This is a genomic window from Pseudomonas sp. P7759 (assembly GCF_013386445.1).
Taxonomy (GTDB): Bacteria; Pseudomonadota; Gammaproteobacteria; order Pseudomonadales; family Pseudomonadaceae; genus Aquipseudomonas; species Aquipseudomonas azotoformans_A.
Window position 1 is genome coordinate 1 of record NZ_JACART010000010.1, and the last position, 56,471, is coordinate 56,471.

General features: G+C 60.7%; 52 protein-coding genes and 1 pseudogene (1 of these 53 running past the window's edge). 35 read left to right on the forward strand and 18 right to left on the reverse strand.

Features of this window, described 5'->3' with window-relative positions; translation table 11 throughout:
- Positions 1-112 precede the first annotated feature (112 nt).
- The 8 genes from recC (at position 113) to HX823_RS12960 (ending at position 13,892) form a co-directional block, all read left to right on the forward strand.
- A complete protein-coding gene (gene recC / locus HX823_RS12925; RefSeq protein WP_177075100.1) occupies positions 113-3,565 on the forward strand; it encodes an exodeoxyribonuclease V subunit gamma in 3,453 nt (1,150 codons plus the stop codon).
- Positions 3,562-7,236: an exodeoxyribonuclease V subunit beta gene (recB, locus tag HX823_RS12930; RefSeq protein WP_177075101.1), complete on the forward strand. Its 3,675-nt coding sequence runs from the start codon at positions 3,562-3,564 to the stop codon at positions 7,234-7,236. The genes recC and recB overlap by 4 nt, the downstream gene beginning before the upstream one ends.
- Positions 7,233-9,302 carry an exodeoxyribonuclease V subunit alpha gene (recD, locus tag HX823_RS12935; RefSeq protein ID WP_177075102.1) on the forward strand — a complete coding sequence of 690 codons (2,070 nt, stop codon included), beginning with the start codon at positions 7,233-7,235 and terminating at the stop codon, positions 9,300-9,302. The genes recB and recD overlap by 4 nt, the downstream gene beginning before the upstream one ends.
- Before the next feature lie 142 nt (positions 9,303-9,444).
- Entirely contained in the window at positions 9,445-10,020 is a 576-nt protein-coding gene (locus HX823_RS12940; protein WP_177075103.1) for a YfiR family protein, read from the forward strand.
- Positions 10,017-11,279 carry a diguanylate cyclase domain-containing protein gene (locus tag HX823_RS12945; RefSeq protein WP_177075104.1) on the forward strand — a complete coding sequence of 421 codons (1,263 nt, stop codon included), beginning with the start codon at positions 10,017-10,019 and terminating at the stop codon, positions 11,277-11,279. Before HX823_RS12940 ends, HX823_RS12945 begins: the two co-directional genes overlap by 4 nt.
- Positions 11,280-11,283: 4 nt before the next feature.
- On the forward strand, positions 11,284-11,775 hold the full coding sequence (locus tag HX823_RS12950) for an OmpA family protein (protein WP_177075105.1): 492 nt from the start codon (positions 11,284-11,286) through the stop codon (positions 11,773-11,775).
- Positions 11,776-12,096: 321 nt separating this feature from the next.
- Complete coding sequence (locus HX823_RS12955) at positions 12,097-12,945, forward strand: EamA family transporter (RefSeq protein ID WP_177075106.1); 849 nt, start codon at positions 12,097-12,099, stop codon at positions 12,943-12,945.
- Positions 12,945-13,892, forward strand: coding sequence for a LysR substrate-binding domain-containing protein (locus tag HX823_RS12960; protein WP_177075107.1), 948 nt, complete (start codon positions 12,945-12,947; stop codon positions 13,890-13,892). The genes HX823_RS12955 and HX823_RS12960 overlap by 1 nt, the downstream gene beginning before the upstream one ends.
- Before the next feature lie 45 nt (positions 13,893-13,937).
- Here HX823_RS12960 and HX823_RS12965 read toward each other — a convergent pair whose 3' ends face one another.
- The gene (locus HX823_RS12965) at positions 13,938-14,228 is read right to left on the reverse strand and encodes a DUF3077 domain-containing protein (protein WP_025859400.1); all 291 of its coding nucleotides are present in this window, start codon (positions 14,226-14,228) and stop codon (positions 13,938-13,940) included.
- A gap of 314 nt (positions 14,229-14,542) precedes the next feature.
- A complete protein-coding gene (locus HX823_RS12970) occupies positions 14,543-15,490 on the reverse strand; it encodes a LysR family transcriptional regulator (RefSeq protein WP_177075108.1) in 948 nt (315 codons plus the stop codon).
- A 129-nt stretch (positions 15,491-15,619) separates the two neighbouring features.
- Here HX823_RS12970 and HX823_RS12975 point away from each other — a divergent pair, with 129 nt between their 5' ends.
- Both HX823_RS12975 and mmsB read left to right on the forward strand, forming a co-directional pair.
- Positions 15,620-17,137, forward strand: a complete 1,518-nt coding sequence (locus tag HX823_RS12975; RefSeq protein ID WP_177075109.1) for a CoA-acylating methylmalonate-semialdehyde dehydrogenase — start codon at positions 15,620-15,622, stop codon at positions 17,135-17,137.
- 15 nt (positions 17,138-17,152) lie between these two features.
- The gene (gene mmsB, locus HX823_RS12980) at positions 17,153-18,040 is read left to right on the forward strand and encodes a 3-hydroxyisobutyrate dehydrogenase (protein WP_038847136.1); all 888 of its coding nucleotides are present in this window, start codon (positions 17,153-17,155) and stop codon (positions 18,038-18,040) included.
- 47 nt (positions 18,041-18,087) lie between these two features.
- On the opposite strand, the gene HX823_RS12985 is transcribed toward mmsB, so the two are convergent.
- Entirely contained in the window at positions 18,088-18,798 is a 711-nt protein-coding gene (locus HX823_RS12985) for a Sir2 family NAD-dependent protein deacetylase (protein WP_038847151.1), read from the reverse strand.
- 123 nt (positions 18,799-18,921) lie between these two features.
- Complete coding sequence (locus HX823_RS12990; protein WP_010206533.1) at positions 18,922-19,266, reverse strand: cupin domain-containing protein; 345 nt, start codon at positions 19,264-19,266, stop codon at positions 18,922-18,924.
- Between the two features lie 240 nt (positions 19,267-19,506).
- Between HX823_RS12990 and kynB the strand changes: the two genes are divergently transcribed.
- A complete protein-coding gene (kynB, locus tag HX823_RS12995) occupies positions 19,507-20,157 on the forward strand; it encodes an arylformamidase (protein WP_177075110.1) in 651 nt (216 codons plus the stop codon).
- Complete coding sequence (gene kynA, locus HX823_RS13000) at positions 20,154-21,011, forward strand: tryptophan 2,3-dioxygenase (RefSeq protein ID WP_016974893.1); 858 nt, start codon at positions 20,154-20,156, stop codon at positions 21,009-21,011. The genes kynB and kynA overlap by 4 nt, the downstream gene beginning before the upstream one ends.
- 145 nt (positions 21,012-21,156) lie before the next feature.
- On the opposite strand, the gene HX823_RS13005 is transcribed toward kynA, so the two are convergent.
- From HX823_RS13005 to antA, 4 genes are all read right to left on the reverse strand, one after another.
- Positions 21,157-22,557, reverse strand: a complete 1,401-nt coding sequence (locus tag HX823_RS13005; protein ID WP_177075111.1) for an amino acid permease — start codon at positions 22,555-22,557, stop codon at positions 21,157-21,159.
- A 72-nt stretch (positions 22,558-22,629) separates the two neighbouring features.
- Positions 22,630-23,637 carry an anthranilate 1,2-dioxygenase electron transfer component AntC gene (antC, locus tag HX823_RS13010; RefSeq protein WP_177075112.1) on the reverse strand — a complete coding sequence of 336 codons (1,008 nt, stop codon included), beginning with the start codon at positions 23,635-23,637 and terminating at the stop codon, positions 22,630-22,632.
- Positions 23,638-23,785: 148 nt separating this feature from the next.
- The gene (gene antB, locus HX823_RS13015) at positions 23,786-24,277 is read right to left on the reverse strand and encodes an anthranilate 1,2-dioxygenase small subunit (protein ID WP_177075113.1); all 492 of its coding nucleotides are present in this window, start codon (positions 24,275-24,277) and stop codon (positions 23,786-23,788) included.
- Positions 24,277-25,668 carry an anthranilate 1,2-dioxygenase large subunit gene (gene antA / locus HX823_RS13020; RefSeq protein ID WP_177075114.1) on the reverse strand — a complete coding sequence of 464 codons (1,392 nt, stop codon included), beginning with the start codon at positions 25,666-25,668 and terminating at the stop codon, positions 24,277-24,279. The genes antB and antA overlap by 1 nt, the downstream gene beginning before the upstream one ends.
- Positions 25,669-25,978: 310 nt before the next feature.
- On the opposite strand from antA, the gene HX823_RS13025 reads away from it, so the two are divergent.
- Positions 25,979-26,965 (forward strand): helix-turn-helix domain-containing protein, encoded by a 987-nt coding sequence (locus HX823_RS13025; protein WP_177075115.1) that lies wholly within the window; start codon positions 25,979-25,981, stop codon positions 26,963-26,965.
- On the opposite strand, the gene HX823_RS13030 is transcribed toward HX823_RS13025, so the two are convergent.
- The gene (locus tag HX823_RS13030; RefSeq protein WP_177075116.1) at positions 26,962-27,837 is read right to left on the reverse strand and encodes a LysR family transcriptional regulator; all 876 of its coding nucleotides are present in this window, start codon (positions 27,835-27,837) and stop codon (positions 26,962-26,964) included. The genes HX823_RS13025 and HX823_RS13030 overlap by 4 nt on opposite strands.
- A gap of 114 nt (positions 27,838-27,951) precedes the next feature.
- Between HX823_RS13030 and HX823_RS13035 the strand changes: the two genes are divergently transcribed.
- From HX823_RS13035 to catA, 3 genes are read left to right on the forward strand one after another with little or no spacing between them, the layout of a single operon-like run.
- Entirely contained in the window at positions 27,952-29,079 is a 1,128-nt protein-coding gene (locus HX823_RS13035; RefSeq protein ID WP_177075117.1) for a muconate cycloisomerase family protein, read from the forward strand.
- Positions 29,080-29,091: 12 nt separating this feature from the next.
- Entirely contained in the window at positions 29,092-29,382 is a 291-nt protein-coding gene (gene catC / locus HX823_RS13040; protein ID WP_038845065.1) for a muconolactone Delta-isomerase, read from the forward strand.
- A 42-nt stretch (positions 29,383-29,424) separates the two neighbouring features.
- Positions 29,425-30,354 (forward strand): catechol 1,2-dioxygenase, encoded by a 930-nt coding sequence (gene catA / locus HX823_RS13045; RefSeq protein WP_038845067.1) that lies wholly within the window; start codon positions 29,425-29,427, stop codon positions 30,352-30,354.
- A gap of 122 nt (positions 30,355-30,476) precedes the next feature.
- Here catA and HX823_RS13050 read toward each other — a convergent pair whose 3' ends face one another.
- Entirely contained in the window at positions 30,477-30,950 is a 474-nt protein-coding gene (locus HX823_RS13050) for an Lrp/AsnC family transcriptional regulator (protein WP_177075118.1), read from the reverse strand.
- Between the two features lie 144 nt (positions 30,951-31,094).
- Here HX823_RS13050 and kynU point away from each other — a divergent pair, with 144 nt between their 5' ends.
- Positions 31,095-32,345 (forward strand): kynureninase, encoded by a 1,251-nt coding sequence (kynU, locus tag HX823_RS13055; RefSeq protein ID WP_177075119.1) that lies wholly within the window; start codon positions 31,095-31,097, stop codon positions 32,343-32,345.
- Between the two features lie 49 nt (positions 32,346-32,394).
- Positions 32,395-33,801 carry an amino acid permease gene (locus HX823_RS13060; protein WP_177075120.1) on the forward strand — a complete coding sequence of 469 codons (1,407 nt, stop codon included), beginning with the start codon at positions 32,395-32,397 and terminating at the stop codon, positions 33,799-33,801.
- On the opposite strand, the gene HX823_RS13065 is transcribed toward HX823_RS13060, so the two are convergent.
- Positions 33,747-34,637, reverse strand: coding sequence for a LysR family transcriptional regulator (locus tag HX823_RS13065; protein WP_177075121.1), 891 nt, complete (start codon positions 34,635-34,637; stop codon positions 33,747-33,749). The two genes, HX823_RS13060 and HX823_RS13065, sit on opposite strands and share 55 nt — an antisense overlap.
- A gap of 183 nt (positions 34,638-34,820) precedes the next feature.
- Between HX823_RS13065 and HX823_RS13070 the strand changes: the two genes are divergently transcribed.
- From HX823_RS13070 to HX823_RS13095, 6 genes are all read left to right on the forward strand, one after another.
- On the forward strand, positions 34,821-35,585 hold the full coding sequence (locus HX823_RS13070; RefSeq protein ID WP_177075122.1) for a sulfite exporter TauE/SafE family protein: 765 nt from the start codon (positions 34,821-34,823) through the stop codon (positions 35,583-35,585).
- Positions 35,586-35,705: 120 nt separating this feature from the next.
- Positions 35,706-36,296, forward strand: a complete 591-nt coding sequence (locus HX823_RS13075) for an NAD(P)H-dependent oxidoreductase (RefSeq protein WP_177075123.1) — start codon at positions 35,706-35,708, stop codon at positions 36,294-36,296.
- A gap of 30 nt (positions 36,297-36,326) precedes the next feature.
- Positions 36,327-37,223 carry a LysR family transcriptional regulator gene (locus HX823_RS13080; protein ID WP_177075124.1) on the forward strand — a complete coding sequence of 299 codons (897 nt, stop codon included), beginning with the start codon at positions 36,327-36,329 and terminating at the stop codon, positions 37,221-37,223.
- 103 nt (positions 37,224-37,326) lie between these two features.
- Positions 37,327-38,220, forward strand: a complete 894-nt coding sequence (locus tag HX823_RS13085; RefSeq protein WP_177075125.1) for an NAD-dependent epimerase/dehydratase family protein — start codon at positions 37,327-37,329, stop codon at positions 38,218-38,220.
- Positions 38,221-38,429: 209 nt separating this feature from the next.
- Complete coding sequence (locus HX823_RS13090) at positions 38,430-39,875, forward strand: SulP family inorganic anion transporter (protein WP_177075126.1); 1,446 nt, start codon at positions 38,430-38,432, stop codon at positions 39,873-39,875.
- Between the two features lie 85 nt (positions 39,876-39,960).
- Complete coding sequence (locus HX823_RS13095) at positions 39,961-40,518, forward strand: TetR/AcrR family transcriptional regulator (RefSeq protein ID WP_071496368.1); 558 nt, start codon at positions 39,961-39,963, stop codon at positions 40,516-40,518.
- A 35-nt stretch (positions 40,519-40,553) separates the two neighbouring features.
- Here HX823_RS13095 and HX823_RS13100 read toward each other — a convergent pair whose 3' ends face one another.
- Complete coding sequence (locus tag HX823_RS13100; RefSeq protein ID WP_071496369.1) at positions 40,554-41,963, reverse strand: aldehyde dehydrogenase family protein; 1,410 nt, start codon at positions 41,961-41,963, stop codon at positions 40,554-40,556.
- Positions 41,964-42,072: 109 nt separating this feature from the next.
- Positions 42,073-42,453 carry a lysozyme inhibitor LprI family protein gene (locus HX823_RS13105; protein WP_071496370.1) on the reverse strand — a complete coding sequence of 127 codons (381 nt, stop codon included), beginning with the start codon at positions 42,451-42,453 and terminating at the stop codon, positions 42,073-42,075.
- A 248-nt stretch (positions 42,454-42,701) separates the two neighbouring features.
- On the opposite strand from HX823_RS13105, the gene HX823_RS13110 reads away from it, so the two are divergent.
- Genes HX823_RS13110 through HX823_RS13125 form a run of 4 tightly spaced genes read left to right on the forward strand, consistent with a single transcriptional unit; the run spans position 42,702 to position 46,787 of the window.
- Positions 42,702-44,051 carry a gluconate:H+ symporter gene (locus HX823_RS13110; protein WP_038842258.1) on the forward strand — a complete coding sequence of 450 codons (1,350 nt, stop codon included), beginning with the start codon at positions 42,702-42,704 and terminating at the stop codon, positions 44,049-44,051.
- Between the two features lie 12 nt (positions 44,052-44,063).
- Entirely contained in the window at positions 44,064-44,924 is an 861-nt protein-coding gene (locus HX823_RS13115; protein WP_038842160.1) for a MurR/RpiR family transcriptional regulator, read from the forward strand.
- A gap of 1 nt (position 44,925) precedes the next feature.
- Positions 44,926-46,389, forward strand: coding sequence for an amidohydrolase family protein (locus HX823_RS13120; protein WP_177075127.1), 1,464 nt, complete (start codon positions 44,926-44,928; stop codon positions 46,387-46,389).
- Positions 46,390-46,418: 29 nt separating this feature from the next.
- The gene (locus HX823_RS13125; RefSeq protein ID WP_177075128.1) at positions 46,419-46,787 is read left to right on the forward strand and encodes a glyoxalase superfamily protein; all 369 of its coding nucleotides are present in this window, start codon (positions 46,419-46,421) and stop codon (positions 46,785-46,787) included.
- A 630-nt stretch (positions 46,788-47,417) separates the two neighbouring features.
- On the opposite strand, the gene HX823_RS32315 is transcribed toward HX823_RS13125, so the two are convergent.
- Positions 47,418-48,281 carry a methyl-accepting chemotaxis protein gene (locus HX823_RS32315; RefSeq protein WP_370636473.1) on the reverse strand — a complete coding sequence of 288 codons (864 nt, stop codon included), beginning with the start codon at positions 48,279-48,281 and terminating at the stop codon, positions 47,418-47,420.
- Positions 48,273-49,502, reverse strand: a pseudogene (locus HX823_RS32320) (methyl-accepting chemotaxis protein); the annotation flags it as partial. The gene HX823_RS32315 and the pseudogene HX823_RS32320, both read right to left, overlap by 9 nt.
- Before the next feature lie 86 nt (positions 49,503-49,588).
- Here HX823_RS32320 and HX823_RS13135 point away from each other — a divergent pair.
- A complete protein-coding gene (locus tag HX823_RS13135; protein ID WP_016976188.1) occupies positions 49,589-50,206 on the forward strand; it encodes an FKBP-type peptidyl-prolyl cis-trans isomerase in 618 nt (205 codons plus the stop codon).
- A 60-nt stretch (positions 50,207-50,266) separates the two neighbouring features.
- On the opposite strand, the gene HX823_RS13140 is transcribed toward HX823_RS13135, so the two are convergent.
- From HX823_RS13140 to HX823_RS13150, 3 genes are all read right to left on the reverse strand, one after another.
- A complete protein-coding gene (locus HX823_RS13140) occupies positions 50,267-50,524 on the reverse strand; it encodes a hypothetical protein (protein WP_003194088.1) in 258 nt (85 codons plus the stop codon).
- A gap of 162 nt (positions 50,525-50,686) precedes the next feature.
- Positions 50,687-51,028 (reverse strand): zinc ribbon domain-containing protein YjdM, encoded by a 342-nt coding sequence (locus HX823_RS13145; RefSeq protein ID WP_008022504.1) that lies wholly within the window; start codon positions 51,026-51,028, stop codon positions 50,687-50,689.
- Positions 51,029-51,144: 116 nt separating this feature from the next.
- Positions 51,145-52,113, reverse strand: a complete 969-nt coding sequence (locus tag HX823_RS13150; RefSeq protein ID WP_010206495.1) for a polyprenyl synthetase family protein — start codon at positions 52,111-52,113, stop codon at positions 51,145-51,147.
- Between the two features lie 239 nt (positions 52,114-52,352).
- On the opposite strand from HX823_RS13150, the gene rplU reads away from it, so the two are divergent.
- From rplU to HX823_RS13180, 6 genes are all read left to right on the forward strand, one after another.
- Positions 52,353-52,667, forward strand: a complete 315-nt coding sequence (gene rplU, locus HX823_RS13155; RefSeq protein ID WP_007950961.1) for a 50S ribosomal protein L21 — start codon at positions 52,353-52,355, stop codon at positions 52,665-52,667.
- A gap of 34 nt (positions 52,668-52,701) precedes the next feature.
- Positions 52,702-52,959 carry a 50S ribosomal protein L27 gene (gene rpmA / locus HX823_RS13160; protein ID WP_003176049.1) on the forward strand — a complete coding sequence of 86 codons (258 nt, stop codon included), beginning with the start codon at positions 52,702-52,704 and terminating at the stop codon, positions 52,957-52,959.
- A gap of 193 nt (positions 52,960-53,152) precedes the next feature.
- A complete protein-coding gene (gene cgtA, locus HX823_RS13165; protein ID WP_016976186.1) occupies positions 53,153-54,376 on the forward strand; it encodes an Obg family GTPase CgtA in 1,224 nt (407 codons plus the stop codon).
- Between the two features lie 111 nt (positions 54,377-54,487).
- The gene (gene proB, locus HX823_RS13170; RefSeq protein WP_025999729.1) at positions 54,488-55,606 is read left to right on the forward strand and encodes a glutamate 5-kinase; all 1,119 of its coding nucleotides are present in this window, start codon (positions 54,488-54,490) and stop codon (positions 55,604-55,606) included.
- 15 nt (positions 55,607-55,621) lie between these two features.
- The gene (locus HX823_RS13175) at positions 55,622-56,086 is read left to right on the forward strand and encodes a CreA family protein (RefSeq protein WP_015885841.1); all 465 of its coding nucleotides are present in this window, start codon (positions 55,622-55,624) and stop codon (positions 56,084-56,086) included.
- Positions 56,087-56,187: 101 nt separating this feature from the next.
- A protein-coding gene (locus HX823_RS13180; protein WP_017735027.1) for a glutathione peroxidase crosses the window boundary here: on the forward strand, positions 56,188-56,471 show its 5' portion. The gene runs 199 nt beyond the window's last position; 284 of the gene's 483 nt are visible here — the first part of the coding sequence; the start codon lies at positions 56,188-56,190; its stop codon lies off the right edge, out of view.

Below are 56,471 nucleotides of genomic sequence, written 5' to 3' on the forward strand. Positions count from 1 at the left end.
TGGGGTTTTGTTTTGGGCGGGCGAAAAGACAGCTAACATCCCAATTCCGCCAACAACTGCCCACAGTGCTAAAGTCGCACCCTCGATTTTTGCTTTTCCCAAGGAAGCCGTTATGCCGGATGCGACGTCCCTCAGTCCTGGATTCATGGTGGTTCACGGTAACCGCCTGGACGAACTGCGCAGCCTGGTGGTCAGTTGGATGCGCCGCTATCCCCTGGCGCCCTTGGAAAACGAGATCGCCCTGGTTCAAAGCAACGGCATCGCCCAGTGGCTCAAGCTGGCCCTGGCTGAAGATCCGGAAGACGACGACATGGGCGGCTGCGGCATCGCCGCAGCTATCGATGTTCAACTGCCCGGCAGCTTTATGTGGCAGCTCTACCGCATGGTCCTGGGCAAAGATGAAATTCCGCCCAAGTCCCTGCTCGACAAGGCCCCACTGACCTGGCGCCTCATGCGCCTGCTCCCCGAGCTTATCGATCAACCGCACTTCGAACCGCTGCAGCGCTTCCTCACCCACGACACCGATCTGCGTAAACGCTACCAACTCGCCGAGCGCCTGGCTGACCTGTTTGACCAATATCAGGTCTACCGCGCCGATTGGCTCGAAGACTGGGCTGCCGGTCGCCACCAACTGCGCAACGGTCGAGGCGAGTCAAAACCGCTCAACCCAGCCAACTGCTGGCAAGCCGAACTATGGCGCGCACTGCTGCTGGATGTCGGTGAGGAAGGCATGGCCGAAAGCCGCGCCGGCGTTCACCAGCGTTTTATCGAGCGCATCAATACACTGGAAACAGCGCCCGCGGGCCTGCCACCCCGAGTCATTGTTTTCGGCATCTCCTCGTTGCCCGCCCAGGCACTGGAAGCCCTCGCCGGCCTCGCGCGATTCAGCCAAGTCCTGCTCTGCGTGCACAACCCCTGCCGTCACCATTGGTCTGACATCGTCGCCGATAAAGACCTGCTACGTAACGAATACAAGCGCCAAGCGCGTAAGGCCGGCATGCCGGTCACCATCGACCCACAAACCCTGCACCAGCACGCCCACCCGCTACTGGCCGCCTGGGGCAAGCAAGGCCGTGACTACATCAGCTTGCTGGACAGCTACGACGACCCCAACAGTTACCGCGCCGCATTCCGCGATGGTCGCATCGACCTGTTCAGCGACAGTGAGCCCACCACACTGCTCAACCAGCTTCAGGACGACATCCTGGAACTGCGTCCACTCAATGAAACTCGCGAGCGATGGCCTGCCGTCGACCTGGAGCGTGATACCTCCATCCGCTTCCACATCGCCCACAGCGCCCAGCGCGAAGTGGAAATCCTGCACGACCAGCTGCTCCAACGCTTCAGCGCCGACCCTACGTTGCGCCCGCGAGATATCATCGTCATGGTCCCGGATGTCGACAGCTATGCACCGCATATCCGCGCCGTGTTCGGCCAACTCGAACGCAATGATCCACGCTTCATCCCATTCACCCTGACCGACCAGGGCCAACGCGGCCGCGACCCGCTGCTCATCGCCGTCGAACACCTGCTGAAACTGCCCGACAGCCGCTTCCCCGTCAGTGAGATCCTCGACCTGCTCGACGTTCCGGCCCTGCGCGAACGCTTCGCTATCAAAGAGCGCGACCTGCCGACGCTGCATCGCTGGATCGAAGGTGCCGGCATCCGCTGGGGGCTCAACGCCGAACAACGTGCCGGCCTGGGCTTGCCAACAGAGCTGGAACAAAACAGCTGGCGTTTCGGCCTGCGCCGCATGTTGCTCGGTTACGCCGTAGGCACCGGCGCCGCGTGTGAGGGTATCGAGCCCTACGATGAAATCGGTGGCCTCGACGCAGCGCTCATTGGTCCTCTGGTCGCTTTGCTCGACGCACTCAACGACGCACATCAAGGACTGTCGCTACCTGCGGCTCCTGCGCAATGGGGTGAGCGCCTGCAACGCCTGATGCAACTGTTCTTCCTGCCCAGCAGCGAACACGATGACTACCTGCTGGGCCAACTCGAACAGCTCAGGGAAACCTGGCTGGAAACCTGCGAATCCGTCGGCCTGCAGGACGAGTTACCTCTGACCGTAGTCCGCGAAGCCTGGCTTGCAGGTCTGGACCAAGGTCGCCTCTCCCAGCGTTTCCTCGCCGGAGCTGTCAATTTCTGTACGTTGATGCCCATGCGAGCGATCCCCTTCAAGCTCGTTTGCCTGCTCGGCATGAACGATGGCGATTACCCACGCGCCCAACCCCCGCTTGACTTCGACCTGATGGGCAGCGACTACCGCCCCGGCGACCGTTCGCGCCGCGAAGACGACCGCTACCTGCTGCTCGAAGCGCTCCTGTCAGCCCGCGACCAGCTGTACATAAGCTGGGTGGGCCGCAGCATCCGCGACAACAGTGACCGCCCTGCGTCGGTACTCATCGGCCAACTGCGTGACCACCTCTCCAGCGGCTGGCACCACGCTAATGGCGATGAGCCGCTGATCGACGCCATGACACAAGAGCACCCACTGCAACCGTTCAGCGCCCGTTACTTCCATGAGGGCGACGCGCTGTTCAGCTACGCCCGTGAGTGGCAATTGCTGCATGAAACGCCGGATGCGAGCCCGAAAGAAGACGGACTCACACCGCATCAGCAGGACGAACCCCTGAGCCTCGGTCAGCTTCAAGACTTCCTGCGCAACCCGGTCAAACATTTCTTCAGCCAACGCCTGAAAGTGTTCTTCGAAGCCGCCGAAGTGCCACTGGCCGACGAAGAACCCTTCGTCCTCGATGCCCTGCAACGCTACAGCCTGAGCGACAGCCTGCTGGGCGCCGCACTCACCCAACCCGATCATCTCGACCAAGCCCTGAACGCCCAGGCCCTGCGCCTGCAGGGCAGTGGCCTGTTGCCGATGGTGGGTTTCGGCGAATGCCTGCGCAACGAGCTGATCGAGCCGTTACCCGATCTGTTGCGACGCTATCAGCAACTGCTCGCCCTCTGGCCCACTCCGCACACCGGTGCCGAACCGGTCAGTTTTGAGCATAATGGCGTGCAGCTGGAAGGCTGGATCAGTGGTCTGCATCGACGCAGCGATGGCGGGTTGCTCAGCGTTACCACCATCCCCAACAGCATCGGCTCGATCAAAACGCGCAAGTGGCATCGCCTGATTCGCCCCTGGGTCAATCACGTGGTTGCCTGCGCCTGCGGCCTGCCGCTGAGCACCGGCTTGGTGGCCAGCGATGACACCCTGTTGCTGCCGCCGTTGGATAAAACCAATGCCCAGGAAATCCTCGGTAACCTATTGTTGGCCTGGCATACCGGCATGAGCCAACCCTTACCCGTCGCCGTCAAAACCGCTTTCGCTTGGCTTAGCCAGACCGATCCCGCCAAGGCTCAGGCGGCGGCCAGCAAAGCCTACGAAGGCGATGGCCTGACTACCGATGGCGAACGCCGCGAAACCCCGGCGCTCACCCGCCAATTCCCCGACTACGCCACGCTCATCGCCAGCGAAGAATTCGAAGGTTGGTGCGAAACCCTGTATCGCCCGCTGCTCAACGCCCCGTGGCGATCACTCACAGGCGAGGAGGCCGGCGCATGACCAGCAAACCCTTGGCCCTGGCCTTCCCGCTCAAAGGCAGCCAGCTGATTGAAGCCAGTGCCGGCACCGGCAAGACCTTCACCATCTCTGCCCTCTACCTGCGCCTGGTTCTCGGCCACGGAGGCGATGAATCAGGCTTTGGCCGCGAACTGCTGCCGCCGCAAATCCTGGTGGTGACCTTCACCGATGCCGCCACCAAAGAACTGCGCGAACGCATCCGCATCCGCCTGGCCGAAGCAGCACGCTTCTTCCGCGAAGAAATCGAACAGCCCGACGCCCTGATCGCTGATCTACGCGACGAATACCCACTCGAACAATGGCCAGCCTGCGCCAACCGCCTGGACATCGCCGCGCAATGGATGGACGAAGCCGCCGTCTCGACCATCCACAGTTGGTGTCAGCGCATGTTGCGCGAGCATGCGTTCGACAGCGGCAGCCTGTTCACCCAAACCCTGGAAACCGATCACAGCGACTTGCTCGGCGAAGTGTTGCGCGATTACTGGCGACTGTTCTGCTACCCGATGCACGACGACGCACTCAATTGGGTGCGCAGCAACTGGGGTGGCCCCGCCGCATTGATGCCGCGAGTGCGCGCGTTGTTCGGCAGCGAACGGCCCACGGATGAAGCCCGCGAGCCCTCAGAGCTGATCACGGCCTGCCTGCAAGAACGCCGCGAAGCGCTGACCGCCATCAAGGCGCCCTGGCAACAATGGGCCGCCGAGCTGCGCGACATCTGCCTGCAAGCCGTAGCCGCCAAAGCTGTCGACGGCCGCAAGATGCAAGCGCGTTACTTCGAGCCCTGGTTCGAAAAGATCAGCGCCTGGGCCGCTGACGAAACCCTCGAACAACTCGACATCGGCACCGGCTTCACCCGCTTGACGCCCGACGGCATGGCCGAAGCCTGGAAAGGCGAGCCGCCGCAGCATCCTGGCATCGACGCCATGGCCGGCCTCAAGGCGGCCCTTGATGCGCTGCCAACCCCCGACGCCGCAGTGTTGCAACACGCCGCTGGTTGGGTGGGGAAACGCTTCGAGGAAGAAAAACGCCGTCGCGCCGAAATGGGTTTCGACGACATGCTCATCCGTCTCAACGCTGCACTGCAAGCCGACGGCGGCGAACGCCTGGCCAGTGTGATCCGCGAGCAATTCCCGGTAGCCCTGATCGACGAGTTCCAGGACACCGACCCGGTGCAATACGCCATCTTCGACAGCATCTACCGCATCGAAGAAAACCACCTCGACAGTGGCCTGTTCCTGATAGGCGACCCCAAGCAAGCGATCTACGCCTTCCGTGGCGCCGATATCTACACCTACCTGCGCGCCCGTCAGTCCACCACGGGTCGTCATCACACATTGGGCACCAACTTCCGCTCCAGCCACGCGATGGTCGAGGCGGTGAACCATGTGTTCCAGCGAGCGGAAACAGGTCGCGGCGCGTTCCTGTTCCGCGAGCCCAATGGTGATAACCCGGTGCCGTTCCACTCGGTACTGTCCCAGGGGCGCAAAGAACAATTGCAGGTAAATGGCCAAACGCTGCCAGCGATGAATCTTTGGCACTTGCCTACCGACCAGCCGGTTTCCAACGTGCTGTATCGTCAGCAACTTGCGGCGGCCTGTGCCACGCACATTGTTGAATTGCTCAACGGCGGCCAGCATGGCAGTGCAGGTTTCCTACAACCGGACGGCAGCTTCAAAGGCGTGCGTCCGTCAGACGTCGCCATTCTCGTGCGCGACGGCAAGGAGGCCCAGGCCGTGCGCGCCGAGTTGGCCGCCCGTGGCGTGCGCAGCGTCTATCTGTCCGACAAGGACTCGGTCTTCGCCGCTCAGGAAGCCCACGACCTGCTGGCCTGGCTCAAGGCTTGTGCCGAGCCGGATGTGGAACGTCCGCTGCGCGCCGCACTGGCTTGCGTCACCCTGAACCTATCACTGCCGGAACTGGAACGTTTGAACCAGGACGAACTCGCGTGGGAAAGCCGCGTCATGCAGTTCCGTGTCTACCGTGCGATCTGGCGTACCCAAGGCGTGCTGCCGATGCTGCGTCGTCTGCTTCACGACTTCAAACTGCCGCAAACCCTGATCGCGCGCAGTGATGGCGAACGTGTTCTGACCAACCTGCTGCACCTCAGCGAATTGCTGCAACAGGCCGCATCGGAACTGGACGGTGAACAGGCACTGATCCGCCATCTGGCCGAACACCTGGCACTTTCTGGTCAGGCGGGTGAAGAACAGATCCTGCGCCTGGAGAGTGATGAGCAACTGGTCAAGGTCGTGACGATCCACAAGTCCAAAGGCCTGGAATACGACCTGGTTTTCCTGCCGTTCATTTGTTCAGCCAAGCCGGTGGATGGCAGCCGCTTACCGCTGCACTACCACGATGAAACCGGCAAATCCCAGGTCAGCCTGCGTCCTACGCCTGAGCTGATCGCAAAGGCAGACAATGAGCGTCTGGCCGAAGACCTGCGCCTGTTCTACGTCGCCCTGACACGCGCCAAGCACGCCTGCTGGCTGGGCATCGCCGACCTCAAGCGTGGCAACAGCAACAGCTCCGTGCTGCACCTGTCGGCGCTGGGCTACTTGCTCGGTGCAGGCGCCTCGTTGGGTGAGTCCGCCGGCTTGGCACGCTGGCTCCTGGACCTTCAAGAAGGTTGCACCGCCATCAACTATGCCCAGGTGCCCGAAGCGCAAGACATCCTTTTCCACCCACCGCGCAACGAAGCCACGCTACGAGCCCCGCTCCTGCCCAAGCGCAAGGCTGCGGAAAACTGGTGGATCGCTTCCTACAGCGCCTTGCGCATTGGCGACAGCATGAGCGCCGCCCCGCTCGAAGCACCGGAAAGCCCACAGGCCCAGAAGCTGTTCGATGACGAACGGCTCGACCCCGATGCACCTCGCGAAGTGGCGGCATCCGGCGGCGATATTCACCGTTTCCCACGCGGTCCTAACCCAGGGACCTTCCTCCACGGCCTATTGGAATGGGCAGGGGAGGACGGCTTCAACGTTACGCCCGAGGCCATCGAAAAAGCCGTGGGCGCCCGCTGCAACCGGCGCAACTGGGAAGGTTGGATCATCACCCTCAGCAGTTGGCTCGGCCACCTGCTGCAAACGCCACTGCCTGTGGATAACGGTCACGTCTCCCTCAGTGGTTTGCAGCAGTACCAGATCGAAATGGAGTTCTGGTTTGCCAGCCATAAGGTTGATGTACTCGCCGTCGACAAACTGGTGTGCCAATTCACCCATAACGGCGCTTCTCGCGTCGCCGCCGAGCCTGTACTGCTCAACGGCATGTTCAAGGGCTTCATCGATTTGACCTTCGAACACGATGGCCGCTATTACGTGGCCGACTACAAATCCAACTGGCTGGGCCCCGACGATTCGGCCTACACCTTGGATGCCATGGAGCAGTCGATCCTTGATCATCGGTACGACCTTCAATACGTACTTTACCTACTGGCCCTGCACCGCCAACTCAAGGCGCGTCTGCCGGACTACGACTACGACCGGCATGTCGGCGGCGCGCTCTACATTTTCCTGCGGGGCACGCAGTCCGCGAGCCAGGGCGCGTATTTCACCCGACCGCCACGGGAACTGATCGAAAGCCTGGACCTGCTGTTCCAGGGCAAGCCCATCCCGCCCAAGGTTGAGCCCGCCTGGGAACAAGGAGTGTTGTTATGAGCCTGTCGCCGCTACCGCTGGAGGCGCTGATGCCCCTCAGCCGCGCCGCTGACCTGGTGCAACTGCTGGAGCGCTGGGTCGATCGTGGCTGGTTGCGTGCCTTGGACAAAGCCTTTGTAGGTTTCCTGCACGAGCTTGATCCTCAGGCCGACCCGCTGGTGCTGCTGGCCGCCGCGCTGACCAGCCATCAATTGGGCCATGGTCACGTTTGCCTCGACCTGTTCGAAACCCTCAAAGCGCCGGACTTCGCTCTATCGTTGCCGCCTGAAGGCGACCTGCAAACCGGTGCCATGTTGCTGCCGTCGCAGTTACTGGAAGGCCTGGACGGCGCCCACTGGTGCCACGCACTGGCCGCCAGTCATCTGGTCGCGCTGGCGGTCGATGGCAGCGAATCCGCGCAGAGTCGTCCTCTGGTACTGTCCGGCAAGCGCCTGTACCTGCGCCGCTACTGGACTTACGAACGGCGCATCGACAGCGCCTTGCGCCTGCGTCTTGCCACTCAGGAAAACGTGGCCGTCGATTTGCCGCAGCGCCTCAACAGTCTGTTCGATCAACCGCCGCCTGACGGTGTGATCGACTGGCAAAAACTCGCCTGCGCCCTGGCCACACGCGGCGCATTCAGCATCGTCACCGGCGGCCCTGGCACTGGCAAGACCACCACCGTGGTGCGCCTGCTCGCGCTGTTACAGGCGCCGGCTGTGGAATCCGGCAGCCCATTGCGCATTCGCCTGGCCGCCCCCACCGGTAAGGCCGCCGCACGCCTCACCGAGTCCATCAGCCAACAAGTGCTGTCGCTGAAAGTGCCGGACAGCGTGAAGGAAAAAATCCCGACCCAGGTCACCACCGTCCACCGCTTGCTGGGCAGTCGCCCAGGCACACGGCATTTTCGTCATCACCTCGGTAACCCATTGCCCTTGGATGTGCTGGTGGTGGACGAAGCCTCGATGATCGACCTGGAAATGATGGCCAACCTGCTCGACGCCTTGCCGCGCCATGCACGCCTGGTGCTGCTGGGTGACAAGGACCAACTGGCGTCGGTAGAGGCGGGCGCTGTCCTCGGTGACTTGTGCCGCGACGCCGAAGCCGGTTTCTACAACGCCGACACCCGCCAATGGCTGCAAGCCGTCAGCGGCGAAGACCTCAGCGCCAGCGGCCTGCAGGAAGACCTCGACGGCAGCCACCCCCTGGCCCAGCAGGTGGTAATGCTGCGTTACTCGCGACGTTTCGGCGAAGGCAGTGGCATCGGCCAACTGGCGCGCTGGGTCAACCAGCAAAACGCTGACGAGGCGCGTAAGCTGCTCGCCGCGCGCAGTCACGCTGACCTGTTCTGCGTCAGCCTCAAGGGCGAACACGATCACGCCCTCGAACGCCTGGTGCTGGACGGGCAGGGTGACGGTGCCGAGGGCTATCGCTATTACCTCAATCTGTTGCAGAGCGCGCGCCCGTCGCCGGATACGCCGCGTGAAAGTGAGGCCTGGACCCTCTGGGCGCAACAATTGCTGCAAGCCTTCGACGCGTTCCAACTGCTCTGCGCGGTACGCAAAGGCCCCTGGGGCGTGGAAGGCCTGAACCTGCGCATCACCGCCGCCCTGCGCAAGGTGCGGCTGATCGAAGGCGACGAGCAGTGGTACGAAGGCCGCCCGGTGCTGATGACCCGCAACGATTACGGCCTGGGCCTGATGAACGGCGACATCGGCATCGCGCTCAAACTGCCCGAAAGCGACGGCGGCCCCCAGGTGCTGCGCGTTGCCTTCCCACGCAACGACGGCCAAGGCGGTGTGAGATTTGTGCTGCCCAGCCGTCTGAACGATGTGGAAACCGTGTACGCCATGACCGTGCACAAATCCCAGGGCTCGGAATTCACCCATACCGCGCTGATCCTGCCGGATGCGCTGAACCCGGTGCTCACCAAAGAGCTGATCTACACCGGCATCACCCGGGCCAAGCGCTGGTTCAGCCTGATCGAGCCCCGAGGTGGCGTGTTTGAGGAGGCCGTCAGGCGCAAGGTCAAGCGTTTGAGTGGGTTGATGCTGGAGTTGGGTCACGAATCAGAAAAAACTGACTGATAGGTCATGCCAGATTTCTGGTTCAGTCGCCTGATTTTTCTGGAAAAATAGCGGCCCCTGCGAAGGCCTACTCTTCGCGGGGTTTTCCGCCGCTGTGCTATCGTTGCGGCATCATTCAAAAAATACCTGAGAGAAACGCTGCATGAACGTGGCTGTCTCGCCCACAGAGCGCAGTTTGAGCTGGAGACGCATGCTGCTGGTGGCGTTCCTGTGCGTGTTCGCGCCGCACGCTTTCGCCCAGGCGCCCGACCCTGCGGGCCTTGCCGCCCAGCGTGCGCAGGCCGTCACCCAAGTGGTGCTCGGTATCCTCAGTTATGCGCGCTGGCCGGTAGAACCTGCGCAATTGCGCCTGTGCATCGTTGGCCCGACCCAATACACCGACGACCTGATCAAAGGCACCACCCAGGCCACCGGCCGTCCAGTGGTGGTGCAGCGCCTGCTGGCCAGCCATCCCGATATCGTCAATGCGTGCGACGCGGTGTATATCGGCAAGCTCAGCGCCGATGAGCGCAGCCAGCTGTTCACCTCGTTGATCGGTCATCCTGTGCTGAGCATCAGCGAAGGCGGCGACCAATGCACGGTGGGCAGTCTGTTCTGCCTGCGCGTGAGCGATGAGCAGGTGTCGTTCGAGGTCAATCTCGACTCCGTCGCCCGCAGCGGCGTGCGCATTCACCCGAGCGTGTTGCAGTTGTCCCGCCGCCGAGCGCCAACGTCATGACAGCCGTCAAGGCACGGCCGACCCTGCGTTCCGTCATCGGCCGGGGGCACTTGATCCTGGCGCTGGTGGCGGTGACGCTGGCAAGTGTTTCCCTGACCCTGCTTGGCGTACTGGCACTGCGGGTCTATGCCGAGCACAACCTGCACCTGATCGCACGCTCCATCAACTACACCGTGGAAGCGGCGGTGGTGTTCAACGACAGCGCGGCGGCCACTGAAGCCCTCAGCCTGATTGCCTCCACCGAAGAAGTGGCCGAGGCCGAAGTCTTCGATGCCAATGGCAAGCTGTTGGCAAAGTGGATACGCCCGGAAACCGGCATGCTTTCGCGGGTCGAGTTGGAGCTGGCGCACACCCTGCTGGAACAACCCATCAGCCAGCCGATCCTGCATCAAGGCAAAGCCATCGGCAGCATTCATCTGACCGGTCACGGCGGTAGTCTGTTGCGTTTCCTGCTCAGCGGCCTGGCCGGGATCCTCATCTGTACCGCCCTCAGCGCATGGGTCGCCCTGCACCTGGCGCGGCGTTTGTTGCGCGGCATCACCGGCCCATTGCAAAGCCTCGCCGCCGTGGCCCACGCTGCCCGTAGCGAACGCGATTTCGACCGCCGCGTGCCACCGGCGCAAATCGCCGAACTCGACAGCCTCGGCAGTGACTTCAACGCCTTGCTCGGCGAAATGGAAGCCTGGCAAAGCCACCTGCAAAGTGAGAACGAATCCCTCGCCCACCAGGCCAACCACGACAGCCTCACCGGCTTGCCCAATCGTGCGTTCTTCGAAGGCCGTTTGATCCGCGCCCTGCGCAGCGCGGCCAAGGCCAAGGAACAGGTGGCGGTGCTGTACCTCGACAGTGACCGTTTCAAAGAGATCAACGACAGCTTTGGCCACGCCGCCGGCGACGCCGTCCTCGTCGCCGTCGCCGAGCGCGTGCGTGCGCAATTGCGTGAAGACGACCTGGTAGCGCGCCTGGGCGGCGATGAGTTCGCCATCCTGCTGGCGCCATTGCACAAGGCAGAAGACGCCGAGCGTATCGCCGACAAGATCATCGCCAGCATGGACCGGCCCATCCCCGTGCCCGGCAACACCCAGGTGTTGACCTCCCTCAGTATCGGCATTGCCATTTACCCCGATCATGGCGCCACCCCTGGCACCTTGCTCAATGCCGCCGACGCGGCGATGTACCAGGCCAAGCGTTTATCCTCGGGCGGCCAGCAAACGGCGGAGTCGGATAACCCCGTCGTCAACGTTCAACACAGGAGTTGACCCCTTGTTCACGACCGCACGTTTCATGTTTATCACCCTGCTGGTAGCACTGCTCGCCCTCGGCGGCTGCCAGACGCCGCCCCCCAAAGGCCTGACCCCGGCGCAAGTGGCGGTTCTCAAGCAACAAGGTTTTGAGCTGACCGACGACGGTTGGGCATTCGGCCTGTCCGGCAAAGTCCTGTTCGGCAGCGACGTCGAAACCCTCAACCAACCCAGCACCGACATCGTCCAACGCATCGGCAAGGCCCTGTTGGGCGTCGGCATCGAACGCGTGCGCGTCGACGGCCACACCGACGCTTCCGGCAAGGAAACCTACAACCAGCAACTGTCCCTGCGCCGCGCGAAAAGCGTGGCGGCGGTGTTGACCGGTGTGGGCATGAAGGAAGAAAACATCCAGCTACGCGGGCTGGGCAGCAGCGAGCCGGTGGCGCCGAACACCACGGTGGCGGGGCGCACGGAGAATCGGCGGGTGTCGATTGTGGTGATTGCGGACTGAGTCACTGCCCCCATCTCAACTTGAAACCCAATCAACTGTGGGAGCTGGCTTGCCGGCGATAGCGGTGTCTCAGTACCGGATGTACTGACTGACACACTGCCATCGCTGGCAAGCCAGCTCCCACAGTTGGTTTTGTGGTGTGCCTGAAACAGCGTTTGCTAAGTAACTTCTCCGTAGGAAAGCTCTGCGATGACGAATGTTGATGGCTAGGCTGACGAGGTTTCGCTTTTTCGCACGAAGTCGGCTTAGTTAAATGGCCGCTCTGAGTCGCCCCAAAGCTCATCATTCAAATCTTCCGATACCAGCCATAAGCCGAGCCCCATGGACAACTCCGATATCGCGATCACGCTGGTCTTGATCTCTGCCTTCATGCACGCCACCTGGAACGCTGTCGTCCGCGCCGGCAGCAGTCGCTTCATGACCTTGGCCATGGTGGATGGCACCGCCCTGGTGATATGCCTTTTGGCGTTGCCGTTTGTCAGCGTGCCGAGCCTGGAGGTGTGGGGCTACATCCTCGTCTCCGTGGGACTCAATACGGTCTATCGGCTATTTCTGATCAAAGCCTACGAAACGGGAGATTTCGGGCAGGTGTACCCGGTGATGCGTGGGATACCGCCGGTACTGGTCGCGTTGTTTTCCTGCTTTCTGTTGCATGAGCAGTTGTCACGCGAGGCGCTGGCGGGTGTGGTGTTGATTTGTGTAGGCATTATCAGCCTGACCTTTGTGCGCAGGATGACGGCGCAGATGCTCAAGCCGATCCTGATGGCGGTGTGTGCCGGGGCGTTTATCGCGGCTTACACGGTGGTGGACGCCAAAGGCGTGAGAGCCAGTGAAACGGTGTTGCAATACATCATCTACCTGACGGTATTCCAGAGCATTCCGATCCCGGTGCTGGCGTTTTCCAGGGAGCGTTTGGCCTTGATGCGTGCGATACGTGGGCATTGGCGAGTCGGCCTGTTGGGCGGTGTTTTTTACCTGGCGTCTTACGGATTGGTGTTGTTTGCGTTGTCGCTGGACGCGGTGGCCAAGGTCTCAGCGCTGCGGGAAACCAGTGTTATTATCGGCGCCATTATTGCCGCGCTGTTCTTTCACGAACAGTTCGGTTGGCGACGGATGCTGTCGGCATTCGTCATTGTTTGCGGGATCATCTTGATCAAAGTGAGCACCTGATGGCCCAGCGTCCGCCTCCCACTCCGATGCTTCAAGCGTTCGTCAGCGCTGCGCAAACCGGTAGCTTTGCGCGTGCGGCGTCGCAGCTTAACCTCACCGCCAGCGCCATCAGCCATCAAATTGCAGGCCTGGAGGAATGGTGGGGCGTGCAGTTGTTTGAGCGGCATTCGCGCGGCGTCAAGCTGACGTGCGCAGGGCAGGCTTTGTTGCCGGTCACCGACGGATTTTTCAAGGCGCTGGATGGGGTCTTGCATTCATTCAACCCCGCAAAGTCCCGACCGCTGTACCTCTCATGCACGTCCTCGCTCTGCTCGACATGGCTGATCCCCAGGATGCACGGCTCTCACACTGAGGCTTCGTTCAACCTTGATCTGGTGTTGACCAGCGCCGACATCAACAGCACCAGTCTGGAAGCGCATCAATACGATGTCGCGGTGGTGATGGGGTATGGCGATTACCCGGATCATCATGTTGAACTGCTGATGCGTGACGCGGTGTTCCCCGTTTGCTCGCCGGAATTTCTAAGGCCGAAGGGGGATATTGCGCCGGAGGATGTCGCCCAATACCCGCTGATTCATAGGGTGGACGATCAGGTGTGTCCGGGGTGGGAAAGCTGGTTTGCGTTTCAGGGCCTGCCGACGCCGCCTTATCACCATGGGCCTCGATTTCCGGATTCTAGCCTGGCGATCAGTCTGGCGGTAAAGGGCACAGGGATTGCGCTGGGCAGGACTGCGTTGGTGTATGACCAATTGGAAAACGGTGCATTGGTTGCGTTGAAAAGCCCCGTAATGATGTCCCCAGCGGCCTACTACATCATTTGTCGAAATGGGCGGCAGTCAGAGCCGGATATTGCGCGTCTGATTGAATGGCTCAAGACCCGTGCGGGCGAGTTCCTGCGCGAAGTTCGGGCTCGGTATCCACAAATAGCCGGGACCACCGCCGTTTAAATGTGGGAAGGAGCAGGGCTCCTCCCGCATTCGAACGGTGTTCGCTTAACGGCCCGGTGTCATGGCTTGCGTCAGGTCATCGACCACGGCTTTGCCCATTTCACACAGGTAATGCGCGGCCCACGCGTATTGCTCGCCGCGCACATCCATGGCGGCTTCCATCGCGAGTTTCTTGGAGTAAAAAAGCAGGGTGGAGGCGTGCTCTAAAGCCTCCTCAATGGGCATGCCGGCGTTGACGCGGAACAGGGGTTTTTCGTTTTCGCCGTAATCGCCGAAGGTGACGACGCCGAGGGTGGTGATGGAGGAGAGCGGTGGATCGGGGACGATTTTAGTCATGATCTATACCTGGGAGTTTAGGGAGCCACCCACTCATGTCGCTAAACATGAAAGGGTGGCAGCTGTACGCAGGTTAGCGAACCGGACCCAGGACCCGGCAGACCCGAAGGTCTCCCACGCACAGCCGCCATAACACGACAACGACGAGCATGAAGCGCTTGCCGTTGGAGGCTGTGTCCGGGTTCGGGTCGCTAAACCCGTTCGCTGATGTCAGCGAAGTACGGAGGCTAATGACTCGAACCCTAAGGCACAATAGGCCGGAGATTCTCTAGGAAACGTCCTGCAAATTAAAGCGAATCATCGTTGATGGCCCTTTAATCCGCGAACGTGATCTCCCTGGTCTCCCCCATCAACAACCCCTGATTCTGCTCCGTCACTTCCCTGATGTAGTCCCACAACAACGTAATCCGCTTCAACTTCCTCAAATCCTCCCGGCAATACATCCAGAACTGGCGAGTGATGGAAATCTGCTCCCCCAGCACCGGCAACAACCGTGGATCCTGCGCCGCCAGAAAGCACGGCAATATCGCCATCGACCGACCCTGCTGCGCCGCCACGTACTGCGCAATCACGCTGGTACTGCGCAAACTGGCGCTGGCGCCGGGCACCACGTTGGCCAGGTACAGCAGCTCAGAGCTGAAGGCCAAGTCATCCACATAGCTGATAAACGGATGCTCGGCCAAATCTGCCGGTTTGCGGATCGGTGGGTGCTGGTCGAGGTATTCCTGGGTCGCGTACAGCTGCAATTTGTAGTCGCACAATTTGCAGCACACATAGGGCCCATGTTCCGGGCGTTCCAGGGCGATGACGATGTCGGCTTCGCGTTTGGACAGGCTGATGAAGTGGGGCAGGGGCAGGATGTCTACCGAGATGGCGGGGTAGGTGTCGACGAAGTGGCTTAATTGCGGGGTGACGAAAAAGCTGCCGAACCCTTCGGTGCAGCCCATGCGCACATGGCCGGACAGCGCCACGCCGGAGCCGGAGACTTGCTCGCAGGCCATGTGCAGGGTGCTTTCGATGGACTCGGCGTAGCCCAGCAAACGCTGGCCCTCGGTGGTGAGCACGAAGCCGTTGGTCCGGGATTTTTCGAACAGCAACGTACCGAGTGACACTTCCAGTGAACTGATGCGCCGCGACACCGTGGTGTAGTCCACCGCCAGGCGCTTGGCGGCCACGCTGGCCTTGCGGGTGCGGGCCACTTCGAGGAAAAACTTCAGGTCATCCCAGTTCAGGGAGCCCAGCGACGTGATGTTTTTTTGCATATTGGTCCGGCTTTTATGTGCGTTCTTATTAGAGATTTGCACATCTATACTCCAAAAACAGTCCGAACGCCTCATTTCCCAAGGCGGTTACGCGCCTTGTCTCTGCATAAATATAAGATTGGAGACCACATGAACGCATCTGCCGATATTTCCGTGCAACAGGTCAAGTTGCTGATCAACGGCGAGTGGGTCGAGTCCAAGACCACCGAGTGGCAAGACATCGTCAACCCGGCCACCCAAGAGGTGCTGGCCAAAGTCCCGTTCTCCACCCCCGATGAAGTCAACGCTGCCATCGACGCTGCCCATCGTGCCTTCCAGACCTGGAAGCTGACGCCGATCGGCGCACGCATGCGCATCATGCTCAAGCTGCAAGCCTTGATCCGCGAACATTCCAAGCGCATTGCCGTGGTGCTCAGCAACGAGCAGGGCAAGACCATTGCCGATGCCGAGGGCGATATTTTCCGTGGCCTGGAAGTGGTGGAGCACGCCTGCTCCATTGGCACCCTGCAAATGGGCGAGTTCGCTGAAAACGTTGCCGGTGGCGTCGACACCTACACCCTGCGCCAACCCATCGGCGTGTGCGCTGGCATTACTCCGTTCAACTTCCCGGCGATGATTCCGCTGTGGATGTTCCCGATGGCGATTGCTTGCGGTAACACTTTCGTCCTTAAACCGTCCGAGCAGGACCCGCTGTCGACGATGCTGCTGGTGGAGCTGGCGCTGGAAGCTGGCGTGCCGGCTGGCGTGCTCAATGTGGTGCACGGCGGCAAGGATGTGGTGGATGCGCTGTGCACCCATAAAGACATCAAGGCCGTGTCCTTTGTCGGCTCGACCGCTGTGGGCACTCACGTGTATGACTTGGCCGGCAAACACGGCAAGCGTGTGCAATCGATGATGGGCGCCAAGAACCACGCGGTGGTGCTGCCGGATGCCAACCGCGAGCACACCCTCAATGCCCTGGTCGGTGCCGGTTTTGGCGCGGCGGGCCAGCGTTGCATGGCCACTTCGGTGGTGGTGCTGGTGGGCGCGTCCAAGCAATGGTTGCCGGACCTGAAAGCGCTGGCGCAGAAACTCAAGGTCAACGCCGGCAGTGAAGCGGGCACCGACGTCGGCCCGGTGATCTCCAAACGTGCCAAGGCACGCATCCTGGAACTCATCGAGAGCGGCGTAAAAGAAGGCGCCAAGCTGGAGCTGGACGGCCGTGACATCAAGGTGGCGGGCTTCGAGCAAGGCAACTTTGTCGGCCCGACCCTGTTCTCGGGCGTGACCACCGATATGCAAATCTACACCCAGGAAATCTTCGGTCCGGTGCTGGTGGTGCTGGAGGTCGCGACCCTCGACGAGGCCATCGCGCTGGTCAATGCCAACCCGTTCGGCAACGGCACCGGCCTGTTCACCCAGAGCGGCGCGGCGGCGCGTAAGTTCCAGAGCGAAATCGACGTGGGCCAGGTCGGCATCAACATCCCGATCCCGGTGCCGGTGCCGTTCTTCAGCTTCACCGGTTCCCGTGGCTCCAAGCTCGGCGACCTCGGCCCGTACGGCAAGCAAGTGGTGCAGTTCTACACCCAGACCAAGACCGTCACCAGCCGCTGGTTCGATGACGACACGGTCAACGATGGCGTCAACACCACCATCAACCTGCGCTGATCCCGGGAGACGACCATGAAGATTGCATTTATCGGCTTGGGCAACATGGGCGCACCCATGGCCCGCAACCTGATCAAGGCCGGCCATGCGCTGAACCTGTTCGACCTGAACCAGACGGTGCTCAAGGAACTGGCCGAACTGGGTGGCACCATCAGCGATTCACCGCGTGATGCGGCCACGGGCGCTGAACTGGTGATCACCATGCTGCCCGCTGCTGCCCATGTGCGCAGCGTGTGGCTGAATGAAGACGGCGTACTGGCCGGCATCGGCCAAGGCGTACCGGCGGTGGATTGCAGCACTATCGACCCGCAGACCATCCGCGATGTGGCGGCTGCGGCGGCCAAGCAAGGTGTGACCGTGGCCGACGCCCCCGTCTCCGGCGGCACGGGCGGCGCCGCAGCCGGGACGCTGACCTTCATGGTCGGCGCCACCCCCGAACTGTTCGCCACCCTGCAGCCGGTGCTGGCGCAGATGGGCCGCAACATCGTGCATTGCGGTGAGGTCGGCACTGGGCAAATCGCCAAGATCTGCAACAACCTGTTGTTGGGGATCAGCATGGTCGGTGTCAGTGAAGCCATGGCGTTGGGCGATGCGCTGGGTATCGACACGCAAGTGCTGGCGGGGATCATCAACAGCTCGACCGGGCGTTGCTGGAGTTCCGACACCTACAACCCATGGCCGGGCGTGATCGAAACCGCGCCGTCGTCGCGGGGGTACACCGGTGGGTTTGGTGCCGACCTGATGCTCAAGGATTTGGGCCTGGCCACCGAAGCGGCGCGTCAGGCCAAGCAACCCGTGATTCTGGGCGCTGTGGCCCAGCAGTTATATCAATCGATGAGCCAGCGTGGGGAAGGGGGTAAAGACTTCTCGGCGATTATCAACAGCTATCGCAAGCCCAAATAGGGGCGTTTTCCGGGAGCCGGCATTTAGTGGCTCCCGGGTTTTTGCAATTAGCGAGCCTTTTGACCTTTCAGCCAGCATCCCACCACATAAGGCACCAGACTTGATGCCTTTCCTCGCATGAATTCGTAGCCGTAGGGCTTACGCGAAACGGCCAATCCAATCAGGACCTTTTCGGCAGAATGCCTGGCTTTTGTAACCAGTCCTGCGGCCGGTTGAGTGGTCAGCGATGTGCCCACGACCAGCACTTTCTCTGCGTTTTTAAAGTGCTGCAGCGCCTTCTCGATATTCGGCACATTTTCGCCATACCAGACGATATGGGGGCGTAATTGGCTGCCTTTTTCACAGGTGTCGCCGAGCAAGATCGGCTTATCGTCGATCTTGTAAGTCAGTTGCTCGTCGACCGTGCTTTGCGCCAGGTTGATTTGACCATGCAGATGCAGAACGCACGTAGACCCTGCACGCTCGTGCAGGTCGTCGACGTTTTGCGTGATCACCACGACATCAAACTGCTGTTCCAACTCCGCTATGGCGCGGTGCGCCGCATTGGGCTGTGCAGTCCACGCCTTGTGCCGCAACGCGTTATAGAACGCCAGCACGTCTGCGGGGTGCCTATGCCATGCCTCGGGCGTAGCCACGTCTTCGACGCGATGGTCCATCCACAGTCCGGTTTCGTCGTTGAACGTGTCCAAGCCACTTTCGGCACTGATGCCGGAGCCGGTGAAGATGACGATTTTTCGTTTGCATTTGTCAGTGGTCATGGACGTTGCCTCGCGCATTCCGCTCGAACTTCCGTGAGCGCAGGGCATAAATACTGACCCAAAAAAACCGTCGCTAGCGACGGTTTTTTTGTAGGAGTGTTCCTCGTTTCGGGCTCTACTTAATCAAGCAAACACAAAATACTTACGCACCGTCTCCACCACTTCCCACGTCCCCTTCATCCCCGGTTCCACCACGAAGATATCCCCAGCCCGCAAGTGAATCGGCTCCAGGCCTTCTGGGGTGATGATGCAGTAGCCTTCCTGGAAGTGGCAGTATTCCCACTTCACGTAGTCCACGTACCACTTGCCCGGGGTGCAGATCCAGGTGCCCATGATCTTGCTGCCGTCTTCGCTGGTGTAGGCGTTGAGGTTGACGGTGTGCGGGTCGCCTTCGAGCTTTTCCCATTTGCAGGCGTCCAGGACCGGCAGGGGATGGGTGTCGCGCAGTACGGTGATGGGCTTGGACATGATGTCTCCAGGGCAGGGAATGGAAAGATCCACCCTAAGGCCTCGGGCGTTGTGTCAGTGGTCTGAACTCGACATCGGGATGCCCAGAAGCGCAGCGGTGTTTATTTGATATAACCCATCACCAATCCGCCATTTCCTCGCAGTAAGTGCGAAAGATTTCCCGCTTCACGCCAGAATTCGCAAGAAAATTCGCAGCAGGCCCTCGTATCATTCACCCCAGTAACCGCCGAGAGCCTTGAAATGAACCCAATAAAAACGTGGTGGGATATCAGCCCGCCCTTGAGTACGGCGACCCCGACCTGGCCGGGGGATACGCCGTTCCAGGAAGAGCGCGTGTGGCAGTTTGGCCCGGAGTGTCCGGTGAATGTCGGGCGTATCACGCTATCCCCACATACCGGCGCCCACGTGGATGCGCCGCTGCATTACAGCGCGGACGGCGCGCCGATTGGCGAGGTGTCGCTGGATGTGTACATGGGCCCATGCCGGGTGCTGCATTGCCTGGACAGCGGCGCACTGGTGCAGCCGCATCAGTTGGAAGGCCGTGTGGATAACTTGCCCGAGCGGGTGCTGCTGCGCACTTATCCACAAGCGCCGCTGACTGAGTGGGATTCGAATTTCACCGCCATCGCTCCGCAAACCATCGAGCTGCTTGCCCGCCTGGGTGTGCGCTTGATCGGCATCGATACGCCATCCCTGGACCCGCAGCAGTCCAAGACCATGGATTCCCACAACGCCGTGGCTCGCCATGGCATGGCGATCCTCGAAGGCATCGTGCTCGATGACGTACCGGAGGGCGACTATGAATTGATCGCACTGCCGCTGCGGTTTGCCAACCTCGACGCGAGCCCCGTCCGCGCCATTCTCCGTCCGCTCAAGGAGCCCACGCGATGAGCCAATGTCCTTTCTCTGCTGACTACCAGCCGCCCGAAGAATGGCATAACGCCGAACTGAATTTCTCCGAGTCCATGAGCTACGGCGATTACCTGGACCTGGGCAAAGTCCTCAGCGCCCAGCATCCGCTGTCGCCGGACCACAACGAAATGCTCTTCATCATCCAGCACCAGACCTCCGAGCTGTGGATGAAACTGATGCTCCACGAACTCAAGGCCGCCCGCGAACACGTGCGCCTGGGCGAGCTGCCGCCGGCGTTCAAGATGCTGGCGCGGGTGTCGCGGATCTTCGACCAACTGGTGCACGCCTGGGCGGTGCTGGCGACGATGACGCCGTCGGAGTACAAGTCGATCCGCCCGTTCCTGGGGCAGTCGTCGGGGTTTCAGTCGTTCCAGTACCGTGAGATCGAATTTATCCTCGGCAATAAAAGCGCGGCGCTGTTGCGGCCCCACGCCCATCGGCCGGAGTTGTTGAACGAGTTGAAAGTGGCGATTGCCACACCGTCGCTGTATGACGAGGCGATCAACCTGATGGTCAAGGCCGGCTTGGCGATTGATCCGAAGCGCGCCGAGCGTGACCCGACGGCCGCGACGGTCCACGATGAATCGGTAGAGGCGGCGTGGCGTGAGGTGTATCGCGATCCGAGCCGCTACTGGGATTTGTATCAGTTGGCCGAAAAGTTTATCGACCTGGAGGACTCGTTCCGTCAGTGGCGCTTCCGCCATGTGACCACGGTCGAGCGGATCATCGGCTTCCAGCCGGGCACGGGCGGCACCGAAGGGGTGGGGTATTTGCGCAAGATGCTCGACACCGTGCTGTTCCCAGAACTGTGGCGAGTACGCTCAACGCTCTAAACAAAAAGCCCCGGATCACCGGGGCTTTTCATTTTGGAATGCGATCAAAACTGTGGGAGCGGGCTTGCTCGCGAAAGCGGTGGGTCAGTCAACTTTTGTGTAGCTGACACACCGCATTCGCGAGCAAGCCCGCTCCCACATCAGGTTACTGCGCTACAGCTACTTTTGCGTTTCTCATCCGCAACCGGTAGGCAACGTAGATAATCCCCACCCACACCGGCATCGCATACACCGACTCGCTGATGCCCGGAATCGCCAGCATCACGCTGATGATCATCACCATGAACGCCAGGCACAGGTAGTTGCTGAACGGGAACCAGAAGGTCTTGAACGACGGCGTCAGGCCTTGTTCGCCCATGGCTTTGCGGAACTTGATGTGGGTAATGCTGATCAGCGCCCAGTTGATCATCAGTGAGGCAACCACCAGCGCGAACAGCAGTTCCAGCGCGCTCTGCGGTGCCACGTAGTTGACCACCACGCACAGCATCGTCACCAGCGCTGAAATCGCCAGGGCGCGGATCGGCACACCTTGCTTGTTCAGCTTCATCAGCGATTTCGGTGCATCACCTTGCTCGGCCAGGCCGAACAGCATGCGGCTGTTGCAGTACACGCCGCTGTTGTACACCGACAACGCCGCGGTCAGCACCACGAAGTTGAGGATGTGCGCGGCGGTGTCGTTGCCGATCAGCGAGAAGATCTGCACGAACGGGCTACCGCTGTAGGCATCGCCCGAGGCGCCGAGGGTTTGCAGCAACTGGTCCCACGGGTACAGCGACAGCAGCACGGTCAGGGCGCCGACGTAGAAAATCAGGATCCGGTAAACCACCTGGTTGATCGCTTTCGGGATCACCTTGCGCGGCTCGCTGGCTTCGGCGGCAGTGATGCCGACCAGCTCCAGGCCACCGAACGAGAACATAATGAACGCCATGGACATCAACAGCCCCATGCCGCCATTCGGGAAGAACCCGCCGTGGCTCCACAGGTTGCTGACCGAGGCTTGTGGACCGCCGGTGCCGCTGAACAGCAGGTAGCAGCCGAGCACGATCATGCCGACAATCGCCACCACCTTGATGATCGCAAACCAGAACTCGGCTTCACCGAAGAACTTCACGTTCAGGGTGTTGATCAGGTTCACCGCGACAAAGAACACCAGTGCACTGACCCAAGTCGGGATCTCCGGCCACCAGAACTGGATGTACTTGCCCACCGCCGTCAGTTCGGCCATGCCCACCAGCACGTAGAGTACCCAGTAGTTCCAGCCCGCCAGGAAGCCCGCGTAGCCGCCCCAGTATTTGTGCGCGAAGTGGCTGAAGGAGCCGGCCACCGGCTCTTCGACGATCATCTCGCCGAGCTGGCGCATGATCAGGAACGCGATGAAACCGGCAATCGCGTAGCCCAGGATCATCGACGGCCCCGCCGACTTGAGCACCCCGGCCGAGCCGAGGAACAACCCCGTGCCGATCGCCCCTCCCAAGGCGATCAGCTGAATGTGCCGGTTCTTCAAGCCCCGCTTGAGGCCTACCGGGTTAACCATGTCATCCGCCATTAACATTCCCTTCTACTTGTTGTTCTCAGGGTTGAGTGCACGCCGCATCTGCCCCTCAGAAGTGCTGAGGGGTCAGATATTACTCTGCGTAAACTTTTCGTAATACAGCTGAACGCCATCAAGTGCCTGATCCGCCAGCCATTGCTGGATGGATTCGACCATTGGAGGGGGGCCGCACAGGTACATATCCGCCGAACTGTCCCGCAATTCGGCCAGGTCAAAATGCTCGGTGAGGTAGCCGCGCTTGCCGGGCCAATCCTCTGACGGTGCGCTGAGGACTTCGGTATAGCGAAAGTTGGCAATTGTCGAGGCATAGGCCCGGATACGCGCCGCTTCGCACAAATCCTCGGCACCGCGTACGCCGTAGTAGAGGTGCACCGGTTGGTCGCAACCATTAGCGGCCAGTTCATCGAGCATACCCAGCAAGGCCGACAACCCGGTGCCACCCGCCACCAGTACCAATGGCTGGGTGACATGACGCAGGTAAAAGGCGCCGAGAGGCGCTTCCATCAACAACTCATCGCCCACCTGGCAGCGCTCGCGCAGGTAGTTGCTCATCACCCCATCGGGCAACAGGCGCACCAAAAATTGCAGGCGGTTGCCCGGCAGGTTGGCGAAAGAATATGAGCGCCAACTGTCCGTGCCAGGCACCGCCAGGCGGGCATATTGGCCCGGCAGAAAATCCAGTGCCTGATCCAACTGCACCTGCAGGATCGCCGTGCTGGCCGACACCTGCTCCACCGCGCTCACGCTGCCCTTGACCTGAACCGGTCCCGGCGCGTTGCACAGGCTCGAATCAAAGTCGAAATAGAACGTCGCGTCGGACTTTACCCGCGTCTGGCAACTGAGCATCTTGCGCTGTTGCAGGTCGAGGCTGGACAGGGCTTCTTCGTCTACATAGTCCTGGCTGTAATCGCCGGATTCGCAACGGCCCTGGCAGGTGCCGCACACCCCTTCACGGCAATCCAGCGGGATCTTGATGCCGTTGCGCAGCGCCGCATCCAGCAGGATTTCATGGGCGCCCACCGGGAAAAACAGGGTTTTGCCGTCGGCAAAACTGAAGGCTACTTTGTGATTCATTCGCGAAACTCCACGCATGTATTGCTGGCGCATAACTTGTGGCGAGGGCGCTTGCTCCCGCTGGAGTGCGCAGCGCTCCCAAGATTTTGGGGCCGCTACGCAGCCCAGCGGGAGCAAGCGCCCTCGCCACAAGGTGTGATGTGCTGGGTTAGAGGTGATAGAAATCCAGCACCGAGTTGATGGTGTCGTTGAGCAGCAACGCGTGCTTGCGGGTGATCAACCAACTGTCGCCATTCGGCTTGAGGCTGTAGGTAGCCTGTCCGTAGAACTGCTCTGACGTAGCCAATCGATAGAACAACGTGTGCCAGTTCAAACGCACCTCCAGCGTTCCATCCGCCTGCTCCGCCACGCGCACGTTATTGATCAGGTGCAAGGTGCGCGGCATCGGTGTCGCCGACGCGGCTTTGCCGGTGCGCAAACGGAACACACGGTCTTCCAGGCCCGAGCGGTTGGCGTAATAGATCAACGACATCTCGCGCTTGGGATCACGGGTGTAGACGTGTTCCGAGTCCCATTGCGGCAGGTGGAACTCGCTCTGCGGGTCGAACAGCTGCACATAGGCGTCCCAGTCCTGCGCGTCGCACAGCTCGGATTTGCGGTAGAAGAACTGCTCGATCTGGTACTGCAGTTGCGCATTCATCACTTCACCTCCCGCAATGTCAGCGCTTGTCTGTCCAGGCCCTTGAGCAGGAACTGCTGCCAGTTGCGATGCTGGTTCACATAGAGGCCTTCATGGGTGAATTCGGTGCCGGTCATGGCCGGTTGGATGCCGATGGCTTCGCTGTTGGGCGTGGGGCCGGTTTCCCAGCGGTGGCTGCCGCGTGAGATGTCGCTCCAGCGTTCCAGGCGGCCCTGGAAACCGCGCTGGGCCTCGCGAAATTCCACCAGGTCATCCGGCGTGCCCATGCCCGACACGTTGAAAAAGTCTTCGAACTGACGAATACGGTTTTCGCGGTCCGCGTCGGATTCGCCCTTCACCCCCAGGCACTGGCTGATGATCTCGGTTTTGTTCCACGCCACCGGGCGGATGATGCGCAGTTGTGAGCTGATCTGGTCGAGGAAGAACAGGCTCGGGTAGATATTCAAGTTGCGCAGGCGGTGCATCATCCACTCGGCCTTTGGCTGGCCGTGTTCTTCCACCAGGCGCGGCATGATGGTGGCGTAGCCGGAGCGCACGCTGGGGTTGGGCATGTCGCTGAACAACACACTGTGACCATTGTTGAAGGCGAACCAGCCGTCATCGGTGTTGGCGTCACCCGCGCCGAGCTTGCTGTAATCGAGGGTGCTGCCTGCGCCGGTGCCGTTCTCGGTGTTCACTTGCTGGCGATGCTGCACCGTGGCCACGTAGTTGTAGTGCACGGTGCTGACGTGATAACCGTCCAGGCCGTTCTCGTTTTGCAGCTTCCAGTTGCCGTCGTAGGTGTAGGCGGATTTGCCCGGCAATACCTCCAACTCACCGGTAGCGGACTGGGCGACCATCATGTCGAAGAACACTTTGGCGTCGCCCAGGAAGTCTTCCAGGCTGTCGGTGCCCGCCACATCCAGGCTGATGAACACAAAGCCTTTGTAGCTTTCGATGCGGGCCTTTTTCAGCCCGCGCGTCGCCTTGTCGAACCCCTCCGGGTATTCCCCCGGCGCCTTGACCTTCACCAGCCGGCCATCGCTCTTGTAGCACCAGGCATGGAACGGGCAGGTGAAGGTGGACTGGTTGCCCTTGCCGACCCGCGTCAAGGTGGTGCCGCGATGCTGGCAGGCGTTGATCAGCGCGTTGAGGTGGCCTTCGCCGTCGCGGGTGATGATCATCGGCTGGCGCCCGGCGCGCATCGTCACGAAGTCGTGGTTATTCGCCAGTTCGCTTTCGTGGCAGGCGTAGATCCAGTTTTTTTCGAAGATCAGTTCCATCTCCAGATCGAACAGTTCCGGCTCGGTGAACATGTCACGGGCGATGCGGAACACTTCATCCGCCGGGCGAAAATCCAGACAACCTTCGATAAATGTTTTCCACTGCTCGACGCTTCTTGCACCACTCATGGGAGGCACCTTTTGATAGGGCTAATCGGTGGTTTATTAAAGGCTGCGGGGCAGGGCGCGGGCTATCCGCTTAGTGGGGGAACCTGCGCCGGATAATTGGGCAGCAAATACCCAACCCGGTGCGCAGCGGTGACGGGATGCGCTACTGTTTGGCAAGGCAATGGCCGCAAAAGTCGGCGGCTTATCCACTTAGTCGACCCTTGCTATCCACCCGCTGGTGATTGCGCCGGCGTGGCGCATTATTTGCTGTCGAACAACAACGACGCGCCGCCAGAGCGCGCAACAGCCTAACCGCCGTGGGTGCACCCTGATGAGCAGCCAAACGATTCAACGCTTCGACCTGGAAGGCGCACGCAGCTGGATGTCCGGCATCTGCGGGCCCCATCGCCTGGCCACCGCCACGCCCGAGCGCCTGCGTTTCCACCACAGTGCCAACATGTTCAAGTCCCGCGCCACCACCTTGGGCGTGATCGAATACGGCACCGACGTGACCATCGACATCGAAGACGCCGAGCACTTCAGCAGCTACAGCCTGAGCCTGCCGTTGGTGGGCGAGCAGGAGTTGAGCAAGAACGGTGAGCGCCTGAGCTCCAACCGCGACCAGGGCGTGATCATCTCGCCCAACGAGCATCAGGTGCTGGCGATTTCTGGCGACTGCCGCAAGTTGCAGGTAGTGATCACGCGGGCGGCGATGAGTGAGTCGCTGGAAGGTTTGCTGCAACGGCCAATTGATGCGCCGCTGCGCTTTGAATCGGTGATGGACGCGGTGGACGGCGCTTCGGCGGCGTGGTGGCGCATGGCGCGCTACTTCATCGCGGAGCTGGAACACGGCAGTGAATTGTATGAGCAACCGGCGTTTACCCGTGACCTGGAAAGCTCGCTGATCAAGGGCCTGATCCTGGCCCAGCCGAACAATTACTCCGAAGAGCTGCGCGATGTCCTGGGTGTGAAACTGCCGCATTACCTGATCCGTGCGCGCCAGTACATCCACGACAATGCTCGGGACGCCGTGCATCTGGAAGACCTGGAGGCCGCGGCTGGCGTATCGCGGTTCAAGTTGTTTGATGCCTTTCGCAAATACTTTGCGCTGTCGCCGATGGCCTACTTGAAAAAGCATCGGCTTTCTGCGGTGCGCCAGGCCATCCTTGAACAGGGCTCCACCTGCACCATCTCCGAGATTGCCCTGGGCTGGGGCTTTACCCACCTTGGGCGGTTTTCGGCGGAGTATCGCAAGCTGTTCGATGAGTCGCCGAGCCAGACGCTGCAGCGCAACGATGCGCGGCGCCTGCGTGGCTAGATCAACTCTTCCACCAGTTGCAGGCAATGACTGAGCCCCGGCGACTGGTCATTCACCCGTCGGCTGAGGATGATCGGCGAGGTCGCCGTGGCCTCCACCACCGGTGTGTAGCCGATGTCCGCGCGGTGCAGCACCTGCACCGAGGCGGGCACCAGCGTCACGCCCATGCCGGCGCCGACCAAACCAATGGCGGTCTGCAATTCGTTGGTCCACTGCGCCACCTTGAGGCTCAGGCCATGGGCGTCGAACAGTGCGATCACATGGTCGGCGTAGCTGGGGCGCGGGTTGCCGGGGTAGAGCACAAAGGGCTCGGCGGCCAGTTGGGCGAGGGTGGCGGGCGCATCGAGCAACGGGTGGCCGGCAGGCAGCACGGCGACCAGCCGATCCTCCACCAGCACGCGCTGGACGATGGCCGGGTCGTCGATGCGAATCCGCCCGAACCCCACATCGATACGCCCGGCCTTGAGCGCTTCGACCTGCTGCAAGGTGGTCATTTCCGACAGCCCCAACTCCAGCTCCAGCGCCTCATGGGTGCGCAGCCGGCGGATCAGTTCCGGCAGCACGCCATACAAGGTCGAGGGCGCAAAGCCGATGCCCAGCCAAGTCTTCTCGCCTTGGCCGATGCGCCGGGTGTTGTCGCAGACCTTGCTCAGTTGTTCCAGCAGCACATTGGCATGCTCATAGAAAAACCGCCCGGCTTCGGTCAGCCGCAACGGTCGGCCGCGCTCCAGCAGGATCACCCCCAACTCATCTTCCAATTGCTGGATCTGCCGGCTCAACGGCGGCTGGGCGATGTGCAAACGTTCGGCGGCGCGGGTGAAGTTGAGGGTTTCCCCCAGCACCTGGAAATAGCGCAGATGACGCAATTCCATAACCACTCCTTTCATACCTTGAGGGTATTGCTTGAGACCCATTCTATATTGGAAGCCTTTAAAAATACGGCACAGAATCGGCTCAAACCTAAAAAGAACTCAACGGGTATAGCCATGCCGATTTGCGCCATCGAGTCGATCGACACGATCATCGTCGACCTCCCCACCATTCGCCCGCACAAGCTGGCGATGCACACGATGCAAAACCAGACCTTGGTGATCATCCGCCTGCGCTGCGCCGACGGCATCGAGGGCATCGGCGAAGCCACTACCATTGGCGGCCTGAGCTACGGCAACGAAAGCCCCGACAGCATCAAGATCAACATCGACCGCCACTTCGCGCCGCTGCTGATCGGCCAGGACGCGAGCAATATCAACGCGGCCATGTTGCGCCTGGAACGCAGCATTCGCGGCAACACCTTTGCCAAGTCCGGGATCGAAAGCGCCTTGCTCGATGCACTGGGCAAACGCTTGAACCTGCCGGTCAGCGAACTGCTCGGCGGCCGTGTGCGCGATGCCTTGCCGGTGGCCTGGACCCTGGCCAGCGGCAACACGGAAAAGGACATTGCCGAAGCGGAAAAGATGCTCGACCTGCGCCGCCACCGCATCTTTAAATTGAAGATCGGCGCCGGTGAAGTCAGCCAGGACCTGGCCCATGTGATCGCGATCAAAAAAGCCCTGGGCGACCGCGCCAGTGTGCGCGTCGACGTCAACCAGGCTTGGGATGAGGCGGTGGCACTGCGTGCCTGCAAGGTGCTCGGCGACAATGGTATCGACCTGATCGAACAACCCATCTCACGCAACAACCGGGGCGGCATGGTGCGGCTCAACCTGTCGAGTCCGGCGCCGATCATGGCCGATGAATCCATCGAGTGTGTCGAAGATGCCTTCAACCTCGCCCGCGAAGGTGCGGCCTCGGTGTTTGCGTTGAAGATCGCCAAGAACGGCGGTCCGCGCGCCGTATTGCGTACCGCCGCCATTGCCGAAGCGGCGGGCATCGGCCTGTACGGCGGCACCATGCTCGAAGGCGGCATCGGCACCCTGGCCTCGGCCCATGCCTTTCTCACGCTGAACAAACTGGCGTGGGACACCGAGTTGTTCGGCCCATTGTTGCTCACCGAAGACATACTCACCGAACCGCCGGTGTACCGCGATTTTCAGCTGCATGTCTCCACCGCACCGGGCCTGGGCCTGGCCATCGATGAAGAGCGCCTGGCGTTCTTCCGTCGTGACAAACACTAAGAGGCGCCTGCCATGTTGTTCCACGTAAAAATGACCGTAAACCTGCCCCTCGATATGAATCCCGAGCGCGCCGCTGCGCTCAAGGCCGAAGAAAAAGCCTTGGCGCAGCGCCTGCAACAGCAAGGCAAATGGCGCCACCTGTGGCGCATCGCCGGGCACTACGCCAACTACAGCGTGTTCGATGTCGACAGCGTGCAGGACCTGCACGACCTGCTGATGCAACTGCCGCTTTTCCCCTACATGGCCATCGAAGTGAATGCCCTGTGCCGTCACCCGTCGTCGATCCATGAGGATGACCGCTAGGCCGGTTTTTTAATCTAATAACTACAAGATGAGGAATGCACCATGTCCATCCGACTGTCCCAGACTGCCCATGCCCAACAGTTTCTCGAAGAAGCCAGCGGCAACCTCAATGACGCCGGTAACCCGCGTACCAAGGCGCTGATCTACCGGATCCTGCGCGACACCGTGAACATCATCGAAGACCTGGAAGTGACCCCGGAAGAGTTCTGGAAGGCGGTCAACTATCTGAACGACTTGGGCAGGAACCAGGAAGCCGGCTTGCTCGCCGCCGGGCTGGGCCTGGAGCATTACCTCGACCTGTTGATGGACGCCGCCGATGAGGAGGCCGGCAAATCCGGTGGTACGCCGCGCACCATCGAAGGCCCGTTGTATGTGGCCGGTGCGCCGCTGTCGAAGTATGAGGCGCGATTGGATGATGGCAAGGACGACGCGGTGCCGCTGTTCATGCGCGGGCAAGTGCGTGACACCGATGGCAAGCCGCTGGCGGGGGCGATTGTGGATGTGTGGCAGGCCAATACCGGTGGCACCTATTCATGGTTCGACCCTACGCAATCTGAGTTCAACCTGCGCCGACGCATCGAGACCGATGCCCAGGGCAACTACCGTTTTCGCAGTATCGTACCGTCGGGCTACGGTTGCCCGCCGACCGGGCCGACCCAGCAACTGCTCGATCAACTGGGGCGCCACGGGCAGCGGCCGGCGCATATTCACTTCTTCATTTCGGCGCCGGGGCATCGGCACCTGACCACGCAGATCAACCTGTCGGATGACCCGTACCTGCATGATGATTTTGCCTACGCGACGCGGGATGAGTTGATCGCCGAGATTCGCTTCAGTGAAGATCCGCAGTTGGCGCGAGAGTTTGGCGTGGAAGGGCGGTTTGCGCAGATTGATTTTGACTTTGAGTTGCAGATCGCTGATGCGCCGGTAGAGCAAAAGCGCATGCAGCGCGTGCGTGCTTTGGAAGACTAAACGCGGTTAAAAATGTGGGAGCGGGCTTGCTCGCGAATGCGATGTATCAGCCAGCATATCCGGCGACTGATGCACCGCATTCGCGAGCAAGCCCGCTCCCACAGGGTTTTGTAGTGTTGCCGCTATTTGCGGATAACCAGGTCCAGCACCTCATCCCGATCCTTGATTTTCTGCAACACAATCTCCGAGCGTATATCCATCACCCCCGCCGTGCGGTTCAGGTGGTTCACGATAAAGTCCGAAAAATGCTTGAGGTTGCGCGCCTGCACCCGCAGCACATAGTTGCTGGCGCCGGTGATCACGTAGGCACTGGCCACTTCCGGCCAGCCCTGCACTTTCTTGATGAAGGTCTCATGCCAATCCTCCACATCCTGGCGCAAGGACAGGTGGACGATGGCCTCCAGCTCGATCCCCAATTGCTCGGCGTTCAGCACCGCGCGGTAGCCGCTGATGATTCCGTCGCTCTCCAGCAAGCGCAAACGGCGCAGGCAGGCGGACGGCGACAGCGCGACTTTTTCCGCCAGTTCCTGGTTGCTGATGCGGCCATCCTGTTGCAGGAAATGCAGGAGGCGCAGGTCGGTGGCGTCGAGAATCATGGTTAGAATAAATCCGCGTGTTTGGGGGTTAAATTCGAATTTCCTACAGCTTAATTAGCCTGTTGCTACTCACTTTGCACGAAAATTCTCTAAAACTTCGTTCATTATTTGGTCCATTCTTACTTATAAAAACCAGGACCGCCCATGACCCCTCGAAGCCATTGCCAAGCCCTCGACGCCCAGGACCCGCTGGCACCGTTGCGCAGCCAGTTCGCCTTGCCGGAGGGCGTGATCTACCTCGACGGCAACTCCCTCGGCGCCCGCCCGGTGGCGGCGTTGGCGCGGGCGCAGGCGGTGATCGCCGAAGAGTGGGGCAACGGGCTGATCCGCAGCTGGAACGCCGCCGGTTGGGCGGATTTGTCCCAGCGCCTGGGCAATCGCCTGGCGCCCTTGATTGGCGCGCGTGACAACGAAGTGGTGATCACCGATACCACCTCGATCAACCTGTTCAAGGTGCTGAGCGCCGCATTGACCGTGCAGCGTCAACGCCAGCCGCATCGCAAGGTGATCGTCAGCGAGGCGAGCAACTTCCCCACCGACCTGTACATCGCAGAAGGCTTGGCTGAACTGCTGCAACAGGGCTATTCCCTGCGCCTGGTGAACAGCCCGGACGAACTGCCCCAGGCGATCGATCAGGACGTGGCGGTGGTGATGCTCACCCACGTCAATTACAAGACCGGCTACATGTACGACATGCAGGCGCTGACCGCCTTGAGCCATGAGTGTGGCGCGTTGAGTATCTGGGACCTGGCGCATTCGGCGGGCGCGGTGCCCATCGACCTGCATCAGGCGGGCGCCGATTATGCGATCGGCTGCACCTACAAGTACCTCAACGGCGGCCCGGGTTCCCAGGCGTTTGTGTGGGTCAACCCGGCGTTGGTGGATGTGGTGCGTCAGCCGTTGTCGGGCTGGTTCGGGCACACCCGACAGTTCGCCATGGAGTCGACCTACGCGCCGAGTGCTGGCATCGCCCGTTACCTGTGTGGCACGCAGCCGATCACTTCGCTGGCCATGGTGGAGTGCGGCCTGGAGATCTTTGCCCAGACCGATATGGCGAGTTTGCGCAGCAAGTCCCTGGCGTTGACCGACCTGTTTATCGCGTTGGTCGAAGCCCGTTGCGCCGCCCATGACTTGAAGTTGATCACCCCACGCGAGCACGCCAGGCGTGGCAGCCATGTGAGCTTCGAACACCCTGAAGGCTACGCGGTGATCCAGGCCTTGATCGCCCGTGGGGTGATCGGTGATTACCGTGAGCCGCGCATCATGCGGTTTGGTTTTACGCCGTTGTACACGAGCTTTACCGAAGTGTTTGACGCTGTGGAAATCCTTGGCGACATCCTCGACAACCACACCTGGGACCAGCCGCAATTCAAAGTCCGCAACAGCGTCACCTGACACATCTACCGACCACCTGTGCAATCACAATAATAAAGGGGCACACCACGTGACCACGCCAGACAACGGCTTTGCAGAGATCACCCACCGCGAACTGGGCCTGCGGCGCCAGCTCACTTCCGGCCAGATGAGCATGATCGCCATCGGCGGCGCCATTGGCACCGGGCTGTTCATGGGCAGCGCCTACGCCATCGGCTATGCCGGGCCCAGCGTCTTGGTGAGCTACGCCATCGGCGCGTTGATCACCTTGCTGTTGATGGGCTGCCTGGCGGAAATGACGGTGGCCCATTCCACCTCGGGCTCCTTTGGTGCGTATGCCGAGTTCTACATCAGCCCGCTCGCCGGGTTCCTGGTGCGTTATGCCTACTGGGCGGCGATTGTGTTGGCGGTGGGCGCCGAGGTCACGGCGGTGGCGATGTACATGAAGTACTGGTTCGCCAACGTGCCGGAATGGGTGTGGATCGTGTCGTTTTCCAGCGTGTTGATCCTGCTCAATGCGATCAGCGTGAAGACGTTTGGCAACTTCGAATACTGGTTTTCGACGATCAAGATCAGTGCGATTGTCGGCTTCATCATCCTTGCCGTGTACGTGGTGTTCGGCTCCGGCAATCCGGAGTACGGCGTGCAGAACTATACGGCCCACGACGGCTTTTTCCCCCATGGCCTGAGCGGCATGTGGATGGCGGTGATCGTGTCGATCTTCAGCTATTTGAGTGTGGAGATGATCGCCGTGGCCGCCGGTGAAGCCGCCGACCCGGAACAGGCGGTGAAGAAAGCGTTCCGTGCGACCATCGTGCGCCTGGTGGTGTTTTACCTGCTGACCCTGGCGCTGATGCTGGCCATCGTGCCGTGGAACCAGGCCGGGCAGACCCAGAGCCCGTTCGTCACGGTGATGCAGACCATCGGCATTCCCGGTGCTACCGGCGTGATGAACTTCGTGATCCTGATCGCCGCGCTCTCGGCGATGAACAGCCAGCTCTACATCACCACCCGCATGATGTTCAGCCTGTCCCGCGCCGGGTTTGCGCCCAAGTCCATGGGCGCGTTGAGCAAGAGCGGCATCCCGTTGAACGCGTTGCTGCTGTCCAGTTCGGGCATTGCGCTGGCGACGTTGCTGAACGTGGTGTACCCGGAAAGCTCGTTCACGCTGATGATGGCGATCTCGATGTTTGGCGCGATCTTCACCTGGTTCATGATCTTCCTCACGCACCTGTTCTTCCGGCGCTACCGCAAGCGTCACGGTGGGCCGAAATTGTCGTTCCAACTGCGGCTGTTTCCCTACAGCACGTTGCTGGGGCTGGTGCTGATGGGCGCGGTGATGATCACCACCTATTTCACCGACGCGTTCAAGATGACCCTGGTGTTTGGCGTGCCGTTCCTGCTGAGTCTGTCGGCGGTGTATTACGGGTTCTTCCGCAAGGGCAGGGCCAAGGCGTCGAACAAGGCTTTGGCATAACCGGGCAGCTGTTCGAACGAGCGCGCACATAACAGCAGCTTCCGACAGGCCCACTCCTCTTGCAGGGGGTGGGCCTTGAAGCGGCGTTCCTGCGGCCAACGTTCCAGCGCGGCCTGGGGCACGATACCCAGGCCAGCGCCGCGGGCGACCATACGGATCACCCCGTCAAAGCTCTCGGCACGGATGCGTGTTTGCAGGCGGAAACCCGCGTGCAATGCCTGTTCTTCGAGGTACACCGTCAACGCGCTGTGAGTGGCGAGACCGACAAAGTCGTGTTGCAGGCTATCGACAAAGCTCCCTGCGGTGAACGGGTGATCCAGCGGCGCGATCAGCACCAGCGGGTCGTCGCGAAAGGGCAGGGTCTGCAGGCCGTGGGTGTCCACCGCGTCGGAGATGATCCCAATATCCGCTGTGCCCTGGCGCAAGGCCTGGGTGATACGCAGGCTCGGCAGCTCCTGCAGGTCGATATCGAGGTTGGGATGCTCGCATAGAAAGTCCGCCAGCAGTTCCGGCAGGTATTCGCTGAGGGCGGTGGTGTTGCACAGCAGGCGCACCTGGCCTTTGATGCCGTTGGCGTATTCCGCCAGGTCCTGCTGCAGGTGTTCGGCTTGTTGCAGCAACAAGCGTGCGTGGCGGGCCAGGGCTTTGCCGGCGGGCGTGGGTGTGACGCCTCGACGGTTACGCTCCAGAAACTCGATACCCAACGAAGCCTCCATCGCCCGGATACGCGCACTCGCGGCGGCCAGGGACAAATGGCTGCGCCCGGCACCGGCGGTGATGTTGCCGGTGTCGAGGATGTGCAGATAGAGGCGCAGGTCGATCAGGTCAAAGTGCATGCCGGGGTTCTCGGGTGGCTGGACTGGCCCCTTCGCGAGCAAGCCCGCTCCCACATTTTGGAATGCATTTCAAATGTGGGAGCGGGCTTGCTCGCGAAGGCGGCATCAGCCTCTCACAAAACAAGAGGCTGCCTCAGTATATGGCGAATTTCAGCCTTCAGCGAAAAGCCGCACAATCCCCTTATGAATACTTTCCTCGCGTTCTACCAACAAATCGGCCCCGCCCTGAGCGTGCTGGTGATCGGCACCTTCGTGCTGGCCGGCACCGTCAAGGGGGTGATCGGCCTGGGCCTGCCGACAGTCTCCATGGGCTTGCTCGGCCTGGCTATGTTACCGGCGCAGGCTGCGGCTTTGCTGATCATCCCGTCGACGATCACCAACCTGTGGCAACTGGCGTTCGGCGGGCATTTGAGCGCATTGGTCAAACGCCTGTGGCCGATGTTGCTGCTGATCTTCCTCGGTACCGGGTTGGGCACCTTGTGGCTGGGCATGAGCGGGGGAAGCTGGGTGGGGCATGCGTTGGGCGGTGCGTTGCTGGTGTATGCACTCAGCGGATTGTTCCTGCCGACGTTCAAGGTAAAACCTGAGACTGAACGTTGGCTGGGTCCTATGTGCGGCGTCGTCACGGGAGTCATCACTTCAGCGACCGGCGTGTTCGTGATTCCCGCCGTGCCCTATCTGCAAGCCTTGGGCTTAAACCGTGATCAGTTGGTGCAGGCGCTGGGGCTGTCGTTCACGGTTTCCACCCTGGCATTGGCCGCCGGGCTGGCCTGGCGTGGCACCCTCGGTGGCGGGGAGGTCTGCGCCTCGCTGCTGGCGCTGGTGCCGGCACTGCTGGGCATGTGGCTGGGCCAGGCGGTGCGGCAGCGCATCAGCGCCGTGTTGTTCAAGCGCGTGTTTTTCGTGGGCATGGCCTTGCTGGGGGCGCATCTGCTGATCAGTGGTTAACAATGGGTGGTGCATTTGTGCTTTTTGGTCAAATGTATTTTGCCGTGCCGCCGCTTATTCCGAGGGGCCAATGTCGATAGCCTGCCGGCAGACATTTTTAACCCTTCCGGATGCCCTCCCATGAAAAAAATCCTCTTGCTCAACGGCGGCAAAAAGTTCGCTCACTCCGATGGCCGCTACAACACCACCCTGCATGACGCCGCCGTGGCCGTGCTGGACCGTGCCGGTATCGACGTGAAAGTCACCCACATCGACGAAGGCTACGACGTGGCCGAAGAGGTCGCAAAATTCCTCTGGGCCGACGTGATCATCTACCAGATGCCCGGCTGGTGGATGGGCGCGCCGTGGATCGTCAAGAAATACATCGACGAAGTCTTCACCGAAGGCCACGGCAGCCTGTACGCCAGCGACGGTCGCACGCGCTCCGACTCGTCGCAGAAGTACGGCAGCGGCGGCTTGATCCAGGGCAAGCAATACATGCTCTCGCTGACCTGGAATGCGCCGCAGCAAGCCTTCGACGACCCGACCGACTTCTTCGAAGCCAAAGGCGTGGACGCGGTGTACTTCCCGTTCCATAAGGCCAACGAGTTCCTTGGCATGACCGGCCTGCCGACCTTCCTTTGCGTGGACGTGATGAAGCGCCCGGCGATCGAGGCTGACGTGGCGCGCTACGAGCAGCATCTGGCGCAGGTGTTCAATTTCTCGGTGTAAGCTGCTGTGAACCGATAACGAGGAGCGCCTGTGAAAGCCCGATCCGATGAGCTACAGATCTTCGTCAGCGTGATTGAATGCGGTTCGATTTCCGCTGCCGCAGAACAGGTCGGGCAAACGCCCTCGGCGGTCAGCCGCACCTTGTCGCGCCTGGAAGCCAAGCTCGATACCACGCTGATCAACCGCACCACGCGACGCATGGACCTGACCGAGGAGGGCAAGTACTTCTTCGAACAGGCCAAGGTGATCCTGGCGCAGATGGATGAGTTGGAAGAGCGCCTGTCGTCGCGCCAGAAAAAACCGGCGGGACGCCTGCGCATCAATGCGGCGGTGCCCTTTATGCTGCATGGGATCGTGCCGTATATCGCGGAGTTTCGCAGTCTTTACCCGGATATCCAGCTGGAGCTGAACAGCGATGACCTGATCATCGACCTGCTGGAGCAGAGTACCGACATCGCCATCCGCATCGGTGTGTTGGCCGACTCTACTCTACACGCACGTGCGCTCGGCTGTACGCCGCTGCATATTCTCGCAAGCCCCGACTACCTCAAGCAATACGGCACGCCGACCACGGTTGCCGAATTGGCGGACCACACCTTGCTGGGGTTCACCCAGACCGAAACCCTCAACCACTGGCCGCTGCGCCATGTGGAGGGCGACCGTTGGCTGATCCAGCCCGGCGTGGCCGCGTCCAGTGGTGAAACCGTGCGTCATTTGGCGCTGGAAGGGCAGGGCATCTGCTGCCTGTCGAACTTCATGACCATCGACGACATCGAAGCCGGACGCCTGGTGCCAGTCTTGGAAGCGTTCAACAGCGGTTATCGCCAGCCGATCCACGCGGTGTTCTACCGTAACTCGCAGCTGGCCTTGCGCATCCAGTGTTTCCTCGACTTCATGCAAGCCAAGCTGGCGCGGTATGCCTGCTGATTCGTGACCTTCGCGCAAGAGTGAATTGGGCAATAGGGGGTTATTCGTCAGGGATCGGCCCTTGATACTGGTCCCATCACTTACCCACTCAGGAGCACTCTCCATGAACGTATTCGTTACCGGCGCAGCAGGTTTTATCGGGGGTTCCATCGCAACCGGCCTGGTCAAGGCTGGCCATAGCGTGACCGGCCTGGTGCGCAGCGCCGAGCAGGCGGCCGAGATGACGGCATTGGGGATCACCCCAGTGATCGGCACCCTGGATGACGCCGCTGTATTGACCGAGCAAGCGCAAAAGGCCGATGCGGTGATCAATGCCGCGAGCAGCGATCATCGCGCCGCCGTGGAAACCCTGCTGGCAGCCTTGAAGGGCTCGAACAAGCCATTCCTGCACACCAGCGGTTCAAGCATTGTCGGTGATGCGTCGGGCGGCAAGTCCAGCGATGTCATCTACTTCGAAGACAACTTGCCGGAGCCGACCGTCGACAAGGCGGCACGCGTGGCCATCGACAACCTGATCCTGGCGGCTGCCAACGAAGGCGTGAACTCGGCGGTGATCTGCAACACGCTGATCTACGGCCGCAGCCTGGGCGTGAAGCGCGACAGCGTGCAATTGCCGCGTCTGCTCAAGCAGGCGCGCAAGAGTGGGGTGGTGCGCCATGTGGGCAGTGGGCAGAACATCTGGTCCAACGTGCACATTGAAGACGTGGTGGCGCTGTACCTGCTGGCACTGAACAAGAACGTACCAGGCACCTTCTACTTCGTGGAAAGCAGCGAAGCGGCGTTTATCGACATGACCACCGCCATTGCCGAAGCCCTGAACCTGGGCAAACCCCAGGATTGGCCATTGGCCGACGCCGAAGCCGAGTGGGGCTATGAAATGGCCAACTATGGCCTGGGCTCCAACAGCCGAGTGCGGGGCAAGCATGCCCGTGAACTGCTGGGCTGGGCGCCGAAGCGTACGTCGGTGGTGGAGTGGATTCGCCACGAGATGGTGTGATGTTCGCTTGATACCGGGGCGCTTCTTTCGCGAGCAAGTCGAATCGTCGCACCGCCGCTTCCACACTGACTGCATTCCAAAGCTGGAACTCGGTCAAATGTGGGAGCGGGCTTGCTCGCGAAGGGGACGATACGGTCTTCGAGACTAGCCCCATTCCCTTCAATTCCGTACCATTCCCCGCCTTATCCCCCGCATTACCCTGGTACTTCATGAACCTCACCCGTCTGCGCGCCGATGCTCTGGCCGGCCTCACCACGTCTTTTGCGTTGCTGCCCGAATGCATCGCCTTTGCCCTGGTGGCCCACCTCAACCCGCTGATGGGGCTCTATGGCGCCTTTATCATCTGCACATTGACCGCATTGTTCGGCGGCCGCCCCGGCATGGTGTCCGGTGCGGCGGGCTCGATGGCGGTGGTGATCGTGGCGTTGGTGGTGCAACACGGCGTGGAATACCTGCTGGCGACGGTGTTGCTAGGCGGGTTGATCATGGTCGCCTTCGGCCTGCTGCGCCTGGGCAAGCTAGTACGCATGGTGCCGCACCCGGTAATGCTGGGGTTCGTGAATGGCCTGGCGATCATCATTGCCCTGGCGCAGTTGGAGCATTTCAAGAGCGGTGAACACTGGCTCAGCGGCACGCCGCTGTACGTGATGATCGGCCTGGTGCTGGTGACCATGGCCATCGTCTATCTGCTGCCGCGCATCACCCGCGCGGTGCCGCCTGCATTGGTGGCGATCCTCGGCGTGGGTCTGGCGGTGTACCTGCTGGGCTTGCCGACTCGGACCTTGGGCGACATGGCCCACATCGCTGGTGGCCTACCCAGCTTTGCCCTGCCGCAGATCCCCTGGACCCTGGAAACCCTCGGCATCATCGCGCCCTATGCGTTCCTGATGGCCATGGTCGGCCTGCTGGAAACCTTGCTGACCCTCAACCTCACCGATGAAATCACCGAAACCCGTGGCTACCCGGACCGCGAAAGCGTGGCCCTGGGCGCGGCGAATATGGTCTCGGGACTGTTTGGCGGCATGGGCGGCTGCGCGATGATCGGGCAAACCGTGATCAACCTCAGCTCCGGTGGGCGCGGGCGCTTCTCCGGCGTGTTGGCCGGGGTGATGATCCTGTTGTTCATCCTGTTCCTGTCGCCGTTTATCGAGCGGATCCCGCTGGCGGCGCTGGTGGGTGTGATGTTCGTGGTGTCCCAGCAGACCTTCGCCTGGGCGTCCTTGCGGGTGATCAACAAGGTGCCGCTCAATGACGTGCTGGTGATTATCGCGGTGACGGTGATCACTGTGTTCACCGACCTGGCCACGGCCGTGCTGTGCGGGATTGTGATTGCGGCGCTGAACTTCGCCTGGCAACAGGCGCGCGAGCTGTATGCCGATGAACACCTGGAGGCCGATGGCAGCAAGCTCTATCGTCTGCATGGCACCTTGTTCTTTGCCTCGACCACGCCGTTCCTCAACCAGTTCGACCCGGCCAACGACCCGGCCCAGGTGACGCTGGATTGCCGTCACCTGAGCTTTGTCGACTATTCAGCCATTGCTGCGTTGATGACCCTGCGTGAGCGCTATGCCAAAGCCGGCAAGCATCTGCGGGTGCTGCATCTGTCGGAGCGCTGCAAGAAATTGCTCAAGCGCGCGAAGGTTCACCACGACTGATGCTTTATTAAACCATTCGGTTTTAAATCGTCCGGAGGCTGCCTATACTGGGCGACTCCCTTAATTGACGGTTCAAGGTCGGATCATGGGCAGAATCAAGCTATTTACCCGCGAAGATGTTCTGGAAAAAGCGATTCCTGTGTTTTGGCGTCGAGGTTTTTCAGACACAGGCGTGGCTGATCTGGAAAAGGCCACCGGCGTCAACAAGTCGGGCCTGTATGGCGAATTCAAAAGCAAAGACGCGCTGTTCGTGGCCTGTCTCGAACATTATTTCGAATGCAGGGAATGGCGTGCGCTGCTGAGTGCCGAGCCATTGGGCTGGTCGAACATCGAACAATTCCTGCGCTCAGCATTTGCCACCCCCGAGGGGCAGAGCGGCTGTTTTGCAATCAACTCCTTGCGCGATTTGTCATTGTTGCCGACTGAGGCCACGGCGGTCTTTGCGAAAAACTCAGTGATTCTCAAGAAGCTGATCGGCAATAACATCACCGGCGAGAACACGGTGCTCGCGCCTGAAGCCATTACGGATCTGATACTGACGTTTTTCTACGGGCTGGGCATCGAGCAGAACATCAAAAACCCAAGGCGGGCCTTTGATCATAAAGTGAGCGATTTTTTGGCACTGCTGGTGCCCGCCAAGTAATTGGCTGCCGGGACTGACAGCCAATTCGCCCTGGTTTACGCCAACGCGGCGTTGACGATTCTGACTTGGGTGTAATCCTGCATGCCTTCAATGCCACCTTGTTGACCAATGCCCGATTGCTTGGCGCCGCCAAAGGGTACGTCGAATGGCAGCGATACATGGGTATTGATCCACACCGTACCGGCTTCGATGCGCGAGGCGACTTCTATTCCTCGATCGGTGTTTGACGTCCACACCGACGCGCCCAGGCCAAAGTTTGAATCGTTGGCGCGCAGGATCAACTCATCCAGATTGTCATAGCCCAGAATCGGCAGCACCGGGCCGAATTGTTCCTCGGTCACTAGCCGCGCCGTATCGGCCAGGCCTGTGACGATGGTCGGCGCGATGAAATAACCGTCCTCTGGCACCTGTTGCCCACTGACGACAACGGCGCCTTGGTCTTTCGCTTCGTCAATAAATGCCCGCACCTTGTCGTACTGCGCTTTATTCTGCACGGGCCCGAGGGTGGTCGTTGCGTCGAAGCCGTCGCCAGGTCTGGCCTGTTGCGCCAGGTTGACCAATTCGGCAACGAAAGCCTTCATCATCAGATTGGGTACGTACACGCGTTTTGCGGCGAAGCAGATTTGTCCGGCATTCAGGAACCCGGCCCGGAAGACTTTAGGGGCAACCGTCTTGATGTCAGCATCATCCAGGACAATCGCCACATCATTGCCACCCAGCTCCAATGTCGAACGTTTCAAGGTCGCCACGGTGCTGTTGAGCACTTTTTTGCCGGTTTCGGTTGAGCCGGTGAAGCTGACGTAAGCCACATCCGGGTGGCTGGTCAACAGAGGCCCCAACTCATTTTCATCCACCAGTGTCTGGAATACACCCGCCGGGAAAATGCTGGCGGCGAGTTCACCGAGCATCAGGGTAGTGATGGGGGTGGTAGGGGCCGGTTTGCCGATGGCGGTGTTGCCGGTCATCAAGGCTGCACCGATCTTTGACATCAGGATCCACACGGGGAAGTTCCATGGCGCAATAGCGACGACGACGCCCAGTGGCGAACGCTGCTCGATGATTTTCTCGGCAGCGGTTTCTCGAATGACCTTGGTTTTCAGCTCTTGCGCTGCGTGGTACTTGAGGTTGGCGGCAGCCCAGAGCACTTCAAAGCGGGCATCCTCCAGCGGCTTGCCTTGTTCGCGTGTGAGCATGCGGATGAGATCTTCTGCGTTGGCCTCGATGGCCTCTGCAAAACGGATCACGTAGGCGGCGCGTTCGGTGTAGGTCAAGGCGGCCCAGGCGGAGAAGGCTTTTTTCGCCGCGGCGATCGAGCTCAAGGCTTGGGCTTCGTCCGCTTTGGGAACGTGCTGGAAAACCTTGCCGGTTGCGGGGTTGAAGACGTCAAGACGGGATGCGCCATCGACCAATTGGCCATCGATTAACAGCTTGAAAACTCGGCTCATGAGAGGCTCCTGATGGGTTGGATACTATAAAGAACTGATCGGTTCTTTATGCAATGTCAAGGAGCCTCAGCGCCAAGTCAAGCGCTATCAATCGGTAGGAGCTGCTTGGTTACGGCCCGACCAGGTCTTCCAACTCCTGGGCTCGGGTCTGGGTCATGTCCAGCAGGCAGGCGGAGCCGTTGACCTGGTCGATGGTGCCGCCGGTCGCGGAGCCGGCGAAGCCGCAATTGGCATCACGGTATTTTATCCACAGGCGCTGCACGTCTTGCAGTTGCTGCTTGCGCGCACCTTCCTGGGCGGCGAGGGCGGTCTTGTAGGCTTTGTTCAGGCGCGTGTCCTGCACCTTGGCTTCTTTGGCGTTGCAATTGACCATGTCCGCGGTCGTGTTGGCGCTGTCCATGCATTTTTTCAACGCCGCGTTATCGGCGGCCGACGCAGTGCCGCACAGGGCGAGAAGCAGGGCGCTGGCGGCGAGGGAGGTGCGAATCATGGTCGATTTTCCTGGGCATGAGGGGAGGCGCATTCTATGACTCGATGGCGGCGTTTGAGTTTCCGGCATCCTCTGATCTTCATGTAAGAACACCCCCCGAATTTTCATGGGCGACCGTTGGGCATATCCCAACGCGACAGCGCTTATCTGTGGGCGAAAATTACTTTCATAAAAATTGAAAATACTCTTCGGTAATGATTTATGAGTTTCACAACCAATTCGACGTGACCCTTTCCGAGGAGTACCGCATGGCCGCATCACCGGGCTTCGGGCTATTGGCATACGCTGCCATCGCCATCATTGCTTTGATCGTGCTGATTGCACGTTACCGGCTCAATCCCTTTATCGTCATCACCCTGGTGTCCATTGGCCTGGCGCTGATGGCCGGGATGCCGGCGGACACCATCATGGGTTCGTATGAGGCGGGCGTCGGCAAGACCTTGGGGCACATTGCCCTGGTCGTGGCGCTGGGCACCATGCTCGGCAAGATGATGGCTGAGTCCGGCGGTGCCGAGCAGGTGGCGCGCACGTTGATCAACCGTTTTGGCGAGCGTAACGCGCACTGGGCCATGGTGTGCATCGCCTTCCTGGTGGGGCTGCCGCTGTTTTTCGAGGTCGGTTTTGTGCTGCTGGTGCCGATTGCCTTTACCGTGGCGCGGCGTGTGGGCGTATCGATCCTGATGGTTGGCTTGCCGATGGTTGCCGGCCTGTCGGTGGTGCATGCGCTGGTGCCGCCGCACCCGGCGGCGATGATGGCCGTGCTGGCGTACAACGCGTCGGTGGGGCAGACCGTGCTCTACGCGATTCTGATCGGTATCCCCACGGCAATCATCGCCGGTCCCGTCTACGCCAAATTCATCGTGCCGCGTATTCATCTGCCGGCGGAGAATCCGCTGGAACGCCAGTTCATCGACCGCGAACCGCGTACCCGCTTGCCGAGCTTTGCGCTGACCATGGGCACCATCCTGTTGCCGGTGGTGTTGATGATGATCGGCGGTTGGGCCAATGTGATTTCCACGCCGGGCACTGGCTTCAACCAGTTCCTGTTGTTTATCGGCAACTCGGTGATCGCACTGCTGGTGGCGACCTTGGTGAGCTTCTGGACCTTGGGTATCGCCCAGGGCTTCAACCGCGAGTCGATCCTCAAGTTCACCAATGAATGCCTGGCGCCGACCGCGAGCATCACCTTGCTGGTGGGCGCGGGCGGCGGTTTGAATCGCATTCTGGTGGATGCGGGGGTGACCAACGAAATTCTCGGCCTGGCCCATGCTTTCCATCTGTCGCCGTTGGTGATGGGCTGGCTGTTTGCGGCGCTGATGCGTATTGCCACGGGCTCGGCCACCGTCGCCATGACCACCGCGTCCGGCGTGGTGGCGCCGGTTGCGATGGGCCTGGGTTATCCACACCCCGAATTGCTGGTGTTGGCCACCGGCGCGGGTTCGGTGATCTTTTCCCACGTGAACGACGGCGGCTTCTGGCTGATCAAGGAATACTTCAATATGACGGTGATCCAGACCTTCAAGACCTGGACCGTACTGGAGACTCTGATTTCTGTGGTCGCCTTCGGTCTTACGTATGGTCTGTCCTGCATTCTGTAACCCGGAGCCCCCATGGACATCCTCTACCAGATCCGCGCCCGCCAGGACTCTTTTAGCGCCGGCGAAGGGCGTATCGCGAAGCTGATGCTCGATGACGTGGGCTTTGCCGCGTCGGCCAGTCTGGAAGCGTTGTCCCAACGGGCCGAGGTCAGCACGGCCACCTTGTCACGCTTTGCACGCAGCGTAGGGTGTCGGGATCTGCGTGACTTGCGCCTGCAATTGGCCCAGGCCAGTGGCGTCGGCAGCCGCTTCCTCGACCCTGCGGGGTTGCCGGAGCAATCGGCGTTTCATCGGCAGATTCTGGGGGATATCGAAGGGACCTTGCGTCAGCACTTGTCGGGGTTCAACCAGGCGGGTTTCGTTGATGCAGTGAGCCTGCTGGGCAAGGCGCGGATGATCCATGCGTTCGGCATGGGCGGCCCGTCGAGCCTGTGCAGCGATGAGTTGCAGGTGCGCCTGGTGCGCTTGGGTTATCCGATTGCCGCATGCCACGACCCGGTGATGATGCGCGTCACGGCGGCGACGCTGGGGCCCGAGCATGCGCTGATTGTGTGCTCCCTGACCGGCCTTACCCCTGAGCTGCTCGACGTGGTGACCCTGGCGCGCAATTACGACGCGCGCATCGTCGCCATCACCCTGGCGGATTCGCCCTTGGCGCAGTTGGCCGATGTACTGCTACCACTGCAACCGGCCGAAACCAGTTTTATCTACAAGCCCACCGCGGCGCGCTACGGAATGCTGCTGGCCATCGACTTGCTCGCCACCGAGCTGGCCTTGGCCCTGCCGGACGACAACCAGGAACGCCTGCGCAGGATCAAGCTGGCCCTGGACGATTATCGCGGCGGCCCCGACAGCCTGCCGCTTGGAGACTGATATGAAGTACGACACGCTGATCCGCCAGGCGCTGATCATTGATGGCAGCAACACCCCCGGCTATGTGGCCGATGTGGGACTGCGCGACGGGCGCATCGAGACGATCGGTGACCTGTCTGCCGCGACGGCCGAGCATGAAATCGATGCGAACGGACGCGTGTTGGCACCGGGTTTTATCGACGTGCACACCCACGATGACACCGTGGTGATCCGCCAGCCGCAGATGCTGCCCAAGCTCAGCCAGGGCGTGACCACGGTGATTGTCGGCAACTGTGGCATCAGCGCGTCGCCGGTGACGTTGCGCGGTGATCCACCGGACCCGATGAACCTGTTGGGCAGCGCTTCGGCGTTTGTTTATCCGCGTTTCAGCGACTACCGAGCAGCGGTCGAAGAGGCTCATCCGGCGGTGAACGTCGCCGCGTTGATCGGCCATACGGCGCTGCGCAGCAACCATATGGACGACCTGCATCGCACCGCTTCAGTGGATGAAATCACCGCCATGCGCGTGCAGCTGCAAGAGAGCCTCGAAGCCGGTGCCCTCGGTTTATCCACAGGCCTGGCCTACGCCAGTGCGTTCAATGCCTCGACCGACGAGGTGCTACAACTCACTGAAGAACTCACCGCGTTCGGTGCGGTGTACACCACCCATTTGCGCAGTGAGTTCGAACCGGTGCTGGAGGCGATGGACGAGGCGTTCCTGATCGGCCGGCATGCCAAGGCGCCGGTGATCATTTCCCACCTCAAATGTGCTGGCGCCGGTAACTGGGGGCGTAGTCCGCAGCTGCTGGCGTCGCTGGAGCTGGCGGCGAAAACCCACCCGGTGGGCTGTGATTGCTATCCGTATGCGGCGAGTTCTTCGACCCTGGACCTCAAGCAGGTGACCGACGCGTTTCGGATCACTATTACCTGGTCGACACCATACCCGGAAATGGGCGGGCGTGATTTGCAGGACATCGCCGCTGAGTGGGATGTTGCGTTGATCGACGCAGCCCGTCGGCTACAACCGGCAGGGGCGGTGTATTACGGGATGGATGAGGCGGATGTTCAACGGATCCTGGCGCATCCGTTGTCGATGGTCGGGTCGGACGGGTTGCCGGAGGATCCGTTCCCGCATCCGCGCTTGTGGGGGGCATTTCCAAGGGTGTTGGGGCACTTCAGCCGGGATGTGGGGTTGTTCCCACTGCACACCGCCGTGCACAAGATGACCGGGTTGTCGGCGGCGCGGTTTGGTTTGGCTGAACGAGGTGAAATCCGTGAAGGGCACTGGGCCGACCTGGTGCTGTTCGACCCGTTGCGCGTACGCGATGTGGCGGACTTCAAGGAGCCGCAGCGCGCGGCGGAAGGCATTGACGGGGTGTGGGTCAACGGCGTGTTGAGCTACAGCGACGGGCAGGCGAACGGTCAGCGGCCGGGTCGGTTCCTGGCGCGCAGTGGGGATTTGCGTCGGGGTTTTTCGTCTCTATAGTGGGCGCTCATTTAAACGGAGCGGTTGCCATGCACTTAGGAAAAGTCATCCCCATCCTGCGGATTTTCGACGAGGCCAAGACGTTGGAATTCTATGTCGATTTTTTGGGGTTCAAGGTGGATTGGCAACATCGTTTCGAGGCGAATTTTCCGCTGTATTTGCAGGTTTCGCTGGGCGAGTGTGTGTTGCATCTGACCGAGCATCATGGTGACGCATCTCCAGGCGCAGCGGTGCGGATTCAGGCTCAGGGTGTGGACGCTTACCAGCAGCAGTTGCTGGGCAAGGATTACCGATATGCCAAGCCAGAGGTAGAGGAAACGCCATGGGGCTCGCGGGAGATGAGCATCAAGGATCCGTTTGGGAACCGTGTGGTGTTTGTTGACGAAGGCGAGGGTTGAGGGGTAAATCGCAGGCAATAAAAAACCGCCTTAGTAGGGCGGTTTTTTTTGCAAACCCAGTTAGTGGCTGGGGTTGCGATTTCACAGGAAGCACTGACGTGTTGGAGATACTACTGCTGCGTTGGCGCTTTAAGCAAGACCTCACGGTAAATGGTTTTTCACCACGCTAATGCTCGGTTTCTTTTGGTTGAAGTCTGCAAAGAACAGCAACAACTATTAAGGCCGAGCAGACTGTGTCTGTCACACCTTGGCGTGGGGTACTGAGCTAGTATCGCCCTCGTTCTACGTTCATCGTGAGGTAGGTTGGCTGGGTTCGCGCGCAAATTTTGGACCGACTGCCACGGGCTAGTAATCCGTGCCGGATTCATGCAGAAGGACCATAAACCCAGCCGCCTCACAGGAGCACTGACGTGCATCCAAAGGCTCACATGTTCCGGTAAGTGCGTTGGAGGTAAGGCCCAACCTAGGGAGGGCCGAGTATGTCTAAGTTTGCACGACGTACGTGGAACCTCGTAGTGAACTGCCTGCGTGCTTATCACGTCTGGAAGTTCCTGCGGGACAGCTTCGATGACCGCTAAGGTCTGAGAAGTGGAGCCGCCCCGGTTTAGGCTGAGGCGGCTTTTTGGTTTCTTACACCCGGAAATGGCTGACCATCTGCTGCAACTGGCTACCCAACCGTGCCAGTTCAACACTCGACTTGGCGGTCTCGTCACTTGCCGTAGCGGTCTGCTCCGACACATCCCGCACATTCACAATGCTGCGGCTGATCTCTTCAGCCACGGCGCTCTGCTGCTCGGCGGCGGCGGCAATCTGCTGGTTCATCGACTGGATATTCGACACCGTACGGGTGATGTTCTCCAGTGACACACCGGCCTTGCGCGTCAGCTCGACACTGCTGTCAGTGAGGCTGCGGCTGTTGTTCATCACGTTGGCGACTTGCTGGGTGCCGTTCTGCAACCCGGCGACCAGGCCTTCGATTTCCTCGGTGGATTTTTGCGTGCGCTGGGCCAGGCCGCGCACTTCGTCAGCCACTACGGCAAACCCTCGGCCGGCTTCACCCGCCCGTGCGGCTTCGATCGCCGCGTTGAGGGCCAGCAGGTTGGTCTGTTCCGCGACAGCCTTGATCACGTCCATCACGCTGCCGATCTTGTTGCTCTCTTGTTGCAGGTGCGTCATGGCGTCGGTGGAACGTGCCACTTCAGCGGCCAGACGCTCGATCTGGGCGATGGCTTCAGCCACCACCTTGTCGCCTGCGCGGGCTTGGCCATCCGCATCGGCGGCGGCCAGAGAAGCCTGCTCGGCGTTGCGCGCCACTTCCTGCACTGTGGCAGTCATTTCGTGCATCGCCGTGGCGACCTGGTCGGTCTCGATCTTCTGGCTGTTCACACCGGCGCTGGTCTGCTCGGTCACGGCCGACAGTTCTTCGGCGGCGCTGGCGATCTGAGTCACGCCGTCGCGAATACCGCTGATCAATTCGCGCAAGGTCGTGCCCATGCGCTGAATGCCTTGTTGCAGCACGCCCAGCTCATCCCGGCGAGTGACCTGGATGTTGTGGCTCAAGTCGCCGGAGGCAATGCGCTCCACCACGGCCAGGGTTTCCTGGATCGGGCGGGTGATCTGGCGGGTGATGACCCATGCGGCGATCACGCCAACCAGCAGTGCCAGCAAGGTGCTGATCAATTGCAGGCTGCGGGCTTGGGCGCTCTCTGCGTCACGGCGGGTCAGCTGGATGTCGTACAGTTTGTCGCTGATCGTGACGATATCAGCGCCTTGGGTGGTCATTTCCGCGCGGGCGGTGACGATGTTTGCGTTGGCGGCCTTGTAGTTCTGCACGGCGCTGCGGTAGGCACCCAAGGCGGTTTCCAATGCAGTCAGCGCGCTTTGCTGGCTGGCGCCAAAGGCTGCGCTGAGGTCTTTCAAACCGGCGATGGCTTTTTCAATCTGAGCGGCAGCGCGGGCTTCGGTTTCCGGGCTGACGTTGCCTGTGTAGCCACGCACTTCGTAGCGAGCCAACTGGAATTGCATCTTGGCGTCGGCCACCGCCTGGAACTGAGCCAGGTGCTCCGAACTGTCGGGCATTTGCTTCACGCTGGTTTCCAATGCGTTGATCTGCGCATTGGCGATATCCGCCTTGTCGCCCATCACCTGGCGAGAGGCGTTGCCGTTGCGGTAGGCCTCGCGCATTTTATTCAGTGACTGCTGGTAAGCGGTGATGATGGATTTCTGATCGTTGAGCAGCTTGAGGTTTTCCGGGCTCTTGAAGCTGTCGAGCAGTTTCTGTTGCTGGGCAGCGAAGGCATCCAGGTTGGTCTGTACGTTCTGGGCTACGGCTTCGTCGCCGTTGGCCAGCATGTACTGCAGGCGCACGATACGTAGTTTGGTCAGCGAGGCGTTGAGCTGAGTGATGTCGCTCATCCAGTTGCTGCGGTCAATCAGGCCGCCCAGGCTGGTCCAGCCGGTCAGTGCCAGGATCGAGGTAAGGACCAGCACCAGGCCGAAGCCCAGGCCCAGTTTGAGATTGACGCTGATGTTGCCGAACCAGCTATTCATCGAATGCTCCGCAAGAATGATGGGTTGTGCTGGACGGTTATTGATTTTGGAGCCAGCTGCTGTGTAGGGCTTTATCGGCGGCAGGCGTTGAATCTGAAATGCTAATTCGTATGGTGCGACGAAGGGCCGCCGACGCAGTGGCTGGCCGGGGAGGGGGCTGATCATGGGCGGGTCTTGTGTGCTAGTCTGCTGGCCCTTTTAGTTCTGGGTAGCACAGGAAAACCAGTGTTGCCCTATAGCGGAGCGTCTTCATGTCCGAAGTTAATCTGTCCACCGACGAAACCCGCGTCAGCTACGGCATTGGCCGTCAACTGGGCGACCAACTGCGCGACAACCCACCACCGGGCGTGAGCCTGGACGCGATCCTGGCTGGCCTGACCGACGCGTTCGCCGGCCAGCCAAGCCGTGTGGACCAAGAGCAAATGGCCGCCAGCTTCAAAGTGATCCGCGAAGTCATGCAAGCCGAAGCGGCTGCCAAGGCTGAAGCGGCTGCTGGCGCTGGCCTGGCCTTCCTGGCTGAAAACGCCAAGCGCGATGGCATCACCACTCTGGCTTCCGGCCTGCAATTCGAAGTGCTGACCGCAGGTGACGGCGCCAAGCCGACCCGTGAAGACCAGGTACGCACTCACTACCACGGCACCCTGATCGACGGCACTGTGTTCGACAGCTCCTACGAGCGCGGCCAGCCTGCAGAATTCCCGGTAGGCGGCGTGATCGCCGGCTGGACCGAAGCCCTGCAACTGATGAATGCCGGCAGCAAATGGCGCCTGTATGTGCCGAGCGAACTGGCTTACGGCGCTCAAGGCGTTGGCAGCATCCCGCCGCACAGCGTTCTGGTGTTCGACGTCGAGCTTCTCGACGTTCTGTAAGACCTGCTGATTACCTGTGGGAACGAGCCTGCTCGCTCCCACAGTGTTTTACTGGTTTTTTCATGGATGGAACTTGCCATTCAGCTCAGTCGCCGGGCGCAACGCTCGGGCATAGCAGAACAGAAACAGATTGCGCACCACTTCCTTCAACACGCCGGGTTCGCTCGAACTCAGCCCGTTGACGTCGAGGTCGCCCTGGTCCTGCAGTTCATTCAGCGCTTCTTCTTCCAACACCGCACAGACTTCACCGGTTTCCCGATGCAGGATCCGCAGGTAAGGGTGTGGGCGGTCCAGCCAGGCGTCTATCAAATAAGTCATGGGTCTCATCTCCTTGATGGGTTTCAATGAGAATAATTCTTATTCGTAGAATAGCAAGTGCCTATTGGCGGTTTCTGGTTTTTTCTGTGTGGATATTGCGCGGGATCAAACAAGAGGGCGAAACGCCATCCCGCGGCGGGCGCGGGATGGAGGGCAGCACATTCAGACTTTGCGCACGAACTCGGACTTGAGCTTCATCGGGCCGATACCGTCGATCTTGCAGTCGATATCGTGGTCGCCGTCGCACAACCGGATGTTCTTGACCTTGGTGCCGACCTTGACCACCAGGGAGGTGCCCTTGACCTTGAGGTCCTTGATCACGGTGATGGTGTCGCCGTCCTGCAGCACATTGCCGACGGAGTCTTTTTTCACGGCGTCATCGCTGGCCGCTTCGGCCTCGCCATTGGCGGACCACTCATGGGCGCATTCCGGGCAGATCAGCTGGGCGCCGTCTTCGTAGGTGTATTCGGAATTGCATTTCGGGCAGGGTGGCAACGTGCTCACTAAGGCTCCTTGAGAGTCAGGATGGCTAAAGGGCGCACATTATATAGGGTTTTGCGGTCTTACAGGTTGTATGAAATCTAAATGTGGGAGGGGGCCCTCCCACATGGGTCCGCGCTTTAGTGAGTGCGCGCGACTGCAAACTCACTCAGCTCAACCAGGGCATCCCGGTATTCGCTGGCGGGAAGGGCTTCCAGGCACTGGATGGCTCGGGCCACATAGTCACGCGCCAATTGTGCGGTGTACTCCAGGGAACCCGAGGCTTCCACGGCGGCGCGGATGGCCTCCAGGTCTTCGATCCCGCCTTTCTGGATCGCCTTGCGCACCAGGGCGGCCTGTTCCGGCGTGCCTTCGCGCATGGTGTAGATCAGCGGCAGGGTTGGCTTGCCTTCAGCCAGGTCATCACCGACGTTCTTGCCCAGGGTTTCAGCGTCGCCCTTGTAGTCGAGCAGGTCGTCGACCAGTTGGAACGCCACGCCCAGGTGGTCACCAAAGGTGCGCAAGGCTTCGGCCTGCTCGGCCGTTGCACCGCACAGCGCAGCGGCGCTGTGGGTGGAGGCTTCGAAGAGCATCGCGGTTTTGCCGCGGATCACTTCCATGTAGGTTTCTTCGGTGGTGCTGGCGTCACGGACCTTCGACAGCTGCAACACTTCGCCTTCGGCGATGATGCGGGTGGCCTGTGAAAGAATCTTCATCACCGGCATCGAGCCGAGTTCAACCATCATTTCGAACGAGCGCGAGTACAGGAAGTCGCCCACCAGCACGCTTGGGGCATTGCCCCACATGGCGTTGGCGGTCTCGCGGCCACGGCGCATGCCGGACATGTCGACCACGTCGTCATGCAGCAGGGTCGCGGTGTGCAGGAATTCGATCGTGGCTGCCAGCAGGCGCAGGTCATCGCCTTCGCGACCCAGGGCCTTGCCGCACAGCAGCACTAATAAAGGACGCAGGCGCTTACCGCCCGCCGACGTAATATAGTCGCCAATTTTGGAGACCAGCGGCACTTTAGAAGTCAGCTGCTTCTTGATGATGCCGTCGACGGCGCTAAAATCGTCCGCGACCGCGCGGTAGAAAGCTTGGGGTTGCATCAGCGACAGTCGCTCCAGAAGGGTTGCGCGGCATGCTAGGACCCAGGCCCCCCAGTGTCAAGGCGCGATAGACGGCCCCTTGCAACACCCATTTACCTTGCGTACAATCGCGCACCCTGAACTTCCTGGGCAGCACCTGCCTTACGCAATTGCATTAGGGACGTCCATCCCATGCAGCCATGCCAGCCAATACCTCTTCTTATAAAGCGCTGGGTGAGCAGGATTATCGGAGAAATACCATGTCGTACGCAGTAATTGTTACTGGTGGCAAGCAATACAAAGTCGCCCCAGGTGAATACCTGAAGATCGAAAAACTGGAAGTCGCTACCGGCGAATCCGTTACTTTTGATCGCGTTCTGTTGGTCGCCAATGGCGATGACGTGAACATCGGCGCTCCAGTTGTTGCTGGCGCTACCGTTGTGGCTGAAGTGATCTCCCAAGGTCGTCACGATAAAGTCCGCATCATCAAGTTCCGTCGTCGTAAGCACCACATGAAGCGTATGGGCCACCGCCAGTGGTACACCGAGATCAAAATCACCGGTATTCAGGCTTAATTTCAGCCTAATTCCTCACTAGGAGAATTGACTCATGGCACACAAAAAAGCTGGTGGTAGTACCCGTAACGGTCGCGACTCAGAAGCCAAACGCCTTGGCGTGAAGATGTATGGCGGCCAGAAAATCATTCCGGGCAACATCATCGTGCGTCAGCGCGGCACCCAATTCCACGCCGGTTACGGTGTAGGCATGGGTAAAGATCACACCCTCTTTGCGAAAATCGAAGGCGTGATCAAGTTTGAAGTAAAAGGCGCGTTCAACCGCCGTTACGTGAGCGTTGTCGCAGCTTAATTGCGAGATCGCTGGAAAAGCCCTGTCTTGCGACGGGGCTTTTTCGTTTGTGGGGTGAGTCTCTTGCAAAGCTGTTTGTAATGGGCTCAGGCGCTGGTTTTGCGGTCGCTGATTGAGGTCGCTGCGCTCATTTTTGCAAGAGTCTTATGTCTTGGTTTCTTAAGCTCGTCCGTGCGGCGAGAGGCGTTTTGTTATGAAGTTCGTTGATGAAGTTTCCATCCGAGTAAAAGCAGGCGACGGCGGTAACGGTTGCATGAGTTTCCGTCGCGAAAAATTCATCGAAAACGGTGGCCCCAACGGCGGTGACGGCGGTGACGGCGGTTCCATCTACATGATGGCCGACGAAAACCTCAACACCCTGGTCGACTACCGTTACACCCGGCACTTCGATGCCGAGCGTGGCTCCAACGGCGGCAGCACCGACTGCACCGGTAAAAAAGGCGAAGACCTGGTACTGCGCGTACCGGTCGGCACCACGATTATCGACTCTGCGACCCAGGAAGTGATCGGCGACCTGACCAAGGCCGGCCAGAAGCTGATGGTTGTGCAGGGCGGCTGGCACGGTCTGGGTAACACCCGATTCAAGTCCAGTACCAACCGTGCGCCACGCCAGACCACGCCAGGCAAGCCGGGCGAGCAGCGTGACCTCAAGCTGGAAATGAAAGTACTCGCTGACGTGGGCCTGCTGGGTCTGCCAAACGCTGGCAAAAGTACCTTCATCCGCTCGGTTTCGGCCGCCAAGCCGAAAGTCGCCGACTACCCGTTCACCACCCTGGTGCCAAACCTCGGTGTGGTCAGCGTCGACCGTTGGAAAAGCTTCGTGATCGCCGACATTCCCGGCCTGATCGAAGGTGCCTCCGATGGCGCAGGCCTGGGGATTCGCTTCCTCAAGCACTTGTCGCGTACCCGTTTGCTGCTGCACCTCGTCGACATGGCGCCGTTGGATGACACCAGCGCACCGGACGCCGCCGAAGTGATCGTCAGCGAACTGACCAAGTTCAGCCCGGCCCTGGCCGAGCGTGATCGCTGGTTGGTGCTGAACAAGTGCGACCAGATCCTGGAAGAAGAGCACGAAGAGCGCGTCAAGGAAATCGTTGACCGCCTGGAGTGGGAAGGTCCGGTCTACGTGATCTCGGCCATCGCCAAAGAAGGCACCGAGCGCCTGACCCGCGACATCATGCGCTACCTCGAAGACCGCGCCGACCGCCTGGCGGCCGACCCGGTGTTCAAGGCTGAGCTGGCTGAGCTCGATCAACAGATCGAAGACGAAGCCCGTGCCCAGCTGCAAGCGCTGGACGACCAGCGTGCCCTGCGCCGCAGCGGCGTGAAGTCGGTCCATGACATCGGTGACGATGATTGGGACGAAGAAGACGTGGATGATGAAGACGGTCCTGAAATCATTTACGTGCGCGACTGATTCGTTGCGATAAACTTGAACGCCGCTCCTGTTGGAGCGGCGTTTTAGTATCCGGGTTTAACGTTATGGGCCGCGCTGGGTCGCGCAGCCCTCAATCTAAGGTTGAAGATGATGCGGAGCAAAGTGACAGGTGCGCAGCGCTGGGTCGTGAAGATCGGCAGTGCGTTGCTGACGGCGGATGGCAAGGGGCTCGATCGCGCAGCCATGAGCGTCTGGGTCGAGCAGATGGTGGCCTTGCATGAGGCCGGTGTGGAGTTGGTGCTGGTGTCGTCCGGGGCGGTTGCCGCCGGAATGAGCCGCCTCGGCTGGACCGCGCGACCCAGCGCGATGCACGAACTGCAAGCCGCCGCCGCCATCGGCCAGATGGGCCTGGTGCAAGCCTGGGAATCCAGCTTTGCCGAGCACGGCCGGCACACTGCGCAGATCCTGCTAACCCACGACGACCTGTCCGACCGCAAGCGCTACCTCAACGCCCGCAGCACTCTGCGCGCGCTGGTGGAGCTGAAAGTCATCCCGGTGATCAACGAAAACGACACCGTGGTCACCGACGAAATCCGCTTTGGCGACAACGACACCTTGGCCGCCCTGGTGGCCAACCTGGTGGAAGCCGACCTGCTGGTGATCCTCACTGACCGCGACGGCATGTTTGACGCCGACCCGCGCAACAACCCCGAAGCCCAGCTGATCTACGAAGCCCGCGCCGATGACCCGGCGTTGGACGCCGTGGCCGGCAGTGTCGGCGGCGCCCTGGGACGCGGCGGCATGCAGACCAAGCTGCGTGCGGCGCGCCTGGCGGCGCGTTCCGGCGCCCACACCATCATCATCGGCGGGCGCATCGAGCGCGTGCTGGACCGGCTCAAGGCGGGCGAGCGCATCGGTACGCTGTTGTCGCCGGAACGCGGCATGCTGGCGGCGCGCAAACAATGGCTGGCCGGTCATCTGCAAACCCGTGGCACCCTGGTGTTGGACGATGGCGCCGTATCGGCGTTGTCCCAAGGCAACAAGAGCCTGCTGCCGGTCGGCGTCAAGCTGGTGCAGGGCAGCTTCCGCCGGGGCGAGATGGTGGTGTGCGTGGCGCCGGACGGTCGTGAGATCGCCCGTGGCCTGGCCAACTACAGCGCCCTTGAAGCGCAGAAAATCATTGGACAATCCTCCGATGCGATTGTCGGACTATTGGGTTACATGGCCGAACCGGAACTGGTTCACCGCGATAACCTGATCCTGGTCTAACCAAAGGAATACACCATGCGTGTCATGAAGGGATTGCTCGGCCTGCTGTTGGCCATGCCACTGTTGGCCTCTGCTGAAGAAATCGGCCAGGTGTCGACGGTGTTCAAGTTTGTCGGCCCCAATGACCGGATTGTGGTTGAAGCCTTCGATGACCCCAAGGTCGATGGCGTGACCTGCTACCTGTCCCGCGCCAAGACCGGCGGCGTCAAAGGCGGCCTCGGGCTGGCCGAAGACCGCGCCGAAGCCTCGATTGCTTGCCGTCAGGTCGGCCCGATCCGCTTTAAGGGCGAGCTCAAGGACGGCGACGAAGTGTTCAAGGAGCGCACCTCCCTGGTGTTCAAGACCATGCAGGTGGTGCGCTTCCTCGACAAGAAGCGCAACACCCTGGTTTACCTGGTGTACAGCGACCGCCTGATCGAAGGCAGCCCGCAAAACGCCGTGACCGCCATTCCGATTTTGCCCTGGCCTACCGCTCAGTAACCTGCAGGCGGGTTTTGTAATCGGCGTCTATGATTGCAGGCTTGTGGGCTGTAATCTCGAACGGCCGCAATGCGAAGAACATGGGATATCTGGAGTTCGTCATGAGTGCTTTCCACGACCTGAAACTCAAAGCTTTGGACGGACAAGAGCTGCCGCTGGCGCCCTTCAAGGGGCAAGTGGTGCTGGTGGTCAACGTGGCCTCCAAATGTGGCTTGACCCCGCAGTATGCCGCGCTGGAGAACCTCTACCAGCAGTACAAGGACCAGGGATTTACCGTGCTTGGCCTGCCGTGCAACCAGTTTGCCGGGCAGGAGCCGGGCTCTGAAGAAGAGATCCGCGAGTTCTGCAGCCTTAACTACGGCGTGACCTTTCCTTTGGGCAGCAA

What these genes read in the sequence shown, in the direction of transcription:
- HX823_RS12955 (WP_177075106.1), top strand. Translation starts at nt 12,097, where the DNA reads ATGGACAACTCCGATATCGCGATCACGCTGGTCTTGATCTCTGCCTTC.
- antC (WP_177075112.1), bottom strand. Translation starts at nt 23,637, where the DNA reads ATGAATCACAAAGTAGCCTTCAGTTTTGCCGACGGCAAAACCCTGTTT.
- HX823_RS13105 (WP_071496370.1), bottom strand. Translation starts at nt 42,453, where the DNA reads ATGATTCGCACCTCCCTCGCCGCCAGCGCCCTGCTTCTCGCCCTGTGC.
- HX823_RS13150 (WP_010206495.1), bottom strand. Translation starts at nt 52,113, where the DNA reads ATGCAACCCCAAGCTTTCTACCGCGCGGTCGCGGACGATTTTAGCGCC.
- HX823_RS13050 (WP_177075118.1), bottom strand. Translation starts at nt 30,950, where the DNA reads ATGATTCTCGACGCCACCGACCTGCGCCTCCTGCATTTCCTGCAACAG.
- HX823_RS13030 (WP_177075116.1), bottom strand. Translation starts at nt 27,837, where the DNA reads ATGGAATTGCGTCATCTGCGCTATTTCCAGGTGCTGGGGGAAACCCTC.
- HX823_RS13100 (WP_071496369.1), bottom strand. Translation starts at nt 41,963, where the DNA reads ATGAGCCGAGTTTTCAAGCTGTTAATCGATGGCCAATTGGTCGATGGC.
- kynB (WP_177075110.1), top strand. Translation starts at nt 19,507, where the DNA reads ATGAACCCAATAAAAACGTGGTGGGATATCAGCCCGCCCTTGAGTACG.
- HX823_RS13085 (WP_177075125.1), top strand. Translation starts at nt 37,327, where the DNA reads ATGAACGTATTCGTTACCGGCGCAGCAGGTTTTATCGGGGGTTCCATC.
- HX823_RS13005 (WP_177075111.1), bottom strand. Translation starts at nt 22,557, where the DNA reads ATGGCGGATGACATGGTTAACCCGGTAGGCCTCAAGCGGGGCTTGAAG.
- catC (WP_038845065.1), top strand. Translation starts at nt 29,092, where the DNA reads ATGTTGTTCCACGTAAAAATGACCGTAAACCTGCCCCTCGATATGAAT.
- HX823_RS13075 (WP_177075123.1), top strand. Translation starts at nt 35,706, where the DNA reads ATGAAAAAAATCCTCTTGCTCAACGGCGGCAAAAAGTTCGCTCACTCC.
- recB (WP_177075101.1), top strand. Translation starts at nt 3,562, where the DNA reads ATGACCAGCAAACCCTTGGCCCTGGCCTTCCCGCTCAAAGGCAGCCAG.
- rplU (WP_007950961.1), top strand. Translation starts at nt 52,353, where the DNA reads ATGTCGTACGCAGTAATTGTTACTGGTGGCAAGCAATACAAAGTCGCC.
- HX823_RS13115 (WP_038842160.1), top strand. Translation starts at nt 44,064, where the DNA reads ATGGACATCCTCTACCAGATCCGCGCCCGCCAGGACTCTTTTAGCGCC.
- recC (WP_177075100.1), top strand. Translation starts at nt 113, where the DNA reads ATGCCGGATGCGACGTCCCTCAGTCCTGGATTCATGGTGGTTCACGGT.
- HX823_RS13065 (WP_177075121.1), bottom strand. Translation starts at nt 34,637, where the DNA reads ATGCACTTTGACCTGATCGACCTGCGCCTCTATCTGCACATCCTCGAC.
- HX823_RS12945 (WP_177075104.1), top strand. Translation starts at nt 10,017, where the DNA reads ATGACAGCCGTCAAGGCACGGCCGACCCTGCGTTCCGTCATCGGCCGG.
- HX823_RS13095 (WP_071496368.1), top strand. Translation starts at nt 39,961, where the DNA reads ATGGGCAGAATCAAGCTATTTACCCGCGAAGATGTTCTGGAAAAAGCG.
- cgtA (WP_016976186.1), top strand. Translation starts at nt 53,153, where the DNA reads ATGAAGTTCGTTGATGAAGTTTCCATCCGAGTAAAAGCAGGCGACGGC.
- HX823_RS13035 (WP_177075117.1), top strand. Translation starts at nt 27,952, where the DNA reads ATGCCGATTTGCGCCATCGAGTCGATCGACACGATCATCGTCGACCTC.
- proB (WP_025999729.1), top strand. Translation starts at nt 54,488, where the DNA reads ATGCGGAGCAAAGTGACAGGTGCGCAGCGCTGGGTCGTGAAGATCGGC.
- HX823_RS12960 (WP_177075107.1), top strand. Translation starts at nt 12,945, where the DNA reads ATGGCCCAGCGTCCGCCTCCCACTCCGATGCTTCAAGCGTTCGTCAGC.
- HX823_RS13135 (WP_016976188.1), top strand. Translation starts at nt 49,589, where the DNA reads ATGTCCGAAGTTAATCTGTCCACCGACGAAACCCGCGTCAGCTACGGC.
- HX823_RS12990 (WP_010206533.1), bottom strand. Translation starts at nt 19,266, where the DNA reads ATGTCCAAGCCCATCACCGTACTGCGCGACACCCATCCCCTGCCGGTC.
- mmsB (WP_038847136.1), top strand. Translation starts at nt 17,153, where the DNA reads ATGAAGATTGCATTTATCGGCTTGGGCAACATGGGCGCACCCATGGCC.
- kynU (WP_177075119.1), top strand. Translation starts at nt 31,095, where the DNA reads ATGACCCCTCGAAGCCATTGCCAAGCCCTCGACGCCCAGGACCCGCTG.
- HX823_RS13070 (WP_177075122.1), top strand. Translation starts at nt 34,821, where the DNA reads ATGAATACTTTCCTCGCGTTCTACCAACAAATCGGCCCCGCCCTGAGC.
- catA (WP_038845067.1), top strand. Translation starts at nt 29,425, where the DNA reads ATGTCCATCCGACTGTCCCAGACTGCCCATGCCCAACAGTTTCTCGAA.
- antA (WP_177075114.1), bottom strand. Translation starts at nt 25,668, where the DNA reads ATGAGTGGTGCAAGAAGCGTCGAGCAGTGGAAAACATTTATCGAAGGT.
- HX823_RS13110 (WP_038842258.1), top strand. Translation starts at nt 42,702, where the DNA reads ATGGCCGCATCACCGGGCTTCGGGCTATTGGCATACGCTGCCATCGCC.
- HX823_RS32315 (WP_370636473.1), bottom strand. Translation starts at nt 48,281, where the DNA reads ATGGGCACGACCTTGCGCGAATTGATCAGCGGTATTCGCGACGGCGTG.
- recD (WP_177075102.1), top strand. Translation starts at nt 7,233, where the DNA reads ATGAGCCTGTCGCCGCTACCGCTGGAGGCGCTGATGCCCCTCAGCCGC.
- HX823_RS12940 (WP_177075103.1), top strand. Translation starts at nt 9,445, where the DNA reads ATGAACGTGGCTGTCTCGCCCACAGAGCGCAGTTTGAGCTGGAGACGC.
- HX823_RS12965 (WP_025859400.1), bottom strand. Translation starts at nt 14,228, where the DNA reads ATGACTAAAATCGTCCCCGATCCACCGCTCTCCTCCATCACCACCCTC.
- HX823_RS13120 (WP_177075127.1), top strand. Translation starts at nt 44,926, where the DNA reads ATGAAGTACGACACGCTGATCCGCCAGGCGCTGATCATTGATGGCAGC.
- HX823_RS13175 (WP_015885841.1), top strand. Translation starts at nt 55,622, where the DNA reads ATGCGTGTCATGAAGGGATTGCTCGGCCTGCTGTTGGCCATGCCACTG.
- antB (WP_177075113.1), bottom strand. Translation starts at nt 24,277, where the DNA reads ATGAATGCGCAACTGCAGTACCAGATCGAGCAGTTCTTCTACCGCAAA.
- rpmA (WP_003176049.1), top strand. Translation starts at nt 52,702, where the DNA reads ATGGCACACAAAAAAGCTGGTGGTAGTACCCGTAACGGTCGCGACTCA.
- HX823_RS12985 (WP_038847151.1), bottom strand. Translation starts at nt 18,798, where the DNA reads ATGACCACTGACAAATGCAAACGAAAAATCGTCATCTTCACCGGCTCC.
- HX823_RS12970 (WP_177075108.1), bottom strand. Translation starts at nt 15,490, where the DNA reads ATGCAAAAAAACATCACGTCGCTGGGCTCCCTGAACTGGGATGACCTG.
- HX823_RS13125 (WP_177075128.1), top strand. Translation starts at nt 46,419, where the DNA reads ATGCACTTAGGAAAAGTCATCCCCATCCTGCGGATTTTCGACGAGGCC.
- HX823_RS13090 (WP_177075126.1), top strand. Translation starts at nt 38,430, where the DNA reads ATGAACCTCACCCGTCTGCGCGCCGATGCTCTGGCCGGCCTCACCACG.
- HX823_RS12975 (WP_177075109.1), top strand. Translation starts at nt 15,620, where the DNA reads ATGAACGCATCTGCCGATATTTCCGTGCAACAGGTCAAGTTGCTGATC.
- HX823_RS13025 (WP_177075115.1), top strand. Translation starts at nt 25,979, where the DNA reads ATGAGCAGCCAAACGATTCAACGCTTCGACCTGGAAGGCGCACGCAGC.
- HX823_RS13140 (WP_003194088.1), bottom strand. Translation starts at nt 50,524, where the DNA reads ATGACTTATTTGATAGACGCCTGGCTGGACCGCCCACACCCTTACCTG.
- kynA (WP_016974893.1), top strand. Translation starts at nt 20,154, where the DNA reads ATGAGCCAATGTCCTTTCTCTGCTGACTACCAGCCGCCCGAAGAATGG.